We start from the raw sequence: 51437 nt of genomic DNA, 5'->3' as shown, positions 1-51437 counted from the left end.
CGGTGAGGCCGTTGCCGAACGGTTCGATGGCGACGATCACGCCGTCGCGGATGCCCACTTCACGGGCGGTGATGCCGGCAGTGGTGAGGATGCGCTGGCCACGGATGACCAGGTCAAACTCGAATTCCGTTGCTTCAGTCATTGATGCTCACCTTTGCGGAGTTGCGCAGGTTGGCCGGGAACGGCCAGCCAGTTACGGTTTTCGGGCGGGGCGGTGCGTAGGTGCGGACCTTGGAAGTGGACAGGCCAAGGCGGACCAGGGATTCTGCGATTGTGACTGCGGCCGCGACGCCGTCAACCACGGGGACACCGAGGCGTGTTCGGATCTGCGCATCCAGGCCTGACATCCCTCCGCATCCGAGGACGATGACCTCTGCTTTGTCTTCCTCAACGGCGTGCGTGGATTGGGCAAGGATAGCTTCCACAGCCCGCTCCGGGAATTCTTCAAGTTCGAGGACACCGAGGCCGCTGGCACGGACGGAGGCACACCGGGCGTCCAGCCCGGCGAGTTTTAGCCGGTCTTCAATGAGCGGCACGGTGCGGTCCAAGGTGGTGACCACAGAGTATTTGTGGCCGAGGAACATGGCCGTGCTGGCGGCCGCTTCGGTAATGTCGACGACCGGGACGTCCAGCAGCTCCTGGAGCCCTTCCCGCCCGTGCTCGCCGTAACCGGCCTGGATGACGGCGTCGAACGGTTCCGGGTAGGCGAGAACGGCGTCCATGACTGCGATGGCCGCAAGGTAGCTTTCAAAGTTGCCCTCGCAGGAGTCGGCGCCGAATCGGGGTGTTAGGCCGACGATTTCCGTCCCGGGGGCAGCGGCCGCGCGGGCCTGGGCGGCAATTGATTCGGTCATGGATGCTGTGGTGTTGACGTTGGCGACGAGGATGCGCATGGTTACTTTCCGGTTGGCTTTCGGTAAGGCTGGGACGGCCTCAGTGGAGGCTGGGGACGGCGATCGGTTCCCCGGAGACGTCGTGGAAGGTCCGTTTGCGGTCGGCGACGACGAGGTAGGCGATGGCTCCGATGCCGGCGCCGATGAACCAGGAGAACGCCGCGACCGGTTGCAGGGCGGGGATGAAGGCGATGAGGAGCGAGATGACCGCGGCCGGGATGAAGGCGCCGACGGCCCGCATGTTGACGCCGTTGCGGTAGAAGTAGGAGCCGCTGCTGACTTCGGTGTAGAGCTCGGGGACGTTGATTCTGGTCTTGCGGATGAGCCAGTAGTCGGCCATGATGACGCCAAACAGCGGTCCGAGCAGGGCTCCGAGGCCGCCGAGGAAGTACACGATCACGGCGGGGTTGTTGTAGAGGTTCCAGGGCAGGATGACCAGGCCGATGATGGCGCTGACCAGGCTGGCGCGGCGGAAGTCGAGCCGCTTGGGCATGAGGTTCGTCAGTGCGTAGATGGGGGCTACGAAGTTCGCCATCAGGTTCACCGCGATGGTGAGCACCAGGAGCGCGAGTGCGGCCAGCACGAGCAGGAACGTGTTGGGGATGGACTGGACGATGTCGGAGGGGCTGCCGATGATGGCGCCGTTGATTTTGAACTGGGCTCCGGTGATGACGACCACGATGATGCCGAAGAACAGCATGTTCACCGGGATGCCCCAGAAGTTGCCCTTGATGATGGACCGGCGGGTGGTGGAGGAGCGGGTGAAGTCGCAGAAGTTCAGGACGAAGGTCGCGTAGATGGAGACCCACAGTGCGCCGCCGGCGAAGATTTCGCGCCACATCGCGCCGCCGGTGAGGGCATCCTGGGTGGACAAAGCGATGGACCCGCCGGCCTGGAAAAACATCCAGATGGCCAGGCCGGCCATGGTGACCAGGATGATGGGCCCGGCGAACGCTTCGTATTTGCGGATCATGTCCATGCCGTATCGGACGATGATGACCTGGATCACCCAGAGGAAGACAAACGCGGCCCAGCCCAGAGTGGACAGGCCCAGGATGTCATTCTTGTCCAGGTCAGCGAGTCCCGGCGCAAGGGCGATAAGCAGCACCCTGAGGACCAGGGAGGCAAGGTACGTCTGGATGCCAAACCACACGATTGCCACGCCGCCACGGATGAGCGCCGGAATCTGGGCACCATGGATCCCGAAGGCGATACGGCTCATGACCGGGAACGGGACGCCCGTCTTGTGGCCCATGAAGCCGGAGAATGTCAGGAGCAGGAACAGCAGCACCGCACCGACACCAAGAGCCAGCAGGATCTGCCAGGCGCCAAGACCCAAGGCGAAAAGCCCGATCGCGAACCCGTAGTTGCCCAGGCTGTGCACGTCGCTCGCCCAGAGGGTGAAGATACTGTACGCGGTCCACCTGCGCCCGGCCATCTTCGTCGGGGCAAGATCCTGGTTGTAAAGCCGGGCACTGGTCGGCGACAGGCCCAGAGCCTCGGCGCTGACCGGCGGCTGGTGCATGATGGGGTCGTGGTGCTCATGGCGGTGGTGGTCCACGGTGACTTCGGGGACGGCTTTATCTGCGGGACGGGTTGTATCCGGCACCATATTCATGGAAATGCCTCTCTGGAAATGAAAATTTTGGCTATACCAAATGCTGTATACGAGGGAATGGGGACGTGGCCGCACGTCGGACCGGTCAGTCCACCGGGAAAACTGCCCGGGAAAACTGCGCGGGGAAATGGCGTCAGTAGCCGGAAGTCAGGAAGATCGGATGTGCGGAAAATCGTGCAGGTGATGCCAAAGCGACGGCGGTACGGGCCGCCTGTAATTCCGAACCTGTCAGCTGCGGGGATCTGCCCACGGCGATCGGGGTCTGAAGGCGCCGCCGGGGCGATCAGAGCTGGTCAGGAGGAGGCACATCAGTGCTGCGTTCCTCCCGGCAAGGACCGAACTCGCTTTCAGCCCCGCAGGTTGTGAGATGTACATGGATTCAGACCAATCACTTGAAAACTGCCCTCATCGTTGGGGGCGTAGTTAAACAGTAAGCCAAGTCACACATTTTCACAATAGGATATAAACTTTCCACCTAGCGGAATCTCTTGAGGAGCCAGCGCAGATGGCTTTGGATATTCCGTGCAAACGACTTCGGAAACTGACCCTGGAAACGGGTGTCCACTAAATAATGCGACCCACCCCAGTCTGAGACGGCGTCAACCGTTGCCTGACGTCCGGCTGGCCGGGAATCCCCCAAACCGACGCACGATTAGCTTCCCTCGGGTGTGAAGGAAGGAGGGGCGCCCAAGGCGGCGATGAGGTCTTCGTAGCCGCCGATTCCGCGGGAGTCTTCCAAGGGGCTTGACAGGCAGCACCGTTTACCGCGGATCACCTTGGGAGTCGGCGCGGCGTTCATCGCCGTTGCCTACGGCTGCGTGAACACCGCGGCCGACGCCTGGACGATGGGCGACATTGGCGGACTTCGAGGCGCAGCAGAAGCTTGGCCTTGACCCGGTGTTCGACCCGCGGCGCACGGTCACAGGCTGGATGGCAGACCGCGCACGGCCAGGCCTACTCGGCGATGTCCTCCGACCACAGCTCCGGGCAGTCAGCCTGGAAGGTGCGCATCATGTCCACGCAACGCCGGTCATCCAGGACAACCACCTCAACGCCACGTGAGCGCAGAAGCTCAAGTTCGCCGTCGAACGTGTGTGCTTCCCCAACCACCACGCGGGGGATTTTGAACTGGATGATGGTTCCGGCGCACATGGCACACGGGGCCAGGGTGGTGTAGAGCGTGGTGTCCCGGTAACTTTTCTGCCGGCCGGCGGCGCGGAGGGCGGACATTTCACCGTGCGCGATCGGATCGGCGTTCTGGACCCGTTCGTTGTGGCCGCTTGCGATGACCACGCCGTCACGGGCCAGCGCCGCTCCGATGGGGATGCCGCCTTCACTGAGGCTCTTCTGGGCGGCCTGGTAGGCGGCTTCGAATGCCGAGTGGGCGGTGCGGTCCGGTTCCGCCGCGGCGGATTCGTGCTGCTCGTGGCTCATGGCGCCATTCTCGCATGGGCCGATGCCCACTGCCTTGGCCCGCAAGCCCTGAGCAGGAGAAAGTGGCTACCGGACGATTTCAGGAGTTCACTCTGTCTGAGAGCCCAAACGCAGTGGTGGGTTGTCGAACAGTGGCGCAAAAAGCTCCAACTCGGTTCGAGGTATCCGGCAGGCATCTGCCGCCTGACGCCAAGCGCCCGACGCCTTGCGCACGGAGGCGAGGATCGTATCCCGTTGGCTGGGTTGAACGAAGTATTCAGCCGAATCGAGGAGTGCAGCTCGGGAAGCTGCACGAGCTTGGGCACGTCGGTTCCGTCACTCAGATATTGGCCGTTCCCCAGCCGGAACCGCAATGCGCCCGCCGGGTGCGGTCGGACACCCCCAGGAGGAAGTCCAAGGCAGTGAGCGTTTCGGCGTTCTGGCCAAACTGTCGCGCCTCCGCCTGGAGCCGTTTCGTGATGATGTGGCGTCCCCAGCGGTCTGGTGACGCGTCGTCAAAGGCACCGGGGAGACCTTTGACTGCGTGGTTTCCGCCCGAGATCGACCTCGATTGGTTCACTCATCGGCGCACTCTCTGCGGCAATTCCTGGCCTGCCCGCGCGCGGCCGAAGTCGCTCTCGTAGGGGTCGAAGGCGACATTGAGCTGATCTCCGAGGCCGAGTAGTTTTCGCCAGGTAACCAGCTGCTCGCCGATTGTGCGCGCAGTCCCCTGCGTCTTCAGGGACGTTCTCTTCGTGGCCACATTCTACGACGGCGGGGACGTGGCTTGCCGAGCTGCCCGAGACGCACTGGATCAGCGCCCAAGGCCATCGCGAGCCGGCGGCTGGAGACACTGATCGCCGACGGTGCCGTGTTCGTGCGCGCGTTCCTCGACCCGGCGGGTATCCGGTCGAAGGCCTCCTGAGCGTCCGGGCCGAGGCGTCAGTCGCTCATTGCGGCCTTGGGGTCTCCGCCCAAAAGAACGCCTATCCGGCGGAACCGTCGCTGTGCTTCGCCGGCCGGTACCCTGCCAATTCGGCGCGGACGTCGCCCTCTTCGTGACCGCTCTTCGTGCCGAACGGCAGCACTTTGAGCAGCGGGCCCACGATGGCCATGACGAGGAGGCCCCAGATGATTCCGAGGACAGCAGAGCACAAGGTATTCACGAGCCAGGCAAGGAAGCTGCCAGCCACCGGGATCCCGGCGGCCGGGGTCTCCAGGAATTGGACCAGGTCGTACGGCGCATGCCAGCCGAGGTCGTAGGCTCCCTGCAGCATGATGTGGCCACCCACCCACAGCATGGCGATCGTCCCGATCAGGGTGATGGCGCCCAGCACGGCGGGCATCCCCTTGACGAGCAGCTCACCGAACCGCTGGGAGCGCGCGGATTCCTTGGTGGTCAGGTGCAGGCCGACGTCGTCCATCTTGACGATGAGTGCCACGGCACCGTACACGAGCACGGTGATCACCAGGGCCACGATGACCAGGATAAACGCCCGGATCCAGATGGATTCAGTGGCCACCTCGTTCATGGAGATGACCATGATCTCGCAGGACAGGATGAAGTCGGTGGTGATGGCGCCCTTGACCACCTTGGCCTCGGCGTCCGGGCCCCGCTGGACCGCCGGCGCCTTTTCGTCCGAGTGGTCTCCACGGAGCTTGTGCCAGACCTTCTCGGCACCCTCGTAGCAAAGGTAGGTGCCGCCGGCCATGAGGATGAACGGGATGGCCCACGGGACGAAGGCGCTCACGAGCAGCAGCGCCGGCAGGATGAACAACAGCTTGTTCCGGAGCGAGCCCCAGAAGATCCGCTTGATCATCGGCAGTTCCCGGGAGGGGTCCGCCCCGGACACATATTGCGGGGTGACGGCGGCGTCGTCGATCACCACGCCGGCAGCCTTGGCCCCCGCTTTCGCGGCCCCGGCGGCGATGTCGTCCACCGAGGCGGCCGCTATGCGGGCCAGGGCTGCGACGTCGTCCAGCAGCGCGACAAGACCGCCGCTCACAGGTCGATCCCGCGCTGCTTGAGAATGGGCTGCTGGGCATGGAGGCCTCGGTGGAGGCGCGTGATCGGCATGCTCAGATTATACGGTGGGGGCAGAGGTCGACGGCGGCCGGTGCCTCCGCCGCGACGGTCTCCGCCGCACGTGGAACTACACGTGGAACTACTTGACGGCGTTGAACGCGTTCACCCGGCCATTTGCCCAGAAAGTGCCGGTGCCGCCAATTTTGTCCGCGGTTGACTCAACCTTGGCGCGGATTGCCGAACTGCCGGCACCAGGGTTGCTGCTCCACGCGAGCGCGGCAGTGGCAGCGACGATGGCCGAGGACACCGAGGTGCCGTTGCCGACGTCGTAATTCAACGCTCGGTTGTTGGGCGCGGCCAGCGCAAAATCGTGGTTCGGGAAGGTCGAGTACACGTTGACTCCGGGTGCTGCGATGTCCACCCAGCTGGCTCCGTAGGTTGAGAACGACGCTTTCAGGTCGTTGTTGTCCGTGGCGGCGACGGCAATGACGTTCGGGTACGCGCCCGGGTAGATTTTCGTCTGGTTGCCGCCGTTGCCTGCTGCGGCAACCAGCACCACGCCTTTGTTCCAGGCGTTGTTGACGGCAGTTTCGAGGGTGCGCGATGCCCGCACACCGAGACTCATGTTTATGACCTTCGCGCCGTTGCTGACCGCCCAGTTGATACCGTTGGCGAGGCTTGAACTGGAGCCAACCCCGCTGTCGTTAAGTACCTTGCCAGCCAGGATGCTGCAACCAGGGCATACCCCCGCCACGCCATTGGAGTTGTTGTAGATGGCAGCGACGGTGCCGGCCATGTGGGTGCCGTGTCCGTAATAGTCTTCTGCCACAACGTCGCCGCTCTTGGTTGCTGAGCTGCTGAAGTTGGCGCGGGCAACAACCTGCGAGGAGATGTCTTCGTGGTTGCCGTCGACGCCTGAATCGAGGACGGCAACTTTGATGCCGGCGCCGGTGGTGACGGTCCACGCTTCGACGGCGTCCACATCGGCATCCGGTGTACCTGCGGCTACCTGGATGTCGCCCTTGGTGTTGGTGAACGCCTGCCCGTCGTTCTGGAGCGCGTACTGCCGGGGGAAGTACTGGTCCGTTGACGAGGCGGTGACCTGGTGGTCCGGCTCGGCATATTCAACCGCAGGGTTCCGGCTCAAGGCGTCGATGAGCTGCTGTTCCTTTCCTGCCGGCACCTCGATCAGGTTGGCGCCGGTACTGCCGACGCCGGGCCCTTCACCCAGGCCGTGCTGGCGCAGCACAACCGCGGCGGCACCGCCGTCGCGGAATTTGACGATGATGTGCGCCGCGGCGCCTGAAGGGGCTGCCGCCGCAGCGCCTGGGACGGCACTGGTAATGGTGCCGAGCACCAGGATCATCGCGGCGAGCCCGGCCATAAGCAGTTTTTTCATAGGGTCATCTTGCCCTTGTCCTTACCGGATGGGTAGAGGTGAAAGCACTAAAGTCCCCCGCGGCGCCCGGCTTGGTCCGTTCTGCCGCACCTGGCGACGCGGCCCGTGCCGCCTACGTGGGGGAAGTCCTGGGGAACTTCGACAAGGGGAGGTGAGCGGCGTCCGCAGACGATGCAAGAAGTGAGTGGGCAAGAGATTACGACGGCGGGACAGCCTGCCGACGTCGTCCTCCGTCAGCGCTGGTTGCTACCCTCCCCTGCCGCCCCGTGTTCCCCGGCCTTGGACAGCGTGAAGATCCCGTAGCGCATCGCACCGGTGCGGTAGGCCAGGATCATGCGGGGAATGCCCAGGAAGGCGCCACGGTTGCGGGCGCCAAGGGCGAGGCGGCGGGTCCCGCGATCGGCCCACAACAGCGACCTGCACGCTGCCCGGGAACCAGGACTGGCCACGGCCTTCATCGCACGCCCCACCGAATACGGCCCCGGCCAGACCGCGGACCTCGTGGTCGCCCCCTGAACCGGTCACCTTTCAGTGATGCAGCTTCTCCCGTCCCAGAACCAGGCCTACCCGTTTGCATCGATGGATTCTGCGATCCGCTTGATCGCGGCGAGCGTTTTCGGGATGCCGTCGAGCGCCTGCCGGGTGCGGTCGGCGATCTGGTCGGAAGCCCCTTCACCGAACTTCTCCTCGAACATGGCTATTCCCTCCGGCAGGAACTCCCAAGACTCTGTCAGGATGGTTCCGTCGTCTGCCGGGGTGAGGGCGAAGCCCCAGCGGACAAACCTGCCGCCTACCACCCAGGCGAACTCCCGGCCCCGCTCCGCGGCCACTACCTGCGACCGGGTCTCCCAGGTCCGCTGCGGCAGCTCATTGCGCCCGGTGAACCAGGCCCCGGGCTGGCCGGCCGTTTCCTCGTCGTCCCACCAGCACGATGTACAGACAGGGCTCCACTCGCCGGTGCGGGTGATGTCCGAGACCAGGTCGTAGAGGGTCTCGGCTGACGCCTGGACCGTAATGGACTCCTGGTACTGGCGGATGCTGGTCTGATGCATGGGTCCATCCTTACAACCGCTCACTTCTTCTGCCGCCGGCTGCCGCCGTGCCAGTCCTCCTGCTGACCGACGGTGTCCGCGGCGACCCCGAAAGCAGGAAGCTGAGGCTGCTCGCGCAGGCTGCGCTTGAGCTCGGCGAATCCAGGGAAGCGTGCGAGCCCCACCACGTGGTCCCACAACTCGGCGGCCGACTCCCCGTCCGGCAGCCGGCTGATCACCGGGCCGAAGAAGGCCACGCCGGCCGGTGGCTCAAAGTGGATGATGGGTGTTCCCACGTCTTTGCCGGTCAGGGCCAGCGCCTCATCCGTTTCTTGCCGAATTTCGAGGTCCCAGGACTCGTCGTCGAGAGCTTCCGCGAGCTCCAGGGGCAAACCGGCCTCGGCGAGGACCGGCTCCACAAACTCACGCGTGCCGCGCCGCTCGCGCACCTCTTCCTCGGTGCCCTGGTCCCTGTCCGGGGCGGTTTCGAAGATGTGTGTGCCGCATGCCTTGTACAACCGGGCGATTGACTCACGGCCGTGCTCCGCACGTGCCTTGGCCGCCACCCGCAGAAGCCGGAGCCCGGCGGTGTGTCCGGCTTCGTACTCGGGCGGAAAATGGGCGTCATAGTCAATATCGGCATTGACCTGGCGCAAGGAGATGAACCGCCAGTCCACGGTGTAGTCACGCTGGGCCTGCACCTGCCGCACCCATTTGCTGGTCATCCAGGCGAAAGGGCAGACCGGGTCGAAATAGAAGTTGATGTCGGCATTCATCTGTCCACCCTTACACCGGCTGGTGACGTACGTCCAATCGGCCGCGCCAACATCGTCAGATGGCCTCGAGAACAGGCCCGGGGCCTATTCAGCAATGTCCTCCGCCCACAGCTCCGGGTTGTCGGCCTGGAAGGTGCGCATCATGTCCACGCACCGCTGATCGTCCAGGACCACCACCTCAACGCCGCGCGAACGCAGGAGCCCCAGTTCGCCGTCGAACGTGCGCGCCTCCGCCAGCAGCAACGGATGGAACGACGACGGCGGGACCACCTGCCGCCGTCGACCTCCGTCATCGTGCCAGGCCGAGGAAGACGGCGAGCGACTGCTCCACAGCAACCATGGTTGCGGAATCGATTCTGCCTATTCGCTGGCCCAGGTTAGCGCGGCGTACCGTCGTCAGCTTGTCCACCATGATCTGGCTGCTCTGCGCCAGCCCTGTCAAGGGGCTTGGGTTCACCGTCAGCCGTAACAGTGGAGCATCCGTGAGGTGCGAGGTCAGCGGGAGTAGGGTGACCGATTCTGACGCCCCGAACAAGTCTTCCTGGATGATGAGCGCCGGCCGCGGTTTCTGCGCATACGTTCCGCCTGACACCTCCCATAGCTCACCGCGGTTCACTCCGGCCAGTTTTCCGAGATCTGTTCGACGAAGTCCTGGTCGTCGAAGGCCCGGTCGGCAGCGGCAACGGCCAGCGCCTGACGTTGGGCCTCGCGCCTGAACTCGTCCGTGCGCGCGTCCGGCACCCACATCTGGACCTGCCGGAAACCCCGTTCCCGCATGGCAACACGATGCCTAGCTACACGATCCCTGACGCTCATACTTCAACGTTACATGTAACGCTAAGCGCAGCTTCCAGACGAGATCAATGACGCGTTCCTGCGACGCTCATACACGATCTGCGGTTTCATGGTCTTTCCGGTCTCCCGGGGCAGTCTCAACCAAAGACGAGGCACTCATCCGCGGATCCAAGACCGATGGGACCTGACCCTCGAAGCGAACCGGCGCTTTTACGAGGGTGGCACGAGCCCCTTGGCCACGCCTACAGGGCAATCCAGACCCCCGGCCCTGCACCCGCCTCGTGTCCGTCCGTTCACGCCGGATTCACCCCTGGAAACAGCGTCCAAGCGGTGCCACCGGCCCGACACCGCGCGCCGAGCAGTTACAGCAGGCGATGACCGGGATCTTGGGCGAGCATAGTTTGGGCGGGTTCGCCCCTTCGACGAAGTCCTCGGCACTCCCAGCAGCTCGAGGTGAAGCGCATCCGGGTAATCCGGCAGCCCGCCTCCGAATTCGCCGTCCCCGGGCAGCGGCGTCGCGTCGGGCCCTGACTGCTGGCTCCCGGGTTCCGTCCTTCTCCGCGGCGGCGAGCCCATCACCCACCTGCAGGAGAACGTCTCCGCCCAGCCGGCCGGCAGCTCTCCAGCCGCGGCGCCTACCTCCTCCTCCAGTGCGATGGACCCGCGGCCGACGCCGAAGCACGGCAGATTGCCCACCTCGCCAAAAAACGCCGGCGGGGCAGTGGAACTCACCACTGACCCGGACGAGTACCGGCGCTTGGTGGGAATCCGCCGGGCAGCTTGCCACGCCGGCGACTTCGACCCCCTCAACATCCTCAACCCCGGCAAGGTCTTCCTCCCGCACGTTCAAGAGGGAGCGAATGAGCCTGACACCGGGAGCAGCACCGGGACCAGCACCGTCCAGGAGTCGGTCGGCCCCAAGTGATCCTCAGCCCCGCCGGCCGACGGCGGCGGGCCGTTCAAGGCCCAGGTGTCCGCGCAGTGTTCCCGCGGTGTAGCGGCTGCGGAAGAGACCCCGGCGCTGCAGGATAGGGATCACTTGGTCCACGAACCCGTCCAGGGACTCCGGCAGTAGTGGTGGCATCAGGTTGAAGCCGTCGGCGGCACCTGATGAAAACCACAGCTCGATCTGGTCGGCGATCTGCTCCGGTGTTCCCACCATGGTGCAGTGTCCCCCGCCGGCGGCCAGCCGGCCCAGCAGTTGCCGCACCGTGGGCTTTTCCGCTTCGATGATCCGCAGGATGGTTGTGTAGCGCCCCTGCGGTCCGGTGAACTCACTGGCTGGCGGCAGGGACGGCACTGGGGCATCCAGCTCCCACCCGCTGCAGTCCTGGCCGATGAAGGTGCCGAGCTGCGCCAGCGAGTGCGCGGCCGGGAGCAGCGCGTCCACCTCGGCCTGCCTGCGGCGGGCCTCCGCCTCGGTAGCACCAATGTAGGTGACCAGGCCGGGCATGATCGCCACGTTGTCGGGGTTTCGACCGGCCCGCGCAATTCGCCTTTTCATGTCGGCGTAGTAGTCCTGCGCGGAGGGCAGGTCATACGCCACGGCGTAGATCCCCTCGGCATACTGGCCTGCCAGATCGCGTCCCTGTTCCGAGGCGCCTGCCTGGAACAGCACTGGCCGGCCCTGGGGCGGCCGGGGTACCGTCAGCGAGCCCTCAACACGGAAATGACTTCCTACATGATGCAGTGGCTGAAGCTTGTCCGGGTCAGCGTAAACGCCGGCGCGGTCCACCACCAGCGCATCATCAGCCCATGAATCCCAGAGCCGCACCGCCACGTCGATGAATTCGGCTGCCCGCGCATACCGTTCCCCGTGGCTGGGCATCGCGTCCAGCCCGTGGTTGCGCGCTTCGGCGTCGAACATGGACGTCACCACGTTCCAGCCCATCCGCCCACCGCTGATGTGGTCAAGGGATGCCAACATCCTCGCGGCGTGGAAGGGCGTGTAGAAGGTGCTGGATACGGTGCTGACCAGACCTATCTTGCTGGTGGCACGCGCCATGGCGGCCAGGGCGGTCAGCGGTTCAAGGAACCACCTCGGTCCCTGGTCCGGATCGCCCACGCTGTGGCCGTCGGCGAAAAACACCGCATCGAAGAGTCCACGTTCGGCGCTTTGCGCCAGCTGCTCATAAAAGGCAATGTCGCTCAGCCGCTCGACCGGCGAGTCCGGCCTCCGCCAGGCGGCCCCGTGGTGGCCGCAGCCGAAAAGGAAGGCGTTGAAATGGAGTTGGCGCTGGGTTCCGTCCGTGTCCTGCATGGCCGTCCCTTTCCGCTAGTTCATGACCAGGCCGCCGTCGACCACCAGGTTCTGGCCGGTGACGGAGCGGGCCCACGGGGAGGCGAAGAAGAGGATGGCGTCAGCAAAGCTGGACGGCGTGGTGACCTTGCGCAGGGGCGTGGCGGCGGCGATGTAGTCGAAGACTTCCTCGGGTGTGGCGGCGCTGGCGTCGGTGGTGCGGAGCAGCCCGCCGGAGACCATGTTCACCGAGACGTTGTGCTGGCCCAGGTCCGCGGCCAGGGTCCGGGTCAAGGCCAGCAGCGCGGCCTTCGCGGCGGTGTAGTCGTGGTAGGGAACCACCGGGTTCTGGAACAGGTTGGTGCCGATGTTGATGATCCGGCCGAACCCGTTCTGCAGCATGCCCGGCAGGGCCTGCTGGGTGGTGTTGAGCGCGCCGCGGACGCTGCCGGAAAACTGGGCTTCGAATTCCGGCCAAGTGATGCCGGCCGCGGCGGAACGGGCGTCGCCATTGAAGGAGAAGTCGGCCAATGCGTTGTTGACCACGGTGGTGACGGGGCTGCCGAAATGCTCCTGGGCGTCGGTGAGCATAGCGGCCACCTGGTCGGCGTCGGTCACGTCCGCCTGCAGGGCCACAGCCTGGCCGGGGCCGTACTTTGCTGCCAGGGCTTCGCTCTCCTCGGCGCTGTTGCGGTAGTTGATGACAACCCGGGCATCTTGCTCGGCAAAGGCCTGGACGATGCTGTGGCCGAGGCCGCGTCCGCCGCCGGTAACGAGGACGAGCTGTTCTGGGATTTGCATGGTTTTTCCGCTTTCTATCGGTTGGTGTTCTGACGGCCCCACTGGGCCACAAGTTCTTCGGCGCTGCGCTCTGGATCATCAGAGGCGCAGATGGCAGAGACCACTGCTATGCCCGCCGCTCCGGCAGCACGCAGCGCATCAACGTCAGGGGATTCGATCCCGCCTATCGCTACGCAGGGCAGGGCCGTGGCGGCCGCGATCCGCCCGAATCCGTCAACGCCCAGCGGCACCGGGTGGTCCGGCTTTGTGGCGGTCGGCCGGATGACCCCTACCCCCAGGTAGTCCACCGTCCCCGGCGACAGGGCATGCAGCACTTTTAGGTGGTCTGGGGTGTTCGCCGTTAGTCCGACGACGGCGTCCGGGCCTACCAGTGCCCGGACCCGTTCCACGGGAAGATCGCTTTGCCCAACATGGACTCCATGCACGGCGGCCCCTTCCGCGCGGGCGGCAAGGAACACGTCGATCCGGTCATCCACCAGCACCGTAGCCGCGTGCCCGACGGCGTCCGCGGTCTGCAGGACCAGCTGGTACAGATCAGCGGTGCTGGCGGTTTTCTCGCGGATTTGGACTACCCGAACGCCACCGGCCACCGCCGCGCGGACGGTCTCCACCACTCCCCGCGAACCGCACAGCTGGGTGTCGGTCACCAAGTAGATGCCCTCAATACGTCCGGGCGCCCAGTCCCCACCGGTCATGAAATGACCACGCGGGAGGTGAACGTTCGAGCGTCAATACCTGCCAGGGCGTCAAGGAATGCGACGGCAAAGCTGCCCGGGCCGCGGGCGCCGTCAGCTGCCATGTCTGCTGCCACAGTGTAGACGGCGGTGGCCGCCGCAGCAGCAGCCAGCGGGTCGTCGTCGACGGCGAGGAAAGCGACGGTGACCGCACCCAGGGCGCAGCCTCCCCCGGTGACCTGGGTCAGATACGGGTGGCCGTTGCTGATCCGGATGACGTCCGTGCCGTCCGTGATGACATCTGTGGGGCCGGAGACCGCAAGGACGGAGCCGTAGCGGCGGGCAAGGCCGCTGGCCGCTTTAAGCGCGGCTTCGGGCCCGTCCACGGCGTCGACGCCGCGTCCGCCCTGACCTTCGCCGGCAAGCGCCAAGACCTCCGACGCGTTGCCGCGCACCGCCGTCGGCCCGTAATTCAGCAGCTCGGCGGCGAGGGCCGTGCGGACCGGCAGAACGCCGACAGCCACTGGGTCCAGGACCCACGGTGTCCCGGCCTCCGTGGCGGCGTGCACCGCCTCGCGCATGCCGGCCTGCTGTTCTTCATGCGGAGTGCCGACGTTCACCAACACTCCGGACGCAACCCGTGCGAACGGCCCTGCCTCAGCAGGGACATCAACCATCGCCGGTGCCGCGCCTAGGGCAAGCAGCACATTGGCGGTGACATTCGTCACCACCGTGTTGGTCAGGCACTGGATCAGCGGCGTGGTTTCCCGGACACGTTCGAGCATGGTCCAAGCATGGTTAGGCGTCAGGCGAATAGTCATCCGCGACATCCCTTCGCTAGTCCGAACTAGATCAGGTTCAACGGGTGTTCTCTCAGCCCCTACCAGCAGGGCACCCCGTGTCACTAACGCACAACTCTACTCTCTGGTGGACAGTGGAAAAATGTCCGGCCGGCACGCGGGCCTTGCTATCGTCATCAACACCCGACCGCTTTGCAAGCGTCCACCCGGCCATCCACCCAGTAGCTGCCTGTGCCGGCTATGGGTTTGGCAGAGGATTCCACCTGTTTGCGGACTGTCCTGTTTGACGTGCCTGCGGGCGTAATCCACACCAGCGCGGCAACTGCGGCCACGATAGGCGAAGCCATGGAGGTTCCGCTGGCAATGTCGTAACCCTTCGCGCGGTTGTTCTGGCTACCCAGCGTGAACTCATGATTCGGGAACGTCGAAAACACGCTGACACCCGGAGCCGCCACGTCCACCCACCTGCCGTACGTCGAAAAGGATGCCTTCAGGTCGTTGTTGTCCGTGGCCGCAACCGCGATGACGTTCGGGTACGCGCCCGGGTAAATTTTGGCCTGGGTACCGCCATTCCCGGCAGCGGCAACGATGACCCTCCCCGCCTCCCACGCCTTGTTGACCGCAGCTTCCAGGGTGCGTGAAGAGACGCGCTGTCCCAGGCTCATGTTGATCACCTTTGCATCATTTTCCACCGCCCAGTCGATGCCCTTGGCAATGGCCGAACTGGAGCCGGTCCCGGAGTCGTTGAGGACTTTGACGTCCAGGATGGAGCACTCCGGGCACACACCGGCCACACCGGCGGTGTTATGGACGGCGGCGACGATGCCGGCGACGTGGGTGCCGTGGCCATATTTGTCGTAGTCCTCAGCATTCACGATCTGCTTGTCGGTGAGGTTGGTCCGCGCAACCACCTGACCTGAAATGTCCGCATGGTCCACTGCCACCCCGGAGTCGATGATGGCCACTCTGACGCCGCTCCCCTTGGAGCGGGTCCAGGCTTCGACGGCGTCCCCGTCGGCGTCCGGTGTGCCCGCGCGGCCACCTCCACCAGATAGTCCGGGTTGTTGTTGAAGAATGACTGACCGTTGTTCTGCAGGGCATACTGGCGGCCGAAGAAAGGATCATCGGTAGCGGCAGTGACCAGCTGGTCCGGCTCGGCGTACTCCATTGCCGGGTTCCGGCTCAAGGCGGTGACGAGCTGCAGTTCCTTGCCCGCAGGTACTTTGATGAGGCGGGCGCCCGTGCTGCCAATGCAGCCGCCGTCGCTCAGGCCATGCTGGCGCAGGACGTCAGGCGCGGCGGCGTTGTGACGGAAATTGACCATGATCTGTCCGACGATGTGTGAGGACTCGGGAGCTGCGTTGCTCGGGGCCGCCAGGGTGATTCCGCCAAGCGCCATCGTTGCCGCTGCGAAACTGGCCACTATAAGTTTTTTTATGGCGCTTATCTTGCGCGAACAGTGACTGGTTGGATACCCCTCGTGGTGATGTCGATGATGCAGGTGGCTGCGATGGCGGTGAGGACGAGCACCACGGCGAACATGGACCGGAAGCCCAGGGGCTGGGCCATCAGCTGGCCCACGTAGCCGCCCACTCCCCCGTTGATGGCAGCGATGATGCCCACGGACGTGCCGAACACCCTGGCCTGCAGGTTCTCGTTGAGGACAATGTAGGCGAGCGCGAAGCCGGCGCGGAAGATGTTGGACGCGCAGGCGGCTGCCGGCGTGGACACCACGGACGTTGCCATCCTGCCGGAGCCGACCGGAACCGCGCTGATCGTGGTGGACCGCGAGGACGCACTGCTGTGGGTGTTCCGGCTGGAGTTCTAACGCGCGACGGCGGGTGTCCGCCTTCTGGACTAGGTTCACGGCGCGCCGTTCCCGCCTGATGGGCTCGAACATGCGGACAGGTGCTGGATAGAGCCGACCACACAGCTTGAGGGTCGCCGAGGGGATGCCCGCGGCCGGCAGATGCTACGATTGCTACGGAGGCAGGCCATGACAACAATCCCCCACCGCGAACTGCGAAACCAGAGCAGCAAGATCCTGGAACGGGTCAAGAACGGCGAAACCATCGATGTCACAAACAACGGTGAAGTTGCGGCTACGTTGATCCCGCCTGCAGCCTCCCCTTTCGAGCGCCTGCTGTTGTCCGGCAGCGTGCGACAGGCATCGGAAAGCCCCGTCGACTTCCGGTTGCTCCAGCGCGTGGCCTCTGATGTCGGCACGGCCGAGATGATCGACGACCTTCGCGGCGACCGGTGATCGTTTATGTGGACACCTCGGCCGCCTTGAAGCTGGTGGTCGAGGAACCGGAGTCCGGTCCCACCGCGGAGTTTCTCTCATCGGCCGTCCAGAGGGGTGAGCGGCTCGTAGCCTCGATGCTTCTCCACACGGAACTGCACTGTGCCGCCAACCGCCGCGGCCTGCCGCCGGAACTGGTCAACGCCGTGCTGGACGCAATCAACCTCGTGGACCTGACACGTTCAGACCTCCTTTACGCCGCCGCCCTCCCAGGTAAATTGCGCAGCGCCGACGCGATCCACCTCGCCGCTGCGATCAGACTTGAAACGCAGACCCTCGTCGCCTTCGACAAGGAGCTTGTAAGGGCAGCAACTCAAACAGGACTCCATACGATCACCCCGGGCGGCTAACACCAACCGCCCGGGGTTCTCCTACTCGACGATGCCCTCCGCCCGCAGCCCAGTAACCACCAACGACAAGACGCGCAGGGCGAAGAAGGACTCCTGCTGGAACGCTATGGCCGCCGTAACGGCTATGCCGGAAGTCCCGGCTTCTGCTGCGTTGATGTGCCGGGTTTGTGTGGCGCCCCGCTGTCCCCAGCCTTCGACAGCGTGAATATCCCATAGCGCATCGCACCGGTGCGGTAGGCCAGGATCAGGCGCGGGATGCTCAGAGCGAAGATGCGATTGCGACCGCCAAGGGCGAGGCGACGGGTCTCGCGATCGACGAGCAAAACCCTCACAAGTCGTCGGGCGCAGATCGGCCACGTGCGGGCGACGCGGCGGCTCACATCCTCATAGCCGGTGATCGCAAAGCCAGCCGCCAGTGCCATCGCCTCATACTCCTCGCGCGTGCCCATCGAGGGCAGGCGCCCTTCGCGGCAGATCGGCTCGAGCAGGTGGCGAACCTTCCATCCGCTGGCACCGGTCTCGGCGAGCCACGCACAGATGACGAAGCGGCCACCAGGTGCCAGCACGCGGTGCGCCTCGGCGAAGAACCTGGGCTTATCGACCATGTGCTCGCTCGACTCGATCGCCCATGCCACATCAACCGAGGCATCGGCCATCCCGTTGGCGAGCCAGTCGCGCACCTGGATGTCCACGTCCGGTACGGGATGCGCGGCGGCGTAGAGGGCCTGCTCGGCGGACAGCGTGAAACCGGTGACGCGGACCCCGCGCGTCACCGCGAGCCGTCTTGCCGTGGAGCCGTAGCCGCAACCAATGTCGACGCACGCCTCGCCGGGCACAAGGCCCAGCCTGTCGCCGACTGTGTCCACCAGCGCCTCGACGGCCTCGCCGGGTGTTTCGCGGCCCGTTGCCCATAGCCCGTGATGGACATGCTCACCCCACACCCGGCGATAAATGGGATCGAGCTCGTCGTAGTGATCCGCGACCGCCACGGCGTTCTGGGAAATATCGGGGACGATCACGCCATGACACTACAACGCCGCTCCACACCGTCGAAAGGGTCAGGCCGGGACCAACTATCCTTACCATCCGCATACGGCCGCCGCAGACCCGGTCACACCAGCCAGCGCCACCAGCGGGGCCGCTCCGGTTCCGGAGTCGGTTCTGGTTCCGGCTCCTCGCCCAAGGCCAGCGCGGCCCCGACGATGTCGTCCGCGGTGAGCGTCATGACGGCCTCACGATCGAGCGCGTCGAGACTTCGTTCCTCGTCGAGCGAGAGTCGCAGCGCCTGGCGGTTGAGCGCCTGCTCGAACAACGTGCGGGCGAACCGTGCGTTGCCGGAGTCCTCGCCCGCGTGGAGCCCGGTGAAGATGCGGCGCAGCATCTGGTCCGCGCCCGGCTCCAGCGTGTACTCGTGCTGGGCCAGCATCTGGTGGAAGATCGTCTGGAGTGCGTCCACTGAGTAGTCGGGGAACGTGATTTCGCGGGCGAACCGGGAGCGCAGCCCGGGGTTCGAGAGCAAGAAGGACTCCATCAGCCGCGGGTACCCGGCCACAATTACTACCAGGCGGTGGCGGTGGTCCTCCATCCGCTTGAGCAGGACCTCGATCGCCTCGGGGCCGAAGTCCATCCGGCCGTCCTCCGGTGCCAGCGCGTAGGCCTCATCGATGAACAGGACGCCGTCCAACGCACGCCGGATCACCCGGTCCGTCTTGATGGCGGTCGCGCCGACGTACTGCCCCACCAGGCCCGAACGGTCCACCTCGACCAAGTGGCCTTTCTGCAGCAGACCGACAGCGCGGTACATCTCGGCCAGGAGCCGCGCCACGGTGGTCTTGCCCGTCCCCGGGTTTCCGAGGAACACCAGATGCTGTGATGTGGCCACCTCCGGCAGGCCGTGCGCCTTACGGCGGGCCTGGACCTGGAGCAGTGCGACGAGGGCCCGTACCTGTTCCTTCACGGTCTCCAGCCCGACCAGCGCGTCGAGCTCGGCCTGCACCTCGGACAATGGCCGGGCCGGCCCGGGCCTCGCACCGATGAGATCGCCGACCAGGTCGTCAACGCGCTCCGAACCGCCGGGCAGCTTGAGCTGATCGGCCAGATGGCCGATGGTCTCGCGCAGCTCGTCGAGCGGTTTGCGGCCGGGAGCCATGCATCCACTGTAGTCCTCGATTCCCGACCGCGGAGGGGTTGGCATCACCAGTCCAGGGGGAAGTGAGGACTCCTCCTGAACACAATGCCCGCCCGCAACGGCTATGCCGACAGCCCCGGCTAGCCGGCCGGTTTCCCGAGCTGGAGCCCCGTGACCGGGATATCGGGAAACTCCGCCCGCTGCGGACCGAAGGCGAAAGAGGCTGCCCCGGATTCCTCCCAGGCGCCGGCCCCTGCAACCCTGGCCAGGAACGGCGAAAACGGCCTGGCAGCCACGGACAGCACCCGGAAGGCGGCGGCTGGGATCCGCTGAACCGAACCGCGGCCGGCCTGGGCGAGCAAAGCTTCCGCGAGCTGGTTGCCGGTAAGCGTCTGCGAGCCCCATTCGATGACGCGGTTCCGCAGCGCCGGGTCCAGCAGGGCGCGGACCACGACGGCGGCCGCATCCTGGACCGAGGTGTAGGTCACCGGGGCGGATCCGGAGCCGAACAGGGGCACCTTGCCCTTCGATTCAAGCAGGGCCGTCATGGTCTCAAGCCGCTGTTCCAGGAGCGATCCGATCCGGATGACCGTCCAGTCCATGCCGGACGAGCGGACTGCATCCTCGGCCGCAGCCTTGCAACGCAGGAAATCGATGGGCCCGTCCAGGGCGGCGCCGTGCATGGACATCATCACCACATGCCGCACCCCGGCTACCGCCGCCGCGCGAACCAGGCTGATGGCGCCGTCGCGGTCAACCCCCCGCGGATCGGAGTCCTTGAGGCCGAACCCGGAGGCCGCGAAGACCACCTCACCGCAGCCCGTCACCGCTTCCCTGCAGTCCGTTTCGGAGGCGAGGTCGCCGTGGAAAAGTTCGACGCCGTCACTCACCGTCATGGCGAAAGGCTGGGAATTGCCGCGGGCCATGATGCGGACCTTGTGGCCGGCCTGCACCAGCAGGGGAACCACAGCGCGGCCAAGGCGGCCTGTGCCGCCGACGACCAGGATCATGGCCGGTCACCTCCGGTTGCTCCGCCGACTGCACTGCTGATGGCTTCGTTCACGTCGCCGGGGCCGTCGTCCACGGGTTCAAGGTAGAACTGGGCCGCGGCGATCTTGTCATCGCGGACGGTGAGGATGGAGACGCCGGCGGCGCGCTGCACGGATCCGTCCGGCCGGGTGCCGCAGTTGCTCCATTCCAGCCAGACTTTGCCGCCCGGCCTGGTGGCTACGTCATGGACGGTGAGGGTGAGGTCCGGCATACCGGCAAAAAGCGCCGTCCAGTTCTTCCGGACCTGGGCGGATCCAGTGAAACTGCGGGCCGGGTGGACGGGGGTAGCGTTCCGGTAGTCCTTGGCGAATTCGGCCACCATGGCCTCGAGGTCGTGGCGGTTGGCTGCGTCCAGCATGCGCCGGACCGGGCCTTCGGGGACGCGCTCGATTCCTGAAGCGTCCATGATCTGCTCCTTGGTTCCGTCGGCGGGGCGGAGAGGCTGGTCGGCAAAATTTGGATACAGTAAGCTGTATCCAACTGATAGAAGGAGTTTACGCCCGATGGGACCCGCGGTCAACGGTGCGCCGGCCGGTCCGCGCAGCTACGATGCGCGCCGCCGGCAGGAAGCGGCCGAGGAGTCGAAGAACAGGGTGCTCGCCCACTCGCGCGAGTTGTTCCTGGCCAACGGATACGGCCGGACCACCGTCGCCGCTATCGCCCACGCCGCCGGCGTTTCCAAGGAGTCCGTGTACAAGGGGTTCGGCGGGAAACCGGGGCTCGTCAGGGCGATCTATGAGCGGAGCCTGCTTGGAACCGGGGGCCCGCCTGCGGAAGAGCGGTCGGACCGGGCCCAGGCTTCGGTCTCCGACCCCCGGGAGCTCATGGCGCAGTTCGGCCGGTTCATTACGGAAATCAGCCCCCTAGGCTCCCCCGTCTATCTCCTCATCAGGGACGCCGCAGCGAGCGGGGACCGGGACATGGCCGCGCTCCTGCGTGACGTGGACGAGGAGCGGTACCAGCGAATGCTGCACAACGCCCACCAGGTGCTGGGGCGGGGGTTCCTGAAGCCGGGACTGACCGTGGAGGAAGTGGCCGATGTCTTTTTTATGGGCACCTCGGCTGAGCTCTACGAGACCCTGGTCCTCAAGCGTGGTTGGACGGCCGAGCGGTTCGGCCGTCTCGTTGCCCGGACGCTGGCGGCCAACCTCCTGCCGGACGGCTGACGCAGGCAGCGACGGGAAGGACGACGGCGATCACGCGAGCCCCTGCTGCGTTGATGTGCCGGGTTCCCCAGATAAGAACAAACAGACCGACAACGGCAAACCCCATGCCCGTCAGATCGACCCTGCCGATCGCCGCAAACGCCCCGGGAACGATGCCCGTCTTCGCCGTGATCACCGACATGAGTTCCACTGTCCCCACACTCAGGGCCACAGTGGCGGACAGCCCGGTCAGGGCAATGTTGTACAGCAGCCTCCGCCCTGGTTTCGAAAAAGCCCAGCCGTAGGCGACGTTCATGAACCATCCGTCCAGGCTGTCCAGCAGGCTCATGCCCGCGGCGAAAAGGACCGGCAGGGCAAGGACCGCGTACCAGGGAAGTTCCGTGGCTGCGGCTCCCCCGGCAACCACCAGCAGCGCGACCTCCGCAGCGGTATCCAATCCCAAACCAAAGAGCAGCCCCACCGGGTACATCTGCCATGGCCGGGTGATGCTCCGCATAACCGGGCGCAGGAGGCGCCCCATCGGGCCCGAGGTGAAGCCGCGATCCTGGTCTGCCGGATAGCCTGACCGCAGCCGCCGGAAGTCCGGGATGACACGGATCAGCAGGGCCAGGTTGAGGAACGCCAGGACATAGAGAAACAGCCCGGACATGGTGGTGCCCACAGATCCCAAAACGTCGCGCCACCACGGGGCGTCGTCACCGAGCTCGTTTCCCAGGGCACGGGCTCCCGCAGCCAGCAGCAGGCAGAGGCCAAAGACGATGCTGGAGTGGCCCAAAGCGAACCAGAAGCCAACAGAGACGGGCCGCAGGCCTTCGGCCATGAGTTTGCGGGTGGTGCAGTCGATGGCGGCGATGTGGTCCACGTCGAACGCGTGGCGCATGCCGAGCAGATAGGCCCCCATACCGATCCCCATGCCGAAGACCTGGCCTGAACCGGCGGGAAGGTTATGCGGGGCGAGACTTATCAGCAGCGCTCCCCAGCCCAGGGCGTGCAGCAGGAGTACGACGGCGGCCATGCGGGCCAGCGGTGCCATCGGCTTCCGCGCGGCTACTGCGGCGAGCCCGGACCAGGGCCTTTTCTGCTCAAGGTGGGGCTGAACGGCCATGGCCTTTCCCGTCAGCCCATCGGAGGAGTCAGGCCGTACCGGGCGATGATGTCCGGCAGCCAGGGCGCCTCGCCGAACTGAAGACCGTATTCGGCGGCCAGTTTGCCGAGGACCTCCGGATCCGGCGGTCCCCCGGGTTCGAGGTGATCGGCCAGCCCCCAGAAGAAATGTTCGAACCCGGCGGGACTGATCACTTCGATCATCCTCGCCGGGACTTTGCCGGCGTTCCACATGGTGTGCAGCTCGCCGCGTGGCTTGGTGATGTAACCCCCGGCGCCGAGCACCGCCTCGCGTTCACCGGAGCGGAATCCGATCTCGCCTTCGATGACGATCGAGTACTCGTCCTCACGGGTATGCGTATGCGGCGGGACCAAGGCACCGACCGGGAACGGGTGCTCCACGATCGAGAGCTGCTCGTTGGTGTGTTCACCAAACAGTTTGAAGACAACTCCGATACTCCCGAGGCTGCCCTGGCGTCCTTCCCCTGGCTGCACGACCGTAAGCCGCGGAGCCTTCTCAGCGCCCATGACGGGCCACCTTTCCTAATTCAATATACAATGGTGTATAGCCAATTATCCGCGCAGAGGGACCGGTGTCAACACTTTGAGTGAACAGGAGCATTCAACCAAAACTCGTCGTTATCAGATGAATAGGCGCGCCGAGCAGGTAGAGACGACGCGCCAGCGCATCGTCGACGCAGCGGTGGCCCTGCACGGCTCAGTAGGCCCTGCCCGGACCACCATTGCCGGCGTCGCCGAGCAGGCGGGGGTGACGCGCCTGACCGTCTACCGGCATTTTGCCGACGACGAGGCGCTGTTCTCTGCGTGTTCCTCGCATTGGCTCTCACAGCAGCAGCTGCCTGACCCGGCTGCTTGGTCAGAGCTCGCTGACCCCGCGGAACGCCTGCAGGCCGGACTGACGGATCTCTACCGGTTCTATCGCGACGGTGAGCAGATGCTCACGCGCATCTACGGTGACTGGCAGGCAATTCCGGACAGGCACCGCAGCGAACTCAAAGCGCGCGATACGCATTTCCGGGACACGCTTGTTGATCCCTTTCCGTCGCCCGGCAGGAGGAGCCGGCTGCGCGCCGTCGTCGCCCACTCCGTTTCATTCTGGACGTGGCGGTCCCTCTGTCACGATAACGGGCTTTCCAATCGGGACGCCGTCCAGGCCATGACCGACCTGGTAGTAGCGACGGCGCGCCCGCACGCACAGCACTTCTGAAGCGCCCGATCCGTCGCCCAGTAGCACTCCAAGCCTGTGGAGGGTGCGAGAATCAGCTGTGACCGACCGGCCCTACTCGGCGATGTCCTCCGCCCAGAGCTCCGGGTTGTCGGCCTGGAATGTGCGCATCATGTCAACGGAACGCTGATCATCCAGGACCACCACCTCAACCCCGCGTGCCCGCAGGAGCTCCAGCTCGCCGTCGAACGTCGTTGCCTCCCCCACCACCACCCGGGGAATTTTGAACTGGACGATGGTTCCGGCGCACATGGCACACGGGGCAAGGGTGGTGTAGAGCGTGGTGTCCCGGTAACTCTTCTGCCGGCCCGCGGCGCGGAGCGCCGACATTTCGCCGTGGGCAACCGGATCGGCATTCTGGACCCGTTCGTTGTGCCCGCTGGCAATGACCACTCCGTCCCGGGCGAGCGCCGCTCCGATGGGGATGCCGCCCTCAGCCAGGCTCTTCCGGGCGGCCTGATAGGCGGCTTCGAAGGCCGGATGGGTGGTGCGGTCCAGTTCCGGCGCGGCGGATGCGTGCTGCTCGTGGGTCATGGCGTCATTCTCGCACGGACTGCTTACGGGACCTTGCCGATCCGCACCACCGAAGGACGGAAGGAACTCAACCCCCTTCGGAACGGCCTCGAACATCCCCGATGGACGTCACGCAGGCCTGAACCGCGACGCTACCGACTCACGCATCCGTGCCACATCAACGTCGCCGGCTGGTTGCTCCGTCAGCAATCTGGCTAACCGCTTCGGGCGGAGAACGTGAACGCCACGAGTCGAGAACGCGCCCCCGATCAGGGGCCAGTCTGCTTCGACGAAGCATAGCGCCCCGGTGACCGGAACATGCCCGACAAGGTCGCGCACGAGGTCGACCTGTTTGATCACCCCGTCGACCAGTTTCGTGCAGTCACGCCGGCCAATGAGAAGCTTCTCGACGCGTGGGCGAAGGATGCCACCCTCGATTTTCAGCTCAGGCCGTCCTTTGTACCGCTTCGCATCAATAACCCAGATTCCACCGTGAGTGATGGCGATGTGGTCGATGTTGGCCTTCGAGCCCGGGATGCGACGGTCGTGGAGGACAGCCAGTCCGGAGCCAGCCACGGCATTGAGCCGGGCGCCGAGGCGTTCCTCACCGATCGCGCCCTGATCCCAGGATTTTGTGTTTTGTCGCTCCTCAGAGAGGGCGACTGCAAGGCCACCGAAGCGACCCCACTTCTCGCGGAGCTTCTCCTCGTCCTTCGCCCTCCGGCGCTCATATTCCCGGCGGGCGGACGACCCGGCTACTCCGGAGTCAGGGGACAATGACTCGTCATAACGGTCCCGGCGCGGAGCTCCGGCTCCGGCTCCGGCACATCCTCGATCCGGATGTCTTTCCTGCCGTGAAAACGTGCTGCTTTCATGATTTCTCCTCAATTGAATGGGTTTCGACAAGCTCAACCACCGGCGGCCGGGTTTCGTCGGTTTCGACAGGCTCAACCACCGGGGCCGGTGTCAGCGCGTGTGATGGGTGGGCTGCAGTTCGTACACCGGCGTGTCCAGTCCCTCCATCCGGGCTTTGAGCTGCAGGGCCAGGTAGGAGGAGTAGTGCCGGCTCTGTTGCAGGTTGCCGCCGTGGATCCAGTGGCTGGGCACGTTGGTGGGCTTCCACATGTTGCGCAGCTCCCCTTCCCAGGGGCCCGGGTCCTTCGGGGTTTCCGAGCCGTACCCCCAACAATTTCCTACTTTGTCCGCGATTTCGGGAGAGACCAGGTCCGCCAGCCAGCCGTTCATGGAGCCGTAGCCGGTGGCGTAGACGATCAGGTCCGCTTCCAGCTCGGTGCCGTCGTTCAGGACCACGGCGCTGCCGGTGATCTTGGAGACCTCCCCGGACTTCAGCTGCACCCGGCCGTCGATGATCAGCTGGGAGGCGCCGACGTCGATGTAGTAGCCGGAGCCGCGCCGCAGGTACTTCACGAACAGCCCGGACCCGTCCACACCGAAGTCCAGATCGAACCCGGCGGCCTCCAGCTGGGAGTAGAAATCAGCATCCCGGGCAGCCATCTCCTGGTACACCGGCACCTGCGCCTCGGGCAGGATCCGCATGGGCAATAAAGCGAACAGCAGGTCGGCCTTCTCCATGGTCACCCCGGCCGCCAAAGCCTTCTCGGAGTACAGGTCTCCCAGGGCCAGGTCCATCAGCGACTCGCTCCGGGCGATGTGGGTGGAGGACCGCTGCACCATGGTGACGTCGGCGCCGTGCTCCCACAGGTCCGCGCAGATATCGTGCGCGGAGTTGTTGGAGCCGATCACCACGGCCTTCTTGCCCGTCCAGTCCCCGCCGCCCGGGTGCTGGGACCTAGGCGGCGGAATACGGAGTCTGAGCGAAAGCTTCGTCGGGTTCGCTGGCCGAGGCGGCGGCCCCGGAGCGGATGATCTTCGAGCCCACGTTTCTCGGCGCCGACGCCGCAAAAAATGCCATTTGCGGCGTCGGCCACGCCCATACCCGGCTGAACTTATGGCCCGGCGGGGCGGGACGGGTACGTGTCGGCGGACTCCACCAAGCTAGCCTGCGGCCGTTCCATGCGTAGGCCCCGGCACCACGTGGACTTTGGTGACGGACGACGGCGGCGGCCCCGGGCAGGTGCAGAAGTTCCGAGATGCGGGAGTTGCGATCGAGGTGGCGGGGTTGCTCGTTGAGCTAAGGACACTAGACTCGTCGAAACCAGCCGGTTGGGCGCCAGTCGCCCTGCAAGCAAAGGAACCCGCCCCAGCTTCTTCCTAGTTGTAGCATCAGAGTGGCGCTTCGGAGCTTTGATCAGTCTGGGGCAGAAGCCAAGGTTGGGGTATACCAAGCTCTCCGTGGATCCGCAGGGCAATGTCGCCGGACTTGCCGTCCCGCAAAGTTTGGATCATTTCCTCGCGTACCTCCTCCTGCGCAAGCCATCGGCTATAAGTCCTAATGAACTTCTCGATGTTCATACTGAAGACAGCTTGCAAGCTGTCCAGCTCGGACTTGTAAAGCTCATGAGGTTGATGCTGCCGCAATTTATGGAGAGCTCTCGAATCTCGGTGGAATCCTGAATTCCATCTGCTCAGTTCTTTCCTGAAATCTTCGTTTAGCCCGAACAGATCGGAGCTCCACCGTACGAACGCGTTTGTGCTCGCATAGGATGCTTCGACGACTTCATTTTCGTCTTTCCTATAGGTGGCCGGGATTAGCTTCAATAGGGCCTCGGTTAGGTCAGCCGCTGACTGTACTTGACGAGCTTTGGAAGTCCTGATTTCATCTTGAACCTTCGAGGCGTCCCACAAGCTTTGCTGCTTAGCGTTCGTCCCGTTCAAGACCACGACTGCCGCGATGGCTGCCACGACAGCTCCCATGAGCGCGCCAACAGTGCCGCTGAACAACTGCAGCATCCATTCGTGCGTAAAGATCCACCACCCTTTCGAGCTAGTGCTTGCGTCCTCCTGTACGGGTGACGGAAGTGCCCCAAGCATCGAAAACAACGCCTCAAACGTAATCACGACCCAGCCACTCAATACCCATGCATCGTGCCAATGACCAAGGTTGTCGTCTTTCTTTCCAACTTCTTTAGGCATGCTTGATGAAGATGCCGTAGTTGCTTGGATGACGGCCCCGGCTAATAGCAGTCCCGCACCAGCGAACGCCGGACCCTGGCCGGACATTATCGAAACGCCCAGAGTCCCGAGGACTAGGAAGACCGGAACGCCAATCTTGAGCAGTAGAGTCCTCTCCCACAGCTCAAACTTCTTGACAGGTATCCAGAGCTTTCCGGCTTTGCGAAGAGCGGAGCATTTTTCACACACTCGCCAATCATATTGAGTTACTCCAAAGGCATGGTGGTTGGCATCACGACACAAAGGGCAAGAGTCGTTCCGTGACGCCAAAACCATAGGGAATACGGGCGCGGCGCCAGACACAACGGCGTCAGAGCGAGAAAAGTTCACCCGTTTTCGTGGTCGCAACAATCCGGGGACGGCGGCATGTAGACCTCCCGCGCCCACGAACTGGTCATCTCCGGCGTCCCGCGCCCGGAGATCCCCAACGACCTGGCGGATTCGTGGCGCCCCTCCATGGCCCTGGGCATCAGCCCGGACCAGCACAGCCCGCGGCACCTGCTAGTGCTCACCGACGCCCGCGGCGAGATCCTGTGGCGGGTGGGCAGCTCGGAGGTGCTGCGGCCGGCTGGAGTTCTCCGAAGGGGCCGACTGGTCCGAGGCCGGGATCGGCACCAACGCCATCAGCGAAGTGCTGGTCACCGGGCGGCCGGTGCAGCTGTTCTCCGCCGAGCACCTGGTCCGCACCCACCACTTTGGGCCTGCACCGCAGCGCCCATCACGGATCCGGCCACCGGCCGGCTGCTGGGCGTGCTGGATGTCTCGGGGCCGCTGGAGTCCCTCACTGCGGACACGCTGCGCATGGTGCGCTGTACAGTCAGCATGGCGGAGGCCCTGCTGGGAACGCCCGACGGCGGGAGAACGGCGGGTGCCTCAACGCCCGCCCGGCGGCCAGTGCAGCGCGCCGTGGCACGCCCGACGGCGGCTGTTGAGTCGCTTGAACTGCTCGGCGACCAGCCGGCTGCGGTTTTCCGTGACGGCAGCCGGGTGACGCTGACGCTACGGCGTGCGGAAATCCTGGCGCTGCTGGATTCGCGAACGCAGGGTTGGTCCGCGGAGGAACTGGCGTATGAGCTTCACGGCGACGCGGGGATAGCGGCATCCATCCGCACCGAGATGTTCCGGGTGCGCTCCCTGCTGGGCGATGCCGTGGCGTCGAATCCTTACCGCCTTGTTGCGGGGCTCGCCGGGTGTTCCGATGCCGGGCGCGTATTGCGGCTGCTCCGTGCGGGCAGGGTGGCTGAAGCGCTGGAGGCCTACCGGGATTACCTGCTCAGCCGCTCGGGCGCCCTGGCCGTCCAGCTGCGCCGGGACCAGCTGGACCTTGCCCTCGGCTCCGCCGTACGGTCAAGCGGCGACGCCGATCTCCTCATTCGCTGGCTGTCCACGGATATGGGCTCCGGTGACTTTGAGGCCGTGGAGGCACTGGGACGGCTGGTGGGACGCGGGGATGCGCGGTATCTGGCTTTCAGGGCGTCGTCAGGGGGTTGAGCCCGTCCAGTGTGCCCGGACTGCCATCGGTGGTTGAGCCTGTCGAAACCCCAGGCACTCGAGATCGACGACATCTCCATGGACTGGCACGGCCGGCTGGCCCGCACGTACGGCGGCGCCATGGCGCTGGGCGCCCATTCGGAAGCCTCGCTGCGGCTGCGCACCGGCGAGGCGTTCGAACAGAAGCACGCGATCGCGCGCTGGGCGGCCTCGGTGATTGTCCCCGGCGACAACATCCCGTCTAGACCCCGGCTCCACCGTGGGTGCACTGACCCACGAACTGCGCGGCTTCGAAAAGCTGTCCATGACCACACCGGGCATCAACACCATGCAGGAACTGGCCGACTCGGAAGGCATCGAGGTGGACTGCCTGAGCGGCCGGCTCCGCGGCGTCACCCAAAGCTTCGTCGCCCCCTTGCCTAGGCGGCCATGGAGCGGATGAGCCTTGACCGTGAGTTCCTCGGCGCCGACGCCGTCACCGCCGAGGACGGCATCGGCGAGGAAGACCACGCTCAGACCCGTATTAAGGTGCTCATCGCCCGGTGCGTCTACGTCCTGGCTGACTCGTCAAGCTCGGCCTCCGGCATTTCCACGCCTGGGCGCGGCTGGCGCTGCCGCGGACACTGGTGACGGATGACGGTGCCGACCCCAGTCAGGTGCAGAAGTTCCGGGTCTCAGGGGGTAAGGTGGCCCACCGCCCTACCCGGCGGTTGAGCCGGTCGACGTAGAACCTGCTAGTTGCGCCTGTCGAAGGCGAGACTGTTGAACCAAGCTCCACTCGTCGGGGAGGATCTACTTTTCCCGCTGAAGCAGTCTCTGACATCCGACCCCAACTGTTGGGGGATACGACACCTTGCACCGGCAATGGGCCAAGGCAGACCAGAGTCGGGCACGAATCCCTGCCCAACTCTGCCAAGGAGTTATCCGATCTTTGTCCAGATGCCGCAACGAGATGATTCAAATCCTTCGCCAGGGTAGACCGTCACCGTGACGCCGTTAGGTGCGAACCCGACGAAGTCGTTAGCGATGATGTCGCCGCCGCCGGTATTCCGGGACCAGTAGCAGTCCTTGGTGCCCGGCTTTGTTTTCCAGGTACCGGGCTCCATCGTTTGCCCGACAATCTTGTCGCCATCCCCGATTTTTATCGAGGTGACAGCTTCCTGGAGCACCGCGGCGTGCGGGGTGTTGGGGCAGACGGAAAGTGCGGCTTCCGCTTCTGCCTTCCGTGAGGCCATGTTGGCGGTCACCCGGTCTGCGTAGTCGCCATCGAGCTTGGCACAGAGGTTCATGATGCTGCCGATGACGGAGCCCGGTCCGCTGACGTCGCCGCCCTTGGACGCGACGAAGTCGATGAGCTTCTGTTCGCTGGGAAGCAACGTGGGTTTGTCGTAAGGGGAGACGCCGCCGATCTTCACACTGCAGGAGTTGCTGCCGAAGCCATAGTCGGAGCTCGCCCACACTTCTTTGTAGGACTTGTACGTGGGTTGGGTGCTGGAGTAGCTGCCGCACGTGAAGGTGTAGCGCGTGGCGATCTTTGCTTCTTCGGCTGCGACTTTAGCCGCTTCCGCCTTGACCTTGACGGCCGCGGTGAACTCGGCCTCCGTCATGTTCACCAGGACGTCGACGTAGTCGTCCCTGAACGCCTTGCCCGCGGCCGGGTTTGTTGACACGGCCATGACAGAGTCGTCCGGGACGAGGTTCGTTGTCCATTTCTTGCCGTCTTTGCCGATGAGGCGGGTGTAGTAATCGCTCTTGTTCAGCAAAGTCCTGGCTTCGATGTACGTTTTTCCCACGACGTCCGGGACCGGCTTTGCGGTTGCTTTCGGAGAGGCGGAAGCGGAGACCGAAGGTGATGCGGTGTCGCTGGCCTGCTCCCCTGCCCCACATGCGGTGACGGCCATAAGAATGGTGGCCGCCAAAATGGCAGAGAATTGAAGCTTCATTTCCCGAATTTTCCTTTTGGGGTCCTTCATCTGGGTTCAGACAAACCAGAGTTTGAACCAAATGAATGTGTCACAATTTTTGACTGAACTTCAGCGTGAAATACCATGCGTCGAGACAATTCTGGCCTGGGGCCCGACCCATAAATGCGGACCGGCGGCAACGGTCAGTTTTCGCCCTCTTTAGGTTTACGCTCAGGCCGCTGCTGAGATGGTAGTGCCCGCTGAAGCTGAAAATGTCCCTGCTATCTTGCTGTGTTCCGTCCAGGCCCCTAGTGTGCCCATCTGGCTGACAGAAACACGCCACCGTCGGCTGGGCCGCGTCCGTGATCTTGCCTGGGGAGAACATCCTGCTAGATGCTGGCTCCGCCGAGGGTGTGCTCTGGCCCACGAATTGCGCGGCTTCGAGAAGCTGTCCGTGACCACGCCGGGCATCAACACCATGCAGGAACTGGCCGAGTCTGAGGGAATCGAGGTGGTCTGCCTAGGCGGCCGGCTGCGGAGAGTGAGTCAAAGCTTCGTCGAGCCTGTGGCGGAAGCCACCCTAGGGCGGATGAGCTTTTGGCGAAGCGGACTATTCTTCCCTGGAGTAGACGGCCCAAGTCCGTGCCTGCATAAAGACACGGACTTGGACCGCCGAGACTAGAAGAGTCTGATTAGAGAACTTCGCAAGCCTTCAGCTCGACGCCGAGGTCCCCGCCATCCTGGAATGTGCCCCGAACCGTAATCGTGCTTTCGGGCACAATGGCGGCTGCCTTCGCCGCCGGTACGTCATTGCAGTTGACATGCAGGAAGCTGAACTGGTCACCGCTATCGAGCCTCACGATGTACTGGTCCTTATCAAGGAACTCGGTGTCAACCTTGTCGACACTGCCGGTGACCTGCAGAACTTTCCCCTTGTACTTCGCGTCGGCAGCGGCCTCGTTGCCTTTGAAGTCCGCGAGTAGCTGAGCGGCATCAACTGGCACTGCCTCGGGAGCCGCCGCTTGGGCGGGAGGTGCGGCCGGCGCGGGGGCGTCTGATGCCGCTGGTGCTGGTACCGCAGCTGGTGCCGCTGCCGATGCGTCCGTGGCAGGAGCGACTGTAGCTGAAGAATCACCCTTCTTGCCGCCGTTTGCAATCGACGAAATGATCATAATCAATACAAGGACAAGCGGGAGTATGAATCGCTTCTTCTTGAACCAAGGGCGAGATGCCTTGCGGTATGCCTTCTCGGCTGCCGCTTGGGCTTTGCCGTCACGCTTTGCCTCCGGCAATGTTGTGTTCTCTGTCATTGCAGATCCTGTCTAACTCGTTGGCTAATGTCTCGGGTGGCTTATCTGCCTGCGGTATGGCTGAGATATAGCTTGCATCAGAGATGACAGATTCGTCCCCCGGACAAACTATAGCCACGAAAAACTCCAGGCTGAGTATTTGCTGAAATATGTCTGTATGACGTCTGCCAGCCAACTGTGCACGCCGCAGGCACCGCCTCCGGATGATTCGCGCGTCAGCATCCGTGACTATGCGTTATGCGGGGCGGGTCCGGAATGCGGCTCATGGACGGAGAAGTGGATCCTGAGGCGGGGGACTTCAGGGTTCCTGCCTTCGATCCAGACAACCGGCACCTCCGTCCGAGGGACTTCGATTGGACGATTCCCGGCGACGCCCCATGACGACGGGCCCGCGCCCGGAGATCCCCAACGACCGGGCGGATTCGTGGCGCCGCTCCATGGCTCTGGGCATCAGCCCGGACCAGCACAGCCCCCGGCACCTGCACGACGCCGCCGACGTCCTTGAGCTGCGGCAGGAGCACCGGCTGCAGCAGGTCATGCCCGCGCTAAACGACCTGCTGGCCGACGATTCCACTTCAGGCCGGCACCTGAAGGTGCTCGCTGATGCCCGCGGCGAGATCCTGTGGCGGGTGGGCAGCCCGGAGGTGCTGCGACGGGCGGACCGGCTGGAGTTCTCCGAAGGCGCGGACTGGTCCGAGGCCGGCATCGGCACCAATGCCATCAGCGAGGCGCTGGTCACCGGCAGGCCGGTGCAGCTGTCCTCCGCCGAGCACCTGGTCCGCACCCACCATGAGTGGGCCTGCACGGCTGCGCCCATCACGGACCCGGCCACGGGCCGGCTGCCTGGGCGTGCTCGACGTCTCCGGACCGCTGGACACCCTCAGCGCGGACACGCTGCGGATGGTGCGGTGCGCGGTCCGGGTCGCGGGGGCTCTTTTGGGAACGCCCGACGGCGGGACTTCCTTGAGTGCCCCGTCGGCCCGGGGTGCCTCCCGGCAGGCCGTCCGCCGGCCGGTCGCGCCCGTTGATTCACTGGAGCTGCTCGGGGACAAACCTGCCGCGGTGTTCCGGGACGGCAGCCGGGTGCCGCTGACGCTGCGTCGGGCGGAAATCCTGGCGCTGCTGGATTCACGCGCCCAGGGCTGGACCGCCGAAGAGCTGGCGTATGAGCTCTACGGTGATGCGGGAACGCCGCAGGCCATCCGCACGGAAATGTTCCGGGTCCGCTCGATGCTGGGCGCTGCTGTGGAGTCGAACCCGTACCGGTTCGTTGCGGGCTTGGCCGGCCGTTCGGACTCCGGCCGGGTCCTGCGGCTGCTGCACGAAGGGCTCGTTGCCGAAGCACTGGAAGCGTACCGGGCTCCCCTACTCAGCCGGTCGGGCTCTTTGGCGGTGCAACTGCTCCGGGACCAGCTGGACCTGGCTCTGGCATCGGCCGTGAGGACCAGTGGTGATGCAGGACTGCTGATGCGGTGGTTGTCCACAGATATGGGGTCCGCGGATTTCGAAGCTGTTGACGCACTGGGACAGCTGGTGGGTCGTGGGGATGCGCGGTATCTGTCGTTCCGAGCTTCGTGCAGTCTCGGTGCTTGAGCGTGCCGAAACCTCAGTAGCTGATCCTGTCGAACCCCGGTGGTTGAGCTTGTCGAAACCAGTTCCTTCATCGGCTGGTCGAGGCCTCGGCCGCCCGCCGCCACCAGCAGCGCAATGAGTTGGGCGCGCATCCGGACGCGTCACTGCGGCAGCGGACCGGCGAGGCATTCGAGCAACTTCACGCCATCGCCTGCTGGGCGGCGTCCGTAATCCGGCCCGAGGAGAACATCCTGCTCGACGCGGGCTCCACGCTGGTGCCTCGGCCAATGAACTGCGCGGCTTCGGAAGGCTACAATCCCATTCCTTCATGTTCAGCTCGTACCAGACCGAGTCGCTGGCCTTCTCCGCGGTGACGTCAACGATGTCCTGTGGTCCGACACCGTCTTCGTGCTGGGTCTTGCCCTATACGAGCTCTTCGTCCTGCAGCTCCTGCACTTTGTCCCGCAGCCAGGCGACGTGGCCGGCCGTCCAGTGGATCTCGTCTAGGAGCGCCTTGCCGGCGTCGATGTCGCAAGCGAGCACACCAAAGGTGAACGACCTAACGCCGTTTATTTTCAGTTCTGCCCACAATTTCATGAGCAAGCGGCCGGACCAGTCAGACTCTAACAAGAACACAAGTGATCGGAGTAGATGCGGTTCGCATATGAAGTCTTCCCTGACAGCAGGGGTCTTTTTTCACATCTGCACGACGCGGCACGTCATTCTTGTTCTTCGCGCCTTGCGTTATGGCTGGCAAGACGCCGGCCAACTGAACGACGCCACAGAGCGTTTCCTGGAGCGCCGCTCCGCCGCGTTCCAGGCGTACTACGAAAACATGCAGCTGTGGCCTTCCTCCATGCCGGCCGGCTTCGACATGAAGATCTACCGCACCGTCCACTGCGGCCAGCAGGCCAACTTCCACATGATGGACACCTGGCAGTACCGCGGCCGGTCATGCCCATCGGGCCATGCCTTCCTCGAAAGTCACCCCGCAAGCTACGTGCCGGCTGCAAGGAAAGAACGCGAAGTCTTGATTCAGCGGTCGGTGTTCCTGCGCCAAAGCTGGGAAGAACTTGCGGAGGCCTTGATGCAGCTCGGTCAGAATTGCCTCCATCGCGCTGCCTTTTTGCTTCAGGCCACAAGGGTTACGCTCGACGAGCAATTTCGCATCATCAATACTTGATTTTTTGGGGGCAATAAATGAATACACTTTTTCGAGGCCTTGAAGCGCGCAATCCGGTCAACAATGAAGTTGGCCATGTGGTCCGGACTTCGCCGGGGTCAGGCATTTCCCGACGGCAAGTGGCTGGTGCAGCTCTCGCGGTCACCATAGTCATTTCAGCGACAGCCTGCGGAGGCCAATCGGCGGCCTCTAGCAGTATTTCCCTTGCCAGCGAGTCCGCATCCGCGACGGCAACGCCGACACCCACTCCAACCGCACCGGCTTCCTCCGCCTGCCTCACCGAGAATGCGACTGAAAAGTACCTGCCGAAGATCTTCATCTGCACCAAGACCGACGCTGGAAAACTGCTGTGGTTGGAGCAGTCGGAATCGAAACGGATAACGGACGCGCGAGCGGCAGCGGCAGCGGCGGCGGCGGCGAAGGTCGCCGCAGAGAAGGCGGCCGCAGACAAAGCAGCCCAGGACGCCGCCGCAAAGGCAGCCGCGGAGCAGGCCCGGCAGGAAGCCGTTGCCGCAGAAGCGGCCCGCCAGCAGCAAGCCGCTGCTGCAGCAGCCGCAGCAGCTGCAATAGTTCCGGCGCCCGTGCGGCACGCCGCCCCCGCAGCGCCGTCCGGATGCGACCCCAACTACGCGGGAGCGTGTGTGCCCATTGCATCTGACGTCGATTGCGCCGGAGGCAGCGGCAACGGTCCTGCCTACGTGAGGGGACCTGTCACCGTCGTCGGATCTGACATCTATGGTCTCGACAACGATCGAGACGGTGTGGGTTGCGAAGGGTAACCAGCGAGGTTGGGGGCAACTCGATGATGGAACTGAAACGCGTCTACTGGAGCCGAAAGGCTTTGCGCTTGGCATATGCGGCCGTAATGATGTGGCTAGGAATCTCAGTCTTCCTGGCCCTCATGCCAAAGCCAACAGAAGTTTCCGGGACTGGGATTTCCTCCGTGACCGAGGTCCTGCGCGGAATGCTAGAAAGCGTTCTGGCTGCCGCTGCCCTGCCCGGCGCATTTCTTGTCGTCCTGATCATCGTTGCTGCCGTCATCCGCGCCCAGGACCTCCGACGCCGGGACCCGGTCAGGCGTTTCACACGCCAGCAGCGCCGCGAAGGCATGGCCCGAGCTGCCGGTCTGTGTGAAATGGAGGCAGGGTTCCGGCGCCGTTGCTCCCGGCCCGCCGAGCACGGCGACCATTTCTACCCCTGGTCCAAGGGCGGATCCACCAGCCTGCAGAACTTCGTCGCTGCCTGCCCCAGGTGCAACCGGGCAAAGGGCGCCAGGATCCCTTCGCCAGGCCAACAGGAGCGGATAGAACGACGACGGCGGGACTACGTTGCGCCCAACGGTCCCTTTAGCGTCGGCGAACGGCAGCCGCTTCCTTAGACAAAGCAAGGGGTTCAGCTTGTTGAAACCTCGGGTTTCGACGAGCTCAACCACTAGGGATGCACAGACTCAATCTTCCGCGAAAGCCCCAACTGCTTGCTGAGCTTCCGCCCGCCCCACGCCCACTTGAAGCTATCTCCGGCAACGAGCCCTCTAGACTAGAACCGAAGAAGCGAGGTAGTTGTGGCAAAGCAAATCAACGTGGTTGGCGCCGTAATTCTTAGAGACGGTCTGGTTCTCTGTGCCCAGCGCGGCGAGGCCAGTGCTCTCGGCGGCATGTGGGAGTTCCCTGGCGGAAAGATTGAAGCTGCTGAGACGCCCCGCGAAGCCCTTGAGCGCGAAATCGTGGAAGAGCTTCACTGTCAAGTAGAGGTGGGCACCGAAGTTACCACTACTGTCCATAAGTACGACTTCGGCATCGTGAGTCTCACGACCTTCTACTGTGAGCTCGTAGCCGGAGAGCCGTGCCTTACCGAGCATGCGGACGTGGTTTGGCTTAAGCCGGAAGAACTGGACAGCCTGATATGGGCCCCAGCCGACATTCCTGCCGTAGACATTATCAAAGGTGCTTTTGCCAGGAATGGCTGATTTCATATGGGACTCCGCGCCGCTCGTCCTTGAACAAGATGTCCGGTTTGGATACCTGAATCGCTCGGTTTCTTCGCCGAGGCAATTCAGCCCCGAGATTGTATTCAACACCAAGGGCAACACGATGCTGAGAGTCCTGCGTCAGAATCTCAGGAAATGCACCTCTTTTACATTCTCGGTGGCTTTTGTGTCCCCCCGCGCCATCGCTCTTCTCAAACAAGAACTTGCCGAGTTCAGCGGCACAGGCCGCATCATCACTTCTGACTATCTGGGCTTCAATTCACCCGATGCCTTCTCCGAACTGCTCAATTTGTCGCGGCCAAACAAGTTTTTCCGGGCCTCCATCGACGTCCGACTGCACCATCGCAGCGACTTCCACCCCAAGGGATACGTCTTCCATCACTCGGACAACGTCACTGCGATCCTCGGAAGTTCAAATTTGACTGAGAATGCTCTTGTCAAAAATCACGAATGGAATCTCAAAGTTTCCGCCGCCCATCGTAGCGACCTCGCGGGCCAACTCCACGAACTTCTGAGTAGTGAAGTCCAGAATTCAGATGTCCTCACGGCCGAATGGATCGAACAATACCGCGAGGTGTATCAGTCCCCCCGGATGGACCTCCGTATGGGAAGTCGAAGAGGCCTTCGCCGCCCCGCTGCTCCGTCGGCCGATGGGGCCGAAGACGAGCCGACATCATTACCGGTCGATGAGGACCTACCCCTCTTAAAGACCGTTGTTCCAAACTCGATGCAGCAGGCCGCATTGGCGGCCATCCATACCATGAGATTGGATGGAAAAGACAAAGCCCTCGTAATTTCCGCTACGGGAACAGGCAAGACAATCCTATCCGCACTGGATGTTCGCCACGTGAACCCTCAACGAATGTTGTTCGTTGTGCATCGAGAGCAGATTCTGGACAGGGCCATCCAGGAATTCCAGCTAGTGCTCGGAGCCCATGCCGCGGACTTCGGCAAATTGGCCGCTAGATCAAGGAACCTGCACACGAAGTACGTTTTCGCCACAGTCCAAACTCTCTCTCAGCCCGAAGTCATGAAAGAACTCGCACCGGATGCCTTCGACTACATCTTGGTGGATGAAGTCCACAGAGCAGGAGCGGAGAGCTATCGCCGGATACTGGATCATTTCAAACCAAAGTTCCTTCTAGGTGTCACGGCCACGCCGGAAAGATCCGATGGGATAAACATCTATGAGATATTCGATTTCAATGTGCCGTACGAAATCCGCCTCAACCATGCCCTAGAGGAAGACATGCTGAGCCCCTTCCATTACTACGGGATTGCGGACGTTGAATTTAGCAATGGGACGGCCCCAGCGGAGCCGCACTGCCTTGCCAGGCTAACGAGTGATGACCGCGTCAGTCACGTTCTGGAGGCGATCGCACTTTACGGACAGGCCGGAGTGGCACCTCGGGGATTGATTTTCTGCAGTCGAAAGGATGAAGCTGCAAGACTTTCCGAACAGCTCAACCAACGAAGTCTGCGTGGACGGCCGCTGAGGACCGTTGCGTTAACGGGTGAGGACCCTGTCGCGCGACGCGAAGAACAGGTTGTTCGTCTCGAACGTGGCGAACTCGACTACATCCTGACAGTCGACATCTTCAATGAAGGCGTCGACATTCCTTCCATTAACCAAGTGATAATGCTGCGGCAGACTCAGTCTGCGATTGTCTTCGTCCAACAGCTTGGCCGCGGGCTACGAAAGCACCCCGACAAGGAATATGTGGTGGTAATCGACTTCATCGGGAACTATGCCAATAATTATCTGATTCCCATCGCATTATTTGGAGACGAATCCCTGAACAAGGAGTCATTGCGACAGAACCTCATCGCCGCCGAGGAAAGTGGGGTTCTTCCGGGGCTCTCGAGCGTGCGATTTGATCGTATTTCTCAAGAACGTGTTCTGCAATCCATCGTGGACACCACGCTCGACAAGTTGCAGAACATTAAAGCTGCTTTTGAAGCGCTGAAGAATCGTCTTGGTGGTAATCCTCAGCTCATGGACTTTTACAGATTTGAGTCTGTGGATCCGGTCCTCCTGGCAACCAGGGACGACAACTATCCGGCTCTCGTGTACCGCTTGACGAAAACCTCAAGTGGTATCACCCCGGCCCAGAACTGCTTGCTGGCACTCCTGTCCTACGAGGTTTTGCCTGCGAAACGGCTACATGAGACTGTCCTGCTGAGAGAACTCCTGACGACAGGACAACTCACGATTGCAGAAATGGCAAGCATATTTACCCGGCATGGGATAGCAGCAGATCTCGCACATGTGCGGAGCGCGGTCCGGTCGCTCACGATGGACTTTAATACCGACAGTGAGCGAAGCAAGTACCTTGCGGCCGTGAAATGGCTGGATGACGAAACTGTCGGACTAACACCTGAGCTCGACGACAACTACAGCTCCTCGCAGTTTTTTTCAGCGAGCGTGGATGACGTCCTCGACACCGCGTACGCGCTCATATCTGACAGGTATGCGGACGGGGATCCCTTCATGGTGGGGAAACAGTATTCCCGAAAGGATGCAAGCCGCCTTCTCTGCTGGCAGAAGAACGTTATGTCCACGATCTACGGATACAAAGTGGATCGTCCCACGATGAGCTGCCCGATCTTCGTCACTTACCACAAGTCGGAGGGCGTCACGGCGAGCATCGATTACGGCGATGAACTCCTAGACCATTCCACCATGCGATGGTTCACCCGTAGCCGACGCCGTCTGACGAGTGGCGAAGTAGTTCCTATCGTTGACAACAACGTCGCACTCCACGTGTTCATCAAGAAAGATGACAACGACGGCGCCGACTTCTTCTACCTCGGTAGGGCGCGGTCCCAGGATGCGATTGAAGCGACCATGCCAAATGACCCGAAGTTGAGCGTGGTGCAGATGGACTTGAAATTTGAATCGCCGGTCTTGCCGGAGATCTACGACTACTTTAAGAGACCCATCACATCTGAATGAACTAGGGACGACCAGCTCTACGGTGGCCGGCCGATGATCCTCTCCGGCCTGAAAACCTGGCTGGAGACCGGCGAAAAGCTCACCACGCCCGCCTCCCTCATGTACACCTGAGGCGACCGGCGGCACCCAACCCGGGGCGCCGCCGTCGTACTCCCGACGGTGGCCGCTGGCCAGGAGACCCGTCGGCTACGCCTCACTCCCCCGGAGCCCTGTACGACGGCGTCATCTTGAACGCTTCGTTAATATCTTCCGGCGTCATGAGCGGCCCTCCGCCTATCCGGTGCGCGGCTTGCGCTTACCAGGACCTCGACGCCAACAATCCAATGTGAAGGGCGCACCCGGCCAAAGCCGGACGCGCCCTTCGTGTGCACGGACCCCCAAAAGGGGTCAAAGCACCTGATCAGTCGATGAGCACCGGGGCCTTTGCCGAGTCCGATGCGTCGACAATGGGCGCAACCTTCCCGGAACGGTGATGCAGCCAGTTCGCCAACGCCAGAAGCGCTACGAGTCCGAAAGTGCTCAGGAGCTGGGGACGGGAATCCTCGCCGATGAAGCCCACCGTGAAGATCGCCGCGAGGATGAGGAGACCGAAGCCCGTCAGCCACGGGAAGCCGGGCATCCGCAGGGGAAGCTCCGTTCCCTCGCGGTCGGCGCGGAGGCGCAGTGCGAGCTGGGCCAGGAGCGCGGAGGTCCACACCAGCAGGCAGGTCGAGCCCACAATGTTGAGCAGGACGGGAAGGACCTTTTCAGGGAAGGCCAGCTCCAGCACAACCGTGACAACGCCGAAGGCGACGCTGGCCAGGACTGCGACAACCGGGACCCGGGCCTTGGACACGGAAGCAAGCAAGCGCGGTGCTTCACCGCGCTCGGCAAGGGAGAACGCCATCCGGGAGGCGCCGTAGAGGTTGGCGTTGAGGGCCGAGAGCAATGCTGCCACGGCTACCAGGGTGATGGCGGTGGCTGCGCCGGGCATACCGGCGGCCTCCAAGACTGCGGCGAACGGGCTCTTCAGCCCCGCCGAACCCACGGGAACCACGGCCGCGATGATGAAGATCGCACCGATGTAGAAGACCAGGATGCGCCACAGCACGGTCCGGACTGCTGTCTTCACGCTGCGGGCCGGCTCGGCGGTCTCAGCTGCCGCCACGGACACAATTTCGGTGCCGCCGAACGCGAACGCAACCACGAAGAGCGCCGTGGCAATACCGGCGAAACCGCTGGGTGCGAATCCGGCACCGGTGAAGTTGGCCAGGCCCGGCGACTGTACGCCCGGCAGCCAGCCGAAGAGCAGGGCAGCGCCCACCAGGAGGAACCCGACGATGGCCGCCACCTTGAGCAGGGCGAACCAGAACTCGAACTCGCCGAAGTTCTTCACGCTGGTGAGGTTCACGGCGGTGAGCACCACGATGAACACGAAGGCCATCAGCCACACCGGCAGGGCGGGGAAGATGGTGGCCAGCAGGCCTGCGGCGCCGAGCGCCTCGGCGGCGATTACCACCACGAGCTGCAGCCACCACAGCCAGCCCACCGTGGCACCGGCCACCGGACCGTACGCCTTGGCGGTGTAGACGGAGAAGGCACCGCTGTCCGGGTTGGCGGCAGCCATCTCGCCGAGGGCCCACATCACCAGGATGATGAGGGTGCCTGCCACGAGGTAGGAGATCAGCACTGCCGGGCCGGCAGCCTGGATGCCGGCGCCGGATCCGATGAAGAGGCCCGCGCCGATGGCGCTTCCGAGGCCCATCATGGTGAGCTGGCGGGGTTTGAGGGCCGCGCCGAGCGGGCGGGCAGACGTCATTGTCTGTTGTTCCATGGGGATTCCTCTGGTTGTAGGTGGAACGGATTGCTAAAAGGTCGGTCGATTTTCAGCCGGTGTGGGCTTCGAGGAGCCGGAGCACGCGATCGTTGGAGACGGGGTCGGCCACGGTGATCCGTATGCCGTCCCCCTGGTACGCCCGGACCAGGATGCCCGCGCCGTCGAACGCGTCTACCAGCCTCAACCGGAGGCTGTCGTCGGCGCGGATCCACAGGAAATTGCCCTGGCTCGGCTGCATTTTCCAGCCCTGTGCTTCAAGTTGGCCGGCCATTCGCGCGCGTTCCTGTTTGACGGCGGCAACGCGCGCTTCCATCTCCTCCCCCGCGTCCAGCGACGCGACGGCTGCCTTCTGGGCCAGCGCACTCACCGCGAAGGGAAGAGCGGTCCGGCGCAGTCCCTCAGCAATATCCGGCGCCGCCACGGCGTACCCCACGCGCAAACCGGCGAGCCCGTAGGCCTTGGAGAAAGTGCGCAGGATGCAGACGTTCGGGTACCGACGGTACAGCGCCAGGGCGTCTGGGCCGCTGCCCGCTTCGGCGTACTCCACGTAGGCCTCGTCGATCACCACCAGCATGTCGGAGCGGACGGTCTGCAGGAACGCCTCGAGGCGGCCGTGGCTGATCGGCACGCCGGTGGGGTTGTTGGGGGTGCAGAGCAGGATCACCTTCGTGCGGTCGGTGACGGCGGCTGCCATGGCGTCGAGGTCGTGGCCCTCGACGTCGTCCAGCGGGATGCGGACCGGCCGGGCGCCTGCCAGCTCCACCAGTATCGGGTAGGCCTCGAAGGAGCGCCACGCGAAGATCACTTCGTCCCCGGCGTCGCACAGTCCGGTGATGATCTGCTGGAGGACGCCCACACTGCCGGGTCCCACCGCTACCTCCCCGGCGGTGACGCCCAGGTGCCGGGCGAGCCGTTCGCGGAGTTCGACGGCAGCCGAGTCCGGATAGCGGTTCATGGTGCCCGCCGTTTCTGCCACCGCAGCCGCGGCAGCAGGCAGCGGAGCGTAGTGGCTTTCGTTGCTGGCGAGGGCGGCGATGTCCGTACCGGCGCTGCGGCGGCCCGGGACGTAGGACGGAAGTCCGGACACAGCGCCACGAAGGATGGGGAGCGCGGTTTCAGGTGTGGCCAGGAGCTGATCAGGGGTCATAAGGACCGATCATGGTTGTGACCCGGCACACAATGCAAGATACCCTCAAGCCATTGGGACTTCTGCTCAACTTCTACAGTGTCTGGTGAAAATATGACCATCGCTCACCCTCGCACCCTCGATTCCCTCGACGGCAGGATCATCCTGGCCCTGGACAAGGACCCCGAAGCCAGCGCCCTGGCGCTCTCGCGGACGCTCGGCGTCGCACGCAACACAGTTCACGCCCGGCTGGCACGGCTGGAGCGCAGCGGCGCGCTCCGCTCCTTCAGCAGGAGGCTGGACCCCGCCGCGCTCGGATATGACCTGATGGCCTTCCTCTCACTGTCCATCAGCCAGACGCGGACCGGCGCGGTGGAGGACGGGCTCGCAGCGATCCCGGAGGTCATCGAGGTGCACGCCACCACCGGGGACGCGGACCTCATGGCCAAGGTGGTGGCACGCGGCACGGCGGACCTCTACCGCATCACCAACCAGATCCTGGAAATCGAGGGGATCCAGCGGACCAGCACGGCCATTTCCGTGCTGGAACTCATGCCGCCCCGCTACGACGGCCTCCTGGACCGGCTGTCCGGGCAGGAAAACCGCACTTCGGACTAAACGCGGGTGACGTGCACCACAAGCGCGCATTTTGTCACTTCATCGAGCTCCTACTGCCAAAAGTCCCAGCCGCTGTTAGCTCTCTTGCCTATCTGCTGACCAGCCAACAAGATTCCTGCATGACTACTCTTACCGTCTCCGGCCGCGTGGCGCAGGTTCTCAGCAGCTACCTCAGCGATGTCTTCGGCGTGATGGGCAACGGCAACGTCTACTTCCTGGACGCCGCGGAAAAGCTGGGCCTCCGATTCTCCCCCGTCCGCCATGAAGGCGCCGCCATCGCCGCGGCCGACGCCTACTACCGAACCTCAGGACGCCTCGCGGCGGGCACCACCACCTACGGCCCCGGCTACACCAATGCGCTCACCGCCCTCGCCGAGGCGGTTCAGGCGCAGATCCCCGTGGTGCTGGTCACCGGGGACGCGCCGAGCAGCGGCGCCCGGCCCCAGGACGTGGACCAGGCCGCAATCGCCGCGGCCCTCGGCGCGGCCACCTTCACCGTCACCCGCGACGCCGCGGGCTCCATCACCCAGCAGGCGGTGGAATACGCACTCACCAAGCGCACCGCCGTCGTGATTGCCATTCCCTACGACCTCGCGGCGCTCGAGGCGGCAGAAGAGGAACTGCCGGCACCGCACGCACCGAAGGTGACGGACGACGTCGACGGCGGCCTCGGGCAAGTAGCCCGCCTGCTCGCCGGGGCCAAGCGCCCGCTGATCCTCGCCGGCCGCGGTGCGCACCTCGCCGGTGCAGGACCGGAACTCCGCGGGCTCGCCGACCGCCTCGGCGCACTAACCGCCGGAACCGCCCTGGCGCTCAACCTCCTCAATGGCGAGGGGTACCTGGGCGTCGCCGGCGGTTTCGGCACGGACACTGCGGCCGGGCTCATGGCTGAAGCCGACGTGGTCCTCGTGGCCGGGGCGAGCCTGAGCCCCTTCACCATGCGGTTCGGGCACCTGCTCGGCCCGGACAGCACCGTCATCCAGATCGACACCGCCCTGCAGCCCACGCACCCCCGGGTGGACCTGTTCGTCAGCGCGGACGCGAAGTCTGCAGCGGGAGGCCTTCTCCGGCTGCTGGATGGGGCGGCTTCGGGAGAAGCTTGGCGCGCCGAAGCCCGCAAGCGCCTGGCCGAAGGACCGGCCCACCATGCAGGCTCCGCGGAAACCGCGGACGGCCGGCTGGATCCGCGCTCCCTTGCCACGGCACTGGATGCCGTGCTGCCGGAGCGCCGCACCGTGGTCCAGGACGGCGGTCACTTCGTCGGCTGGGCACCCATGTACTGGCACATCCCCCGGCCCCAGGACCTGGTCATGGTGGGGACCGCCTACCAGGCCATCGGGCTCGGCCTGGCCAGCGCCGTCGGGGCAGCCCGCGCCTTGGAGGACGGCCGAACCCTGGTGCTCGCCTCCGGCGACGGCGGCTTCCTGATGGGCCTGTCCGACCTCGAATCGCTCATTGCTGCGGCGGGCAGCGCCATCGTGGTGATCTACAACGACGCCGCCTATGGAGCCGAAATCCACCAGTATGGCTCCCAGGGCCTGACCGAAAAGCCCATGCTGATCCCCGAAGTCGACTTCAGCGGGATTGCCCGCGCGCTCGGTGCCGAGTCGGCGATCATCCGTTCACTGGCGGACCTTGACGCGCTCAAGGACTGGATCGACGCCGGCGCCAAGGGAACCTTCGTGGCCGACTGCCGGATCACGTCGAGCGTCCGGGCGCCATGGCTGAGCGAGTGGATGGCGGCCTCGCAGGCGGCAAAGGCGGCGGTGGCGGGCTAGGCTTTCCTCCCGCGGCCCGTCAGCCCTCGGTGTCACCGACCGCGACGTGGACCTCGTTGGTGACGGCAGTTCCGCGCTCCACTGTCCGTGACACCGTGCAGTACTTCTTATGCGAGAGGTCCACCAGCCGCTCCACCATGCCGGCGGCCTTCTGCCCCTCGGCCGTATCGGGAAAGCCCAGGGTGAAGGACAGGTGCAGGCCCTCCACCCGGCTCGCACCGTCCTCAACGACCTTGTGGCCGGTCGCCGAGACCTGGAAGGACGTAGGCTCGGCGCTCCGTGCCGTCACCGTGTCCACGTCGATGGCCGAACACCCGGCGATCGCCGTCCGGGTCAGCTCGACGGAACGCAGCATGGGATCGTTGTTTTCGCTCATTGGACCATGATGCCACCAGCAGGCAACGGGATTCCGGGCGCTGAGTCCGGTGCCTAAGCGTGGCGAACCGCTGCACCCGACCTGGGCGCCGTCGTCGTACGCCCCTCCCCCGAACCAGATCCAATCCGCCGACTCAACGGAGGTCGATCAGCTGTGCCTTTCCGTCGGTGTAGTAGGTGTCGCCACTCGCGTTCTGTCCACCTTCCGGGTGCGTGACCGTGAGCAGCCGGGCCGGGTAGCCGAGGGAACCGACGATGTAGGCGCGTTCGGCATCGATGTCCGGATCGATGTGGTGGGTGGGCAGTTTCGCGGCGCCGGCGAATTCGATGCCGTCGTCAAAGCTCGCCGTCGCCACCCACACCGGGGTGCCGTCCGGCAGCGCGTACCCGCTCCGCCAGAGCCGCGTGTGGTGACGCTCCCGGAGGGATTGGGCGGCCGTTGCCTGCTCGAAGGCCACGTCTTCAGGCTGTGAGTTGAGGAACGACGGCGTGACCGGGGCGCTGGCGTACTGGCTGCCCTGGAACCCGACGGCGAGGGCCCTGAGCGTGTTGGCCGCCGTCGACCGGTCGGCACGGGTCCAGCCGTGGCTGGTGAACGTGCTGATGATCTGGTCCTCTGAGCCAATGTAGATAAAACTGATGGGTTCCATCCGGCCGCCGGTAAGCGTTTCGCTGTAGGTCGGGAGATTGTGGACCGTTGACTCGTCCACTGTGGACAGCGTGGCGGCGGTCGGCCGGACCACCGGGGTGGCAGGATGGACCAGCGCCGGAAATGCGAGAACGGAAAAAACCACCACGACGGCCGGGACCGCCACCACAACCTTGTTGGCCAGCCGGATCCTTCCGCTCCTGAGGAACGCATAGCGGCTGGCGATTTCCAGAAACCCGATCAGGAGCACCAGCAGGGAACTTCCCAGCAGGATCCCGGCCCACACATCCGTGGGATAGTGCACGCCCAGGTAGACCCGGCTCAGCCCCACCAGGACCACCGCCGCGGCGTACAAGACCACCGTCACGGCCCGTGCGGCTGCAGACCTGTACGTCCTGACCAGCAGGTAGGCGAGTAGGCCGAACAGGACAGTGGCCCGGACCGTGTGGCCGCTGGGGAAGCTGAACGAGTCTTCGCTGATCAGACTGAGTGCTGCATCGGGGCGGAGGCGCCCTACCAGGAGTTTGACGGCGAAGGTCAGTGCCTCCTGGCCGGCCGCCGCAACAGCGAACAGCCAGGCGGCCGCCCGCCGCCGTTTCCACCACAGCACCGCAACTGCGCCGGCAGTGAGCAGCAGGACGCTCTGCCCGCTGGCAAGGACGGTGACAGCACTGAAAAAGGACGTCTCGCCGTCGGACCTCACCACGGGCATCAGGTTCAGGATCCGCTGATCGACGCCGGAGAACGGACCTCCGCCACCGACGCTGAGCAGTACGCCGGCGAAGTTGACCAGCGGCACGGCGGCAATCACCACCGTCACCGTCAGCGGCAGGCCCCTCGGGCTATGCAGCGTCAAGCGGCGCCGGGCCCACACCAAGACCGGCCGGCGCGACTGCCTGAGCCGTTCGGCGTACTCGTTGGACTCCAGGCCGCCCCACATGGAGACCAGCAAGGACCTGAGGACGGTCTCGGGTTCTGCCAGCGCGCGGATGATGGTGTAGGCAAGGACACCGAGCAGGGTGCCCTCGAGGAAGATGGCGAACAGGAACAGCACGGGCGAGACGAAGATGGACAGCGACTTGACCACGTAGACGTTCACCACCAGCAGGACCACCGCGATCACGGCGCCGCGAACATACCGTCCCGCGTTGGTTTTGCCGGCCGCCATCCGCTGCGGTGTCGATTCGGTCATCGCGGCAACCCGGTGAGCTCGGCGCGGCGGAACCGCAGTTCCCTTAGCGTCCCGTTCAGTGGCGATCCGGTGAAGGGAAGGGTGTCCAGGCCGATGGTACTGACTGCAGTAAGGGCTGTTTTGTTCGCGGCTGCGGCCGCCCTTTCCGGCAGGCCGATGCTGGCGGCGAACTCCTGCCAATGCCTGGCCTTGAGGTTCTTCACCCTGCCGGCGACGGCGAGGGCCATGGTGTCGTCACCGTAGAGCAGTGTGCACGGGATGTCGTAGACCGGGGCTACCACCCAGCCGCCGTTCAGACCTTCCAGTACGGATACATTCTTGGCGTGCAGGTCCCCGTTGCCGGTCAGCCATGCGAAGACGAACTGCAGGTAGAGGTTCCTGACGGCGATAGCTTTGGCTTTGCACAGCCCGGCCAGCGCCAGCACTACGGCCTCCGAACTCACGGCATATTTTGATGCCGGCGGGAGGTTGAGGACCTGAGCGCCATCCTCTAAGGCCAGACGCAGAAGGCCATCGCCTCGGGTCCGGTCGAACCGCTCAACAAGGAGTCCGTGCAGGCCGTTCCTGTCCTGCACGACGCTGTGCCTGGCAACAGGGATTTTCAGGACTTTAGCCCCCGCGAGGTGGGCTGCTTCGTTGAGGACCAGATGCGGATGCTGGGGCGGATCCAGTTTGAGCAGGTACCGGCGGTTGGCCAGAGCCAGCGGCATAGTCAACATCGAGGCGCTGGCCTTGGATTGGACACCCGGCAGCCCGTGCCGGTCTACCGCTTCAGTCAGGGAAGCAAAGTCCAGATCCTCCGGGTGCGAAGTGTCCGCCAGCGGACGGGGCTCCAGAGGCACTTCCCCTGCGGGAACGATCTGGACGTCGCCGGGGACATCTGCGCCGACGGCCAGGAGCAGGCTGAGTTCATCGCCCAGGCTCGTCTTCACGGCGTCCTTGAGCACGGTGAGGCGATGACCTTCCGGCAGAAGGCCGGAGAAGAAGGAGGGCACTGCGCCACCGGGGGCTTCCAACGGATCCGCGGTGAAGGGCAGGGTGGTGGCGACAGCGCGACCGCCCGTGGCGAAGAAGTCCGGCCTGTAGGCAAAGACAACGCTGCCGCGGACAGTCCGATTCAGATGGCCGGCAAGGACGCCCGCCTTGTACACGTCCGCACTGCGAACAAATTTCAGGCGCCCCAGGTCCTCAGCCATCAGTAGCCCTTAGATGCAGCCCCACCGCATTGGCCGCGGCGGCGACTGTTACCAGCGAAGGATTACCGGTCCCGCTCTCGATGGCGTGAATGGTCCGCGAGGACGTGCCGATCAGGTCGGCCAGCGTACCCTGGGTGACACCGGCCTCCTTGCGTGCCCGCCGGATGCTGGCACCTATGGCCGCAATGTCTTCCACCCGGCAACCCCTCTGAAATATATTGCTGATTTTGCTAGATCCATCATTAACCCTGCCCTAAAATCAACAAATACGCAATATATTTCCGAAGCTGCGTGGTTTGGTGGCCTTCGCGCCTGAAAAGGGCCGAACCGGAAGGATGTTTCCGGTTAGTAGCGCTCAAGTCGGCCGATAGCACAATCGTCCACCCGTCGCCGGAACCGCTTAGTCCGTCAGCCGCTCCGTTGCGTACTTATTGAGGGGCACTCCGCGATTGGCGGCCTCAATCGCCAGTTTGCGGTGGAGTTCGGGAGGTACGCGAAGGTTGAGCCTGCCACTGAACGTTTGGGTTGCAATTGCCTGAGGCACCGGTTCGCCCGACTCGGTAAGTTCATCGACGACGTCGGACACTAACCGTTCAATGCCGCGGAGCGCCTCGAACTGGTCCTCGTCCAGCCAGGAGAGGGACGGGAATTCAAGGACAGTCGCCACAAACTCGTCGTCCTCCGGCGACCACTGGACCGAGTAACGATAGTGCGCGACCGGGGACGGAATGACCGCTGCTTTTCGAGTAGACATCTGCTTTTCTTTAGTCCGATCGATGGCGGCTATTTCGATGCTCGTCACACGCAACATGCTGCCACTTTTGGCACCACTACTCAACCGCCGGCACCCAGCCCGGGTGCCGGCGTCGAAATTCCCGACGGCGGCCGCTGGCCGGGCGACTCGTCGGCTACGACTATTGCCGAGGTCTATCGGGGAACAAGCCGCCACAGGGACGTGACCTCGGCCGTGCGCGCCTCGAACAGAGGATCGTCGCGGTCCGATGCCTTCGGATGCGTTGGCTTGGTGTCGAGCCGGTCCATCACCTTCAGCCCGGCCGCCTCGATGGCGGCCAGCAGATCCTCACGCGTCCGCAGGCCAAGGTGCTCGGCCAGGTCGGAAAGGACAAGCCAGCCCTCACCGCCCGGCTCCAGATGGCCGGCGAGTCCGTTCAGGAAGCGGAACAGCATCCTGCTGCCGGGGTCGTAGACGGCGCTGTCCAGGGACGAATGCGGCGTGGCCGGAATCCAGGGCGGGTTGCACACAACGAGCGGCGCCCGTCCGGGCGGGAACATGTCGGTCAGGACGGCCTCAGCGCGGTCCTGGACACCGAGGTTCCGGAAATTCTCAGCGGCACAGGCAATGGCACGCGGTTCATTGTCCGTCGCCACCACGCGGTGGACGCCACGGCGGGCGAGGACGGCAGCGAGCACCCCGGTGCCGGTTCCGACGTCGAACGCCAGCGTCTCAGAGGGCAGCGGCGCGGCGGCCACGAGATCCACATATTCACTGCGGGTGGGGAAGAACGTGCCGTAGTGCGGGTGGATGCGGTCCTGCAGGGCATCGACGTAGACGCCGTTCCGCCGCCACTCGTGGGCGCCAATGGCCCCGACCAGCTCATGCAGGGACACCACGGAGGATTCGCCGATCTCGCCGTACGCTTCGGCGGCGGCCTCCCGGATATCCGGTGCGCGGCGCAGCGGCACCACCGGGCCCGGATCAAGGGGAATCAGCAGCAGACCGAGAACGCGTGCACGATGCGAGCGGGACTGGCGGTGCCGGTAGAACTTCTCGGCCGCGGTTCCTGTGATCTTCTTTCCGGCGCCTACCCGCCGGTCCATGGCATTGAGGATCTGACGTGCGTTATGGAAGTCACCGTGCCAGAGCATCGCGATCCCCTGTGACGCCATCCGGTTCGCCTCATCGGCCGTAAGCGAGTCGGAGACCACTTCGACGCGCGTCGGCGCCGGCCTGCCGTTCGCCGAACGCCACCGCGCAGTCATGCTGACACCCGCTTCGGCCCAGGTCACGACGGCGGGCTCATCCACTGCCGCCGTGCGCGCGGGCTGGAGGGCCGACATCGGGATTCCCACGGGAGCTGGTGTACCAGTACTGATAAGAAGTCCGTTCCAAGAGTCCGGACCGTCATCAGGTCACGAACTGAGCTTGGTTGAAGGCCGCTGGAGCCCTTCAACCTATATTTCAGGATACAGGGCAGGGATCCGGTGCCGGATTTCGTCCGGCGGCCTGTCAGCCCTCGGTGTCACCAAGGGCGACGTGTACCTCGTTGGTGACGGCAGTTCCGCGCTCCACTGTCCGTGACACCGTGCAGTACTTCTTATGCGAGAGGTCCACCAGCCGCTCCACCATGCCGGCGGCCTTCTGCCCCTCGGCCGTATCGGGAAAGCCCAGGGTGAAGGACAGGTGCAGGCCCTCCACCCGGCTCGCACCGTCCTCAACGACCTTGTGGCCGGTCGCCGAGACCTGGAAGGACGTAGGCTCGGCGCTCCGTGCCGTCACCGTGTCCACGTCGATGGCCGAACACCCGGCGATCGCCGCCAGCAGCAGCTCCACCGGGCTCAGCAGGCCTTCTCCGTGGCCGAATTCAAGTTCCGCGCCCGCAGCATTGCGCGCCACGTAACGGGCCGTTGCCGTCCGGGTCAGCTCGACAGAACGCAGCATGGGATCGTTGTTATCGCTCATTGGACCATGATGCCACCAGCAGGCAACGGTGCATGATGGACATGGCCCGCGGACGCCGCTTTGGCCCGCGTGCTGGCGAACGTTCAGGTGCGGACCGGGCCGCCCACCTAGTAGTACTTAGTTAGGTCGGCGTGGCGGCTTTTAATCCCTGACCGATCCTGTTAAT

55 protein-coding genes, 6 pseudogenes and 1 riboswitch are annotated in these 51437 nt (G+C 64.3%); of the genes and pseudogenes, 20 read left to right on the top strand and 41 right to left on the bottom strand.

The window, feature by feature from the left end:
* The 12 genes and pseudogenes from QK290_RS15220 to QK290_RS15165 all read right to left on the bottom strand — a co-directional run.
* Positions 1-142, bottom strand: a 142-nt coding sequence (locus QK290_RS15220; RefSeq protein ID WP_282331471.1) for a hypothetical protein, incomplete at its 3' end; no start/stop codon positions are given.
* Positions 135-893, bottom strand: coding sequence for an aspartate/glutamate racemase family protein (locus tag QK290_RS15215; protein WP_282331468.1), 759 nt, complete (start codon positions 891-893; stop codon positions 135-137). The genes QK290_RS15220 and QK290_RS15215, both read right to left, overlap by 8 nt.
* Positions 894-933: 40 nt before the next feature.
* Positions 934-2418 carry an NCS1 family nucleobase:cation symporter-1 gene (locus QK290_RS15210; protein ID WP_282331470.1) on the bottom strand — a complete coding sequence of 495 codons (1485 nt, stop codon included), beginning with the start codon at positions 2416-2418 and terminating at the stop codon, positions 934-936.
* A 1047-nt stretch (positions 2419-3465) separates the two neighbouring features.
* Positions 3466-3945 carry a nucleoside deaminase gene (locus tag QK290_RS15205; protein WP_282331467.1) on the bottom strand — a complete coding sequence of 160 codons (480 nt, stop codon included), beginning with the start codon at positions 3943-3945 and terminating at the stop codon, positions 3466-3468.
* Positions 3946-4910: 965 nt separating this feature from the next.
* Complete coding sequence (locus QK290_RS15200; RefSeq protein ID WP_282331466.1) at positions 4911-5930, bottom strand: DUF808 domain-containing protein; 1020 nt, start codon at positions 5928-5930, stop codon at positions 4911-4913.
* Positions 5931-6089: 159 nt separating this feature from the next.
* Positions 6090-7349, bottom strand: coding sequence for a S8 family serine peptidase (locus QK290_RS15195; protein ID WP_282331465.1), 1260 nt, complete (start codon positions 7347-7349; stop codon positions 6090-6092).
* 233 nt (positions 7350-7582) lie between these two features.
* Positions 7583-7798, bottom strand: coding sequence for a hypothetical protein (locus tag QK290_RS15190; protein ID WP_282331464.1), 216 nt, complete (start codon positions 7796-7798; stop codon positions 7583-7585).
* A gap of 114 nt (positions 7799-7912) precedes the next feature.
* Positions 7913-8401 (bottom strand): SRPBCC family protein, encoded by a 489-nt coding sequence (locus tag QK290_RS15185; protein WP_282331463.1) that lies wholly within the window; start codon positions 8399-8401, stop codon positions 7913-7915.
* A gap of 20 nt (positions 8402-8421) precedes the next feature.
* On the bottom strand, positions 8422-9156 hold the full coding sequence (locus tag QK290_RS15180) for a hypothetical protein (protein WP_282331462.1): 735 nt from the start codon (positions 9154-9156) through the stop codon (positions 8422-8424).
* An 84-nt stretch (positions 9157-9240) separates the two neighbouring features.
* Positions 9241-9399, bottom strand: a pseudogene (locus QK290_RS15175) (nucleoside deaminase); the annotation flags it as partial.
* A 46-nt stretch (positions 9400-9445) separates the two neighbouring features.
* Positions 9446-9772, bottom strand: a complete 327-nt coding sequence (locus QK290_RS15170; protein WP_282331461.1) for a type II toxin-antitoxin system PemK/MazF family toxin — start codon at positions 9770-9772, stop codon at positions 9446-9448.
* Positions 9769-9972, bottom strand: a complete 204-nt coding sequence (locus QK290_RS15165; protein ID WP_282331460.1) for an antitoxin MazE-like protein — start codon at positions 9970-9972, stop codon at positions 9769-9771. Before QK290_RS15165 ends, QK290_RS15170 begins: the two co-directional genes overlap by 4 nt.
* Before the next feature lie 667 nt (positions 9973-10639).
* Between QK290_RS15165 and QK290_RS15160 the strand changes: the two genes are divergently transcribed.
* Complete coding sequence (locus tag QK290_RS15160; protein WP_282331459.1) at positions 10640-10876, top strand: hypothetical protein; 237 nt, start codon at positions 10640-10642, stop codon at positions 10874-10876.
* Between the two features lie 3 nt (positions 10877-10879).
* Here the strand turns inward: QK290_RS15160 and QK290_RS15155 are convergent, their stop codons facing one another.
* The 7 genes from QK290_RS15155 to QK290_RS15125 all read right to left on the bottom strand — a co-directional run bounded on the left by QK290_RS15155 (position 10880) and on the right by QK290_RS15125 (position 16199).
* Complete coding sequence (locus QK290_RS15155; protein WP_282331458.1) at positions 10880-12211, bottom strand: LLM class flavin-dependent oxidoreductase; 1332 nt, start codon at positions 12209-12211, stop codon at positions 10880-10882.
* A 15-nt stretch (positions 12212-12226) separates the two neighbouring features.
* Entirely contained in the window at positions 12227-12991 is a 765-nt protein-coding gene (locus tag QK290_RS15150; protein ID WP_282331457.1) for a 3-oxoacyl-ACP reductase, read from the bottom strand.
* Between the two features lie 14 nt (positions 12992-13005).
* Positions 13006-13686 (bottom strand): thiamine phosphate synthase, encoded by a 681-nt coding sequence (gene thiE / locus QK290_RS15145; protein ID WP_282331456.1) that lies wholly within the window; start codon positions 13684-13686, stop codon positions 13006-13008.
* Positions 13683-14450 carry a hydroxyethylthiazole kinase gene (gene thiM / locus QK290_RS15140; RefSeq protein WP_282331455.1) on the bottom strand — a complete coding sequence of 256 codons (768 nt, stop codon included), beginning with the start codon at positions 14448-14450 and terminating at the stop codon, positions 13683-13685. The genes thiE and thiM overlap by 4 nt, the downstream gene beginning before the upstream one ends.
* Positions 14451-14477: 27 nt before the next feature.
* A riboswitch (TPP riboswitch) is annotated at positions 14478-14574 on the bottom strand.
* 67 nt (positions 14575-14641) lie between these two features.
* On the bottom strand, positions 14642-15430 hold the full coding sequence (locus QK290_RS15135; RefSeq protein ID WP_282331454.1) for a S8 family peptidase: 789 nt from the start codon (positions 15428-15430) through the stop codon (positions 14642-14644).
* On the bottom strand, positions 15337-15888 hold the full coding sequence (locus QK290_RS15130) for a hypothetical protein (RefSeq protein WP_282331453.1): 552 nt from the start codon (positions 15886-15888) through the stop codon (positions 15337-15339). The genes QK290_RS15135 and QK290_RS15130 overlap by 94 nt, the downstream gene beginning before the upstream one ends.
* Before the next feature lie 20 nt (positions 15889-15908).
* Positions 15909-16199 (bottom strand): hypothetical protein, encoded by a 291-nt coding sequence (locus QK290_RS15125; RefSeq protein WP_282331452.1) that lies wholly within the window; start codon positions 16197-16199, stop codon positions 15909-15911.
* A gap of 262 nt (positions 16200-16461) precedes the next feature.
* On the opposite strand from QK290_RS15125, the gene QK290_RS15120 reads away from it, so the two are divergent.
* Both QK290_RS15120 and QK290_RS15115 read left to right on the top strand, forming a co-directional pair.
* Positions 16462-16728: a type II toxin-antitoxin system prevent-host-death family antitoxin gene (locus QK290_RS15120; protein ID WP_282331451.1), complete on the top strand. Its 267-nt coding sequence runs from the start codon at positions 16462-16464 to the stop codon at positions 16726-16728.
* Positions 16725-17117, top strand: coding sequence for a type II toxin-antitoxin system VapC family toxin (locus QK290_RS15115; protein ID WP_282331450.1), 393 nt, complete (start codon positions 16725-16727; stop codon positions 17115-17117). Before QK290_RS15120 ends, QK290_RS15115 begins: the two co-directional genes overlap by 4 nt.
* A 122-nt stretch (positions 17118-17239) precedes the next feature.
* Here QK290_RS15115 and QK290_RS15110 read toward each other — a convergent pair whose 3' ends face one another.
* The 4 genes from QK290_RS15110 to QK290_RS15095 form a co-directional block, all read right to left on the bottom strand.
* The gene (locus QK290_RS15110) at positions 17240-18136 is read right to left on the bottom strand and encodes a class I SAM-dependent methyltransferase (protein WP_282331449.1); all 897 of its coding nucleotides are present in this window, start codon (positions 18134-18136) and stop codon (positions 17240-17242) included.
* A gap of 92 nt (positions 18137-18228) precedes the next feature.
* The gene (locus QK290_RS15105; RefSeq protein ID WP_282331448.1) at positions 18229-19266 is read right to left on the bottom strand and encodes an AAA family ATPase; all 1038 of its coding nucleotides are present in this window, start codon (positions 19264-19266) and stop codon (positions 18229-18231) included.
* 119 nt (positions 19267-19385) lie between these two features.
* Positions 19386-20255, bottom strand: a complete 870-nt coding sequence (locus tag QK290_RS15100) for an SDR family oxidoreductase (protein ID WP_282331447.1) — start codon at positions 20253-20255, stop codon at positions 19386-19388.
* Positions 20252-20701, bottom strand: coding sequence for a nuclear transport factor 2 family protein (locus QK290_RS15095; RefSeq protein ID WP_282331446.1), 450 nt, complete (start codon positions 20699-20701; stop codon positions 20252-20254). Before QK290_RS15095 ends, QK290_RS15100 begins: the two co-directional genes overlap by 4 nt.
* A gap of 97 nt (positions 20702-20798) precedes the next feature.
* On the opposite strand from QK290_RS15095, the gene QK290_RS15090 reads away from it, so the two are divergent.
* Positions 20799-21461 (top strand): TetR/AcrR family transcriptional regulator, encoded by a 663-nt coding sequence (locus tag QK290_RS15090; protein ID WP_282331445.1) that lies wholly within the window; start codon positions 20799-20801, stop codon positions 21459-21461.
* Here the strand turns inward: QK290_RS15090 and QK290_RS15085 are convergent.
* Positions 21382-22566, bottom strand: a complete 1185-nt coding sequence (locus tag QK290_RS15085) for a HoxN/HupN/NixA family nickel/cobalt transporter (RefSeq protein WP_282331444.1) — start codon at positions 22564-22566, stop codon at positions 21382-21384. The genes QK290_RS15090 and QK290_RS15085 overlap by 80 nt on opposite strands.
* A gap of 11 nt (positions 22567-22577) precedes the next feature.
* The gene (locus tag QK290_RS15080) at positions 22578-23093 is read right to left on the bottom strand and encodes a cupin domain-containing protein (RefSeq protein ID WP_282331443.1); all 516 of its coding nucleotides are present in this window, start codon (positions 23091-23093) and stop codon (positions 22578-22580) included.
* A 118-nt stretch (positions 23094-23211) separates the two neighbouring features.
* Here QK290_RS15080 and QK290_RS15075 point away from each other — a divergent pair, with 118 nt between their 5' ends.
* Entirely contained in the window at positions 23212-23793 is a 582-nt protein-coding gene (locus tag QK290_RS15075) for a TetR/AcrR family transcriptional regulator (RefSeq protein WP_282331442.1), read from the top strand.
* Between the two features lie 72 nt (positions 23794-23865).
* Here QK290_RS15075 and QK290_RS15070 read toward each other — a convergent pair whose 3' ends face one another.
* From QK290_RS15070 to QK290_RS15050, 4 genes and pseudogenes are all read right to left on the bottom strand, one after another.
* Positions 23866-24345, bottom strand: a complete 480-nt coding sequence (locus tag QK290_RS15070; RefSeq protein ID WP_282331441.1) for a nucleoside deaminase — start codon at positions 24343-24345, stop codon at positions 23866-23868.
* Between the two features lie 108 nt (positions 24346-24453).
* Entirely contained in the window at positions 24454-24900 is a 447-nt protein-coding gene (locus QK290_RS15065) for a nuclease-related domain-containing protein (protein WP_282331469.1), read from the bottom strand.
* Positions 24901-25290: 390 nt separating this feature from the next.
* Positions 25291-26133: pseudogene (locus QK290_RS15055) on the bottom strand (NAD(P)/FAD-dependent oxidoreductase); the annotation flags it as partial.
* 435 nt (positions 26134-26568) lie between these two features.
* A complete protein-coding gene (locus QK290_RS15050) occupies positions 26569-27606 on the bottom strand; it encodes a hypothetical protein (protein WP_282331440.1) in 1038 nt (345 codons plus the stop codon).
* Between the two features lie 267 nt (positions 27607-27873).
* Here QK290_RS15050 and QK290_RS15045 point away from each other — a divergent pair, with 267 nt between their 5' ends.
* From QK290_RS15045 to QK290_RS15035, 3 genes are all read left to right on the top strand, one after another.
* A complete protein-coding gene (locus QK290_RS15045) occupies positions 27874-28908 on the top strand; it encodes a transcriptional regulator (protein WP_282331439.1) in 1035 nt (344 codons plus the stop codon).
* Between the two features lie 259 nt (positions 28909-29167).
* Positions 29168-29350 carry a hypothetical protein gene (locus QK290_RS15040; protein WP_282331438.1) on the top strand — a complete coding sequence of 61 codons (183 nt, stop codon included), beginning with the start codon at positions 29168-29170 and terminating at the stop codon, positions 29348-29350.
* Entirely contained in the window at positions 29347-29538 is a 192-nt protein-coding gene (locus tag QK290_RS15035) for a hypothetical protein (protein ID WP_282331437.1), read from the top strand. Before QK290_RS15040 ends, QK290_RS15035 begins: the two co-directional genes overlap by 4 nt.
* 290 nt (positions 29539-29828) lie before the next feature.
* Here the strand turns inward: QK290_RS15035 and QK290_RS15030 are convergent, their stop codons facing one another.
* Positions 29829-30851: a PASTA domain-containing protein gene (locus tag QK290_RS15030; RefSeq protein ID WP_282331436.1), complete on the bottom strand. Its 1023-nt coding sequence runs from the start codon at positions 30849-30851 to the stop codon at positions 29829-29831.
* A 290-nt stretch (positions 30852-31141) separates the two neighbouring features.
* Between QK290_RS15030 and QK290_RS15025 the strand changes: the two are divergent.
* Positions 31142-31416, top strand: a pseudogene (locus tag QK290_RS15025) (DeoR/GlpR transcriptional regulator); the annotation flags it as partial.
* A gap of 88 nt (positions 31417-31504) precedes the next feature.
* Here the strand turns inward: QK290_RS15025 and QK290_RS15020 are convergent.
* Positions 31505-32122, bottom strand: a complete 618-nt coding sequence (locus QK290_RS15020; RefSeq protein WP_282331435.1) for a hypothetical protein — start codon at positions 32120-32122, stop codon at positions 31505-31507.
* A gap of 377 nt (positions 32123-32499) precedes the next feature.
* Here QK290_RS15020 and QK290_RS15015 point away from each other — a divergent pair, with 377 nt between their 5' ends.
* The 3 genes and pseudogenes from QK290_RS15015 to QK290_RS15005 form a co-directional block, all read left to right on the top strand.
* Positions 32500-33150 carry a hypothetical protein gene (locus QK290_RS15015; protein ID WP_282331434.1) on the top strand — a complete coding sequence of 217 codons (651 nt, stop codon included), beginning with the start codon at positions 32500-32502 and terminating at the stop codon, positions 33148-33150.
* Positions 33086-33715, top strand: coding sequence for a hypothetical protein (locus QK290_RS15010; RefSeq protein ID WP_282331433.1), 630 nt, complete (start codon positions 33086-33088; stop codon positions 33713-33715). Before QK290_RS15015 ends, QK290_RS15010 begins: the two co-directional genes overlap by 65 nt.
* 119 nt (positions 33716-33834) lie before the next feature.
* Positions 33835-34007 (top strand): annotated as a pseudogene (locus tag QK290_RS15005) (DeoR/GlpR transcriptional regulator); the annotation flags it as partial.
* A gap of 110 nt (positions 34008-34117) precedes the next feature.
* Here the strand turns inward: QK290_RS15005 and QK290_RS15000 are convergent.
* A complete protein-coding gene (locus tag QK290_RS15000; RefSeq protein WP_282331472.1) occupies positions 34118-34291 on the bottom strand; it encodes a hypothetical protein in 174 nt (57 codons plus the stop codon).
* 160 nt (positions 34292-34451) lie between these two features.
* Between QK290_RS15000 and QK290_RS14995 the strand changes: the two are divergent.
* The 6 genes and pseudogenes from QK290_RS14995 to QK290_RS14970 form a co-directional block, all read left to right on the top strand.
* A pseudogene (locus tag QK290_RS14995) lies at positions 34452-34640 on the top strand (alkaline phosphatase D family protein); the annotation flags it as partial.
* 254 nt (positions 34641-34894) lie between these two features.
* Positions 34895-35656, top strand: coding sequence for a hypothetical protein (locus tag QK290_RS14990; protein WP_282331432.1), 762 nt, complete (start codon positions 34895-34897; stop codon positions 35654-35656).
* An 86-nt stretch (positions 35657-35742) separates the two neighbouring features.
* Entirely contained in the window at positions 35743-36255 is a 513-nt protein-coding gene (locus QK290_RS14985) for an HNH endonuclease (RefSeq protein WP_282331431.1), read from the top strand.
* A gap of 183 nt (positions 36256-36438) precedes the next feature.
* Positions 36439-36843: a (deoxy)nucleoside triphosphate pyrophosphohydrolase gene (locus tag QK290_RS14980; protein WP_282331430.1), complete on the top strand. Its 405-nt coding sequence runs from the start codon at positions 36439-36441 to the stop codon at positions 36841-36843.
* The gene (locus QK290_RS14975) at positions 36836-39820 is read left to right on the top strand and encodes a DEAD/DEAH box helicase (protein ID WP_282331429.1); all 2985 of its coding nucleotides are present in this window, start codon (positions 36836-36838) and stop codon (positions 39818-39820) included. The genes QK290_RS14980 and QK290_RS14975 overlap by 8 nt, the downstream gene beginning before the upstream one ends.
* Positions 39821-39829: 9 nt before the next feature.
* Positions 39830-39931 (top strand): annotated as a pseudogene (locus QK290_RS14970) (ArsR family transcriptional regulator); the annotation flags it as partial.
* A 289-nt stretch (positions 39932-40220) separates the two neighbouring features.
* On the opposite strand, the gene QK290_RS14965 reads toward QK290_RS14970, so the two are convergent.
* Both QK290_RS14965 and hisC read right to left on the bottom strand, forming a co-directional pair.
* Positions 40221-41633 (bottom strand): amino acid permease, encoded by a 1413-nt coding sequence (locus tag QK290_RS14965; protein ID WP_282331428.1) that lies wholly within the window; start codon positions 41631-41633, stop codon positions 40221-40223.
* 52 nt (positions 41634-41685) lie between these two features.
* Positions 41686-42783: a histidinol-phosphate transaminase gene (gene hisC / locus QK290_RS14960; RefSeq protein WP_282331427.1), complete on the bottom strand. Its 1098-nt coding sequence runs from the start codon at positions 42781-42783 to the stop codon at positions 41686-41688.
* Positions 42784-42876: 93 nt separating this feature from the next.
* Here hisC and QK290_RS14955 point away from each other — a divergent pair, with 93 nt between their 5' ends.
* Together QK290_RS14955 and QK290_RS14950 are read left to right on the top strand one after the other, a co-directional pair.
* Positions 42877-43380, top strand: a complete 504-nt coding sequence (locus QK290_RS14955; RefSeq protein ID WP_282331426.1) for an Lrp/AsnC family transcriptional regulator — start codon at positions 42877-42879, stop codon at positions 43378-43380.
* 119 nt (positions 43381-43499) lie between these two features.
* Positions 43500-45158 (top strand): thiamine pyrophosphate-binding protein, encoded by a 1659-nt coding sequence (locus QK290_RS14950; RefSeq protein ID WP_282331425.1) that lies wholly within the window; start codon positions 43500-43502, stop codon positions 45156-45158.
* Between the two features lie 19 nt (positions 45159-45177).
* Here the strand turns inward: QK290_RS14950 and QK290_RS14945 are convergent, their stop codons facing one another.
* From QK290_RS14945 to QK290_RS14915, 7 genes are all read right to left on the bottom strand, one after another.
* The gene (locus tag QK290_RS14945) at positions 45178-45534 is read right to left on the bottom strand and encodes an OsmC family protein (RefSeq protein ID WP_282331424.1); all 357 of its coding nucleotides are present in this window, start codon (positions 45532-45534) and stop codon (positions 45178-45180) included.
* Positions 45535-45667: 133 nt separating this feature from the next.
* On the bottom strand, positions 45668-47374 hold the full coding sequence (locus QK290_RS14940) for an LssY C-terminal domain-containing protein (protein WP_282331423.1): 1707 nt from the start codon (positions 47372-47374) through the stop codon (positions 45668-45670).
* Complete coding sequence (locus QK290_RS14935; RefSeq protein ID WP_282331422.1) at positions 47371-48570, bottom strand: HipA domain-containing protein; 1200 nt, start codon at positions 48568-48570, stop codon at positions 47371-47373. The genes QK290_RS14940 and QK290_RS14935 overlap by 4 nt, the downstream gene beginning before the upstream one ends.
* Positions 48563-48766, bottom strand: coding sequence for a helix-turn-helix domain-containing protein (locus tag QK290_RS14930; protein ID WP_282331421.1), 204 nt, complete (start codon positions 48764-48766; stop codon positions 48563-48565). The genes QK290_RS14935 and QK290_RS14930 overlap by 8 nt, the downstream gene beginning before the upstream one ends.
* A gap of 204 nt (positions 48767-48970) precedes the next feature.
* On the bottom strand, positions 48971-49324 hold the full coding sequence (locus tag QK290_RS14925; RefSeq protein WP_282331420.1) for a toxin-antitoxin system HicB family antitoxin: 354 nt from the start codon (positions 49322-49324) through the stop codon (positions 48971-48973).
* Positions 49325-49497: 173 nt separating this feature from the next.
* Entirely contained in the window at positions 49498-50649 is a 1152-nt protein-coding gene (locus QK290_RS14920) for a class I SAM-dependent methyltransferase (RefSeq protein ID WP_282331419.1), read from the bottom strand.
* Between the two features lie 169 nt (positions 50650-50818).
* Entirely contained in the window at positions 50819-51271 is a 453-nt protein-coding gene (locus QK290_RS14915; protein WP_282331418.1) for an OsmC family protein, read from the bottom strand.
* Positions 51272-51437: the final 166 nt, after the last annotated feature.

The sequence above is a fragment of the Pseudarthrobacter sp. AL07 genome (assembly GCF_029960665.1).
Classification (GTDB): domain Bacteria; phylum Actinomycetota; class Actinomycetes; order Actinomycetales; family Micrococcaceae; genus Arthrobacter.
This window is presented reverse-complemented; position numbering and strand designations above follow the sequence as displayed.

What these genes read in the sequence shown, in the direction of transcription:
- QK290_RS15075 (WP_282331442.1), top strand. Translation starts at nt 23,212, where the DNA reads ATGAATAGGCGCGCCGAGCAGGTAGAGACGACGCGCCAGCGCATCGTC.
- QK290_RS15070 (WP_282331441.1), bottom strand. Translation starts at nt 24,345, where the DNA reads ATGACCCACGAGCAGCACGCATCCGCCGCGCCGGAACTGGACCGCACC.
- QK290_RS15150 (WP_282331457.1), bottom strand. Translation starts at nt 12,991, where the DNA reads ATGCAAATCCCAGAACAGCTCGTCCTCGTTACCGGCGGCGGACGCGGC.
- QK290_RS14920 (WP_282331419.1), bottom strand. Translation starts at nt 50,649, where the DNA reads ATGTCGGCCCTCCAGCCCGCGCGCACGGCGGCAGTGGATGAGCCCGCC.
- QK290_RS15090 (WP_282331445.1), top strand. Translation starts at nt 20,799, where the DNA reads ATGGGACCCGCGGTCAACGGTGCGCCGGCCGGTCCGCGCAGCTACGAT.
- thiE (WP_282331456.1), bottom strand. Translation starts at nt 13,686, where the DNA reads ATGACCGGTGGGGACTGGGCGCCCGGACGTATTGAGGGCATCTACTTG.
- QK290_RS14990 (WP_282331432.1), top strand. Translation starts at nt 34,895, where the DNA reads ATGAATACACTTTTTCGAGGCCTTGAAGCGCGCAATCCGGTCAACAAT.
- QK290_RS15085 (WP_282331444.1), bottom strand. Translation starts at nt 22,566, where the DNA reads ATGGCCGTTCAGCCCCACCTTGAGCAGAAAAGGCCCTGGTCCGGGCTC.
- QK290_RS14965 (WP_282331428.1), bottom strand. Translation starts at nt 41,633, where the DNA reads ATGGAACAACAGACAATGACGTCTGCCCGCCCGCTCGGCGCGGCCCTC.
- QK290_RS15020 (WP_282331435.1), bottom strand. Translation starts at nt 32,122, where the DNA reads ATGACAGAGAACACAACATTGCCGGAGGCAAAGCGTGACGGCAAAGCC.
- QK290_RS14975 (WP_282331429.1), top strand. Translation starts at nt 36,836, where the DNA reads ATGGCTGATTTCATATGGGACTCCGCGCCGCTCGTCCTTGAACAAGAT.
- QK290_RS14915 (WP_282331418.1), bottom strand. Translation starts at nt 51,271, where the DNA reads ATGAGCGATAACAACGATCCCATGCTGCGTTCTGTCGAGCTGACCCGG.
- QK290_RS14940 (WP_282331423.1), bottom strand. Translation starts at nt 47,374, where the DNA reads ATGACCGAATCGACACCGCAGCGGATGGCGGCCGGCAAAACCAACGCG.
- QK290_RS15195 (WP_282331465.1), bottom strand. Translation starts at nt 7,349, where the DNA reads ATGAAAAAACTGCTTATGGCCGGGCTCGCCGCGATGATCCTGGTGCTC.
- QK290_RS14925 (WP_282331420.1), bottom strand. Translation starts at nt 49,324, where the DNA reads ATGTCTACTCGAAAAGCAGCGGTCATTCCGTCCCCGGTCGCGCACTAT.
- QK290_RS15180 (WP_282331462.1), bottom strand. Translation starts at nt 9,156, where the DNA reads ATGAATGCCGACATCAACTTCTATTTCGACCCGGTCTGCCCTTTCGCC.
- QK290_RS15035 (WP_282331437.1), top strand. Translation starts at nt 29,347, where the DNA reads ATGAGCCTTGACCGTGAGTTCCTCGGCGCCGACGCCGTCACCGCCGAG.
- QK290_RS14935 (WP_282331422.1), bottom strand. Translation starts at nt 48,570, where the DNA reads ATGGCTGAGGACCTGGGGCGCCTGAAATTTGTTCGCAGTGCGGACGTG.
- QK290_RS14950 (WP_282331425.1), top strand. Translation starts at nt 43,500, where the DNA reads ATGACTACTCTTACCGTCTCCGGCCGCGTGGCGCAGGTTCTCAGCAGC.
- QK290_RS15185 (WP_282331463.1), bottom strand. Translation starts at nt 8,401, where the DNA reads ATGCATCAGACCAGCATCCGCCAGTACCAGGAGTCCATTACGGTCCAG.
- QK290_RS15205 (WP_282331467.1), bottom strand. Translation starts at nt 3,945, where the DNA reads ATGAGCCACGAGCAGCACGAATCCGCCGCGGCGGAACCGGACCGCACC.
- QK290_RS15000 (WP_282331472.1), bottom strand. Translation starts at nt 34,291, where the DNA reads ATGAAATTGTGGGCAGAACTGAAAATAAACGGCGTTAGGTCGTTCACC.
- QK290_RS14985 (WP_282331431.1), top strand. Translation starts at nt 35,743, where the DNA reads ATGATGTGGCTAGGAATCTCAGTCTTCCTGGCCCTCATGCCAAAGCCA.
- QK290_RS15015 (WP_282331434.1), top strand. Translation starts at nt 32,500, where the DNA reads ATGACGACGGGCCCGCGCCCGGAGATCCCCAACGACCGGGCGGATTCG.
- QK290_RS15165 (WP_282331460.1), bottom strand. Translation starts at nt 9,972, where the DNA reads ATGAGCGTCAGGGATCGTGTAGCTAGGCATCGTGTTGCCATGCGGGAA.
- QK290_RS15045 (WP_282331439.1), top strand. Translation starts at nt 27,874, where the DNA reads ATGGCCCTGGGCATCAGCCCGGACCAGCACAGCCCGCGGCACCTGCTA.
- QK290_RS15100 (WP_282331447.1), bottom strand. Translation starts at nt 20,255, where the DNA reads ATGATCCTGGTCGTCGGCGGCACAGGCCGCCTTGGCCGCGCTGTGGTT.
- hisC (WP_282331427.1), bottom strand. Translation starts at nt 42,783, where the DNA reads ATGACCCCTGATCAGCTCCTGGCCACACCTGAAACCGCGCTCCCCATC.
- QK290_RS14945 (WP_282331424.1), bottom strand. Translation starts at nt 45,534, where the DNA reads ATGAGCGAAAACAACGATCCCATGCTGCGTTCCGTCGAGCTGACCCGG.
- QK290_RS15155 (WP_282331458.1), bottom strand. Translation starts at nt 12,211, where the DNA reads ATGCAGGACACGGACGGAACCCAGCGCCAACTCCATTTCAACGCCTTC.
- QK290_RS14955 (WP_282331426.1), top strand. Translation starts at nt 42,877, where the DNA reads ATGACCATCGCTCACCCTCGCACCCTCGATTCCCTCGACGGCAGGATC.
- QK290_RS15095 (WP_282331446.1), bottom strand. Translation starts at nt 20,701, where the DNA reads ATGGACGCTTCAGGAATCGAGCGCGTCCCCGAAGGCCCGGTCCGGCGC.
- QK290_RS15215 (WP_282331468.1), bottom strand. Translation starts at nt 893, where the DNA reads ATGCGCATCCTCGTCGCCAACGTCAACACCACAGCATCCATGACCGAA.
- QK290_RS15210 (WP_282331470.1), bottom strand. Translation starts at nt 2,418, where the DNA reads ATGCACCAGCCGCCGGTCAGCGCCGAGGCTCTGGGCCTGTCGCCGACC.
- QK290_RS15120 (WP_282331451.1), top strand. Translation starts at nt 16,462, where the DNA reads ATGACAACAATCCCCCACCGCGAACTGCGAAACCAGAGCAGCAAGATC.
- QK290_RS15105 (WP_282331448.1), bottom strand. Translation starts at nt 19,266, where the DNA reads ATGGCTCCCGGCCGCAAACCGCTCGACGAGCTGCGCGAGACCATCGGC.
- QK290_RS15030 (WP_282331436.1), bottom strand. Translation starts at nt 30,851, where the DNA reads ATGAAGCTTCAATTCTCTGCCATTTTGGCGGCCACCATTCTTATGGCC.
- thiM (WP_282331455.1), bottom strand. Translation starts at nt 14,450, where the DNA reads ATGCTCGAACGTGTCCGGGAAACCACGCCGCTGATCCAGTGCCTGACC.
- QK290_RS15080 (WP_282331443.1), bottom strand. Translation starts at nt 23,093, where the DNA reads ATGGGCGCTGAGAAGGCTCCGCGGCTTACGGTCGTGCAGCCAGGGGAA.